This is a genomic window from Rathayibacter sp. AY1A3, from assembly GCF_002930975.1.
In the GTDB taxonomy this organism is placed as follows: domain Bacteria; phylum Actinomycetota; class Actinomycetes; order Actinomycetales; family Microbacteriaceae; genus Rathayibacter.
Map to the genome: position 1 here is coordinate 1 of NZ_PSTO01000025.1, position 50,100 is coordinate 50,100.

Genomic DNA, 50,100 nt, shown 5'->3' on the forward strand with positions numbered 1-50,100 from the left:
GCGGAGTGGACGGCTTCCGGATGGACGTGATCAACCTCGTCTCGAAGGACGTCGGAGCCGTCGACGGCGAGCAGGGCGGCGCGGGCATCGTCGGAGGGGGTCGGGGCGGCGGAGTCCATGGTCGCGAATCTAGCCCGGACGGCCGACACGGAGGGGCCCGCCGCACCGCTCGCCGGCGCGAGTCGACCCTGCCGGCGGCGCCCGTGTAACGATCTGGTGAACCGTGCGCGACCCGGCGGAGTGGCGGCTCCGGCGCTCGGATACTCTCTCCCCTGGCGGGACCCGAGCCGCCGCAGGGAGAGTGGTGGCGTGCCCAGGGACAGGACCGGCGCCGTCGTGCGGGCTCCCCGTCACAGTGCCGTCCCGCTTTCGCCCGCGGCCTCCCGCGCAGCGTCCTCGAGCGGCGTCCTCGCCGAGACCGGCCCCGTCGAGCCGACCGCCGTCGCACCCTCGCACCGCCGGCCGATGGGCGACTCCGGCCACGACCTCTTCCCCTTCGTGCTCGACGCGGCGGCCCTCGGCCGCGACGACGGTGCCGGGCTGCTCGAGCGCTACGCGGCGTGGGGCGGCAACGGCGTCGTCGTCACCGACTCGAGCCTCGCGGAGGGCGTCGGCGGCTGGCCCGCCGGACACCGCGACCGGGACCGCTTCCTCCTGATCGGCCGCTTCGCCGCTCCGGTCGGCGCCCCCGCGACGCCACGTGCGCTGGTGGACCGTGTCGAGGGGGCGCTGCGCCGCCTCCGCACCGATCGCCTCGATGTGCTGGCGGTCCGCCCCGACGGGGCCGGACGCCTCGACGAGCTCCTCAGCGCTGTCGACGTGCTGCTGGCGCGCGGGCTGGTGCGGTCGGTGGTCGCCTCCGGATTCTCTCCGGAGGAGCTGTTCGAGGCGCGCGTCCTGGCCGCCCACGGGCTGCCCCGCCTCGCCGGCGCGGAGGTCCGCTGGAACCTGCTCGAGCGGCCCGGCTCGGAGGGCGACCTCGGCCTCGTCGCCGCAGGCCAGGGACTCGCCCTGCTCGCGACCGTCCCCCTCGCCCACGGGTTCCTCCGCGGCGCCGAGCGCACCCGCCGCGAGCTCGGCCGCCTGCCCGACGGGGCACTCGCCGCCGCCCACCTCGGGCGCCGCGGACGCCGGGTCCTCGCCGTCCTCGACGCGATCGGCGCCGAGCTCTCGGCCGTTCCCGCCGCCGTCGCCCTGGCCTGGCTGCTCGGCCGGCCGCGCCTGACCGCCGCGACGGTCGCCCCGCGCTCGCCCGCCGACGTGGACGCGCTGGTGCGCGCGGTCTCGCTCGAGCTCGACCCCGGACACCTGGCCGCGCTGGAGCGCGCGCGCCGCTGACCGCGCCCGTCCGCGACGCCCCAGGCACCTCTCCCGCCACGGCGCGACAGCCCGGCTCGGGCCGCCGTCGCGGTGGCCTAGGGTGGGCACGATGAACCACGGAGTCGCACTGCCCCTCGACCAGCCGGAGACGTCAGTCCGGGCCGCAGGCGGATCCACGGTCCGCCGCTCCGTCCTCCCGAGCGGTGTCCGCATCCTCAGCGAATCGGTGCCCGGCGCCCGCAGCGCCACGATCGGCTTCTGGGTCGCCGCGGGTTCTCGCGACGAGCGGCCCGGCCGCCCCGCGACCGCGGGCGAGCCCGCCGTGCCCTCCAACGTCGGCTCGACGCACTTCCTCGAGCACCTGCTGTTCAAGGGCACGCAGAAGCGGTCCGCCCTCGACATCGCCGTGTCCTTCGACTCCGTGGGCGGGGAGCACAACGCTCTCACCGCCAAGGAGTACACCTGCTACTACGCCAAGATCCAGGACCGCGACCTCCCGATGGCGGTCGAGGTGATCGCCGACATGGTGACCTCGAGCCTGATCGATCCGGACGAGTTCGAGACCGAGCGCGGGGTCATCCTCGAGGAGCTGGCGATGGCGGACGACGATCCGGCCGACGTGGCGGGCGAGAAGCTGTTCGAGGCCGTGTTCGGCGACCACCCGCTGGGCCGCCCGATCGGGGGCACCGCCGCGACCATCGGCGAGGCCACCCGGGACGCGGTCTGGGCGCACTACCGCGCCGCCTACCGCCCGCGAGACGTGGTGATCACCGTCGCCGGCGCCGTCGACCACGAGGCGCTCGTCGCGCTGCTCCAGCGGGTCCTCGTCGCCGACGGCTGGGACCTCGGCACGGCGGCCCCGCCCGTCGAGCGGCGCGTCGGCGGCCGTGCGTCCTACACCCGCGGCAGCGCCCTGTCGGTGGTGCACCGCCCCACCGAGCAGGCGAACCTGCTGGTCGGCTTCCCCGGTCTCGCCGCGGGCGACGAGCGGCGGATGACGATGGGCGTCCTCAACTCGATCCTCGGCGGCGGCATGTCCTCGCGGCTGTTCCAGGAGGTGCGCGAGAAGCGCGGCCTCGCCTACTCCGTCTACTCCTTCGCCCCGTCCTACTCGGACGCGGGCCTCTTCGGGCTCTACGCCGCGTGCACCCCGGCGAAGGCGGGGACGGTCGCCGAGCTCCTGCTCACCGAGTTCCACCGCCTCGCCGAGGACGGCGTCACCGACGACGAGCTCGCCCGCGCCCGCGGCCAGCTCTCGGGAGCGGCGGCGCTCGCGCTGGAGGACTCCGACACCCGGATGTCGCGCCTCGGACGCGCCGAGCTGACCTTCGGCGAGTTCGTCGACCTCGACGAGAGCCTGCGCCGACTCGCCCTCGTCGGCGCGGAGGACGTCCAGGCACTCGCGGCAGACTTGGCCCGGGGGCCGTCGTCGATCTCGGCCGTCGGCGCGGTCGACGAGTCGGCCTTCGCCGGGATCGCCGGGATCGAGAGCGCCTCCGCGATCTGATCCGATCGTCGAACGCCCGCTGACCGCGCACCGCCGCGCCGCACCAGGGAGGACCCCGTGTCCCACTACATCTACCTCGTCCGCCACGGCGAGCAGCAGGACGCCGAGCACGGCATGCCGGACGGCCCGCTCTCGGCCCGTGGTGAGCGCCAGGCGAGGCTCATCGCCGAGCGGCTCGGCGGAGTCCCCTTCACGGGAGCGTGGCACTCCCCGCTGCGCCGGGCCGAGGAGACGGCCGCACGCTTCCAGACGCTTCTGCCGAGCCTGCCGCTCCAGCCGTCCTCGCTGCTGTTCGACTGCATCCCCTCGGGGCCGACCCCGGACATGCCCAAGGCGTTCGAGCCCTTCTTCGGCAGCGTCACCGCGGCCGAGATCGAGGCGGGGCACGCGCAGATGCAGGACGCGGTGGCCGAGTTCCTGGCGCCGTCGCGCGAGGACCGCCACGACCTCCTCATCACCCACAACTTCGTGATCGGCTGGTTCGTCCGCCACGTGTTCGACGCTCCCGACTGGCGGTGGCTGGGCCTCAACCAGGCCAACTGCGGGCTGACGATCATCCGCGTCCGCTCCCGCAAGCCGCCGGTGCTCGTCGTGCACAACGACCTCTCGCACCTGCCCGTGGAGCTGCGCACCGGCCTGCCCGAGGCCCAGCCGTACTGAGCCGCGGGCTACGCTGAGTCGGTGACTACCTCCGTCGCCGTGGTCGGCGCGTCCGGCCGACTCGGCTCGTTCACCTGCTCGCTCATCGAGGCGTCGAGCGAGTTCTCGCTCGTCGCGCGGCTCGGCTCGCGGAGCGATCCCGCCGAGATGCTCGCGGCCGACGTCGTCGTCGACATGACCGTGCCGGCCGTCAGCCAGCAGATCGTCGACTTCGCCGTGGCCAACGGGAGGAAGGTGCTCGTCGGCACCTCCGGCTGGACCGGCGACCGGATCGCGGCCCTCCGGCGCAGCGTCGCCGAGCAGCCGGAGGCCGGCGTCGTGATCATCCCCAACTTCTCGCTGGGCTCGGTGCTCGCGACCGCGCTGGCCACCGTGGCCGCGCGCTTCTTCGACGCAGCCGAGATCGTCGAGACCCACGGCGCCCGCAAGGTCGACTCGCCCTCCGGGACCGCGGTCCGCACGGCCGAGCTGCTGTTGCGCGCCCGGGCCGAGCTCGGTCCGGTGCAGGCTCCGCACACCGACCAGCGGGCCCGCGGCCAGCAGGTCGCGAGCGTCCCGGTCCACAGCCTCCGCCTGCCCGGAGTGGAGGCGCGCCAGGAGGTCGTCTTCGGCGGCACCGGCGAGACGGTCACCATCCGGCACGACACCACCTCGCAGGCCTCCTACGAGCAGGGCGTCCTGCGCGCTCTCGACGCGGTCCGGACGACCACGGGCGTGGTGGTGGGCCTCGACGCGCTGATCGACCTGCGCGCCGCCTTCGACGCCGCGCCTCTCGCCGAGCGGCCGGTCGACGAGCAGCCCGTCATCGACCGGGCTCCGTCCGGCCAGGCCGCCGCAGCGACGAGCACCCCGTGAGGACCCGCATCGGCGTCGTCCTGATGGCGGTCCTGCTCGCCCTCTACCTGTTCGTCTGCCTGCAGTACTCCGTCGTCGCCTTCGCCGCGGCGACGGTGCCCGGCATCGTGATGGGCGTCGGCCTGCTGATCCTCGGCGCCGTCGGCGTCTGGGGGCTCGTGCGCGAGCTGCTGTTCGGGCTCCGCGCCGAGAAGCTGGCCCGTCGGCTGGAGGGCGAGAACGCGCTGCCGCAGGAGGTCCTCGACTCGCGGGCCAGCGGGCGTCCGCTCCGGGAGGAGGCGGACGCGCTGTTCCCGCAGTACGCGGAGGAGGTCGACGCGCAGCCCGGGAGCTGGCGCGCCTGGTACCGCCTCGGCCTCGCCTACGACGCCAGCGGCGACCGCAAGCGCGCCCGAGGCGCCATCCGCCGGGCCATCGCGCTGGAGCACGAGGCTCCGGCCTGACCGCTCGGCCGCGACTCGAGCGCGGCTCTCCGGGCGAGGACCGCTCGGGCGGCCGGGATCAGGCGAGCACCCACTCCAGCGCCGCGCCGACCGTGCGGTGGCGGAACTCGAAGCCGTCGTCGAGCAGCCGCTGGGGGACCAGGCGCTGGCTCGAGAGCAGGAGCTCGTGCCCGGCGTCGCGCAGCGCGAGCTCGATGATCTTCTCGGGGACGGCCAGCTTGAACGGGCGGTGCAGCTGCTCGGCGAGGGTGCGCATCACGTCGTTCGCGGTCGCCGGCACCGGTCCGGCGAGGTTCACCGGGCCCGAGAGCGAGGACGTGAGCAGGTGGCGGATCGCCGCGGCCTCGTCGTAGAGGCTGATCCAGGGCCAGGCCTGGTTGCCGCTGCCGAGGGGTCCGCTGAGACCGAGCTTCGTCAGGGGCAGGAGCGGCTTGAGCGCGCCGCCGTCGCCGAGGACGAGCCCGGTGCGAGCGGTGACCACCCGCGTGGCCTCGGGCGCGAGGTGGGCGGCCTTCTCCCAGCGGTCGACGACATCGGCGAGGAATCCGTCGCCACGCGAGGACTGCTCGGTGAGCTCCTCGCCCGGCCGGTCTCCGTAGTAGCCGACCGCGGAGGCGTTGATCAGCGTCGTCGGCGGGGTCGAGGACATCCGCATCGCGTCGGTGAGGGTCTGCGTGGACTGGATCCGCGAGTCGAGGATCTCCCGCTTGTAGGACGCGGTCCACGGCAGGCGGCTGATCGAGGCGCCGGAGAGGTTGATCACGGCGTCGACGCGGTCGAGCACGCTGAAGTCGAGCATGTGCGAGGTGGGCGCCCAGTGGAACTCGTCCGGGCTCGACGGCGCGTGGCGCACCAGGCGCAGGATCTCGTGCCCCTCGGCGCGCAGCTGGCGGGTCAGCTCGGAGCCGATCATCCCGCTGGCGCCCGAGATCAGGACGCGGAGCCGGGGAGCGGACGCGTCCGGCCGGGCCGAGGGCAGCTCGGACGGCGTCGACACCTGCTCGCCCGGCGTGCGCGCGGCGCGCCGCGGCGAGCCGGAGTCCGTGGTCCCGTCGTGGTCGGAGTGCCGTGCGGATGAGTCGCTCATGGTGCCTCCCGGAGCCGGTCGCGGGCCGCCCGCGAAGCGGACCCAGCCTAGAGCCTCACGCCCGGGAGCCGGCCGAGCGCGTCGCGGGAGCAGCGCTCGCCCGGAGGAGGCGGGAACCGGGGGAGAGGCTGCCGAGAGGAAGAGGGGACGAGGCCGGTGGTCTAGGCTTCGATGCCGTGACCGAGCAGACGAGCCCACGCCCCGAGCCGACGAGCAGCGGATCCGACGAGAACGCGCCCGTCTTCCGCAGCGATGTCGTCGTCGAGCTGGTCCGCGCGAGCGCCCACGACTCCGACGTGCTGTTCGCGGCCCGCGTCTCGACCCAGGGCGAGAAGACGCTCGCCGAGGCGCTCGACGGCGAGGAGTCCGACGCCGAGCTGCAGCGCAAGCGCGACCGCGGCCTGATCAACTACCTCATGCGCGACCGCCACGGCTCGCCGTTCGAGCACAACTCGATGACCTTCTACGTGCAGGCGCCGATCTTCGTCTTCCGCGAGTTCATGCGGCACCGCATCGCCTCCTACAACGAGGAGTCGGGCCGCTACCGCGAGCTCCGCCCGGTCTTCTACGTGCCCGGCCCCCGCCGCAACCTCGTGCAGGTCGGCAAGCCCGGCGCCTACTCCTTCGAGCCCGGCACCGCGGAGCAGGCCGAGCTCGTCGCCGAGGAGACGCGCCGCGTCAGCACGCAGGCCTACGAGTCGTACCGGCGGATGCTCGGCGAGGGCGTCGCCCGCGAGGTCGCCCGGATCGTCCTCCCCCTGAACATCTACTCGTCGATGTACGTCACGCTCAACGCCCGCTCGCTGATGAACTTCCTCTCCCTGCGCACCAAGCGCGAGGACTCGACGTTCCCCTCCTTCCCGCAGCGCGAGATCGAGATGGCGGCCGAGCAGATGGAGACGCACTTCCAGGAGCTGATGCCCCTCACGGCCGCCGCCTTCACAGCGAACGGCCGCGTCGCCCCGTAGCCCGCCGCCCGGCGAGGACGAGCGGGCCGTCCCGCCCGATCCGCCTGCTGCCGTCCGCGCGGGCGGCTCCGGAAAGCTCCTCCCGGCGGCGCGGCGGCGACCCGCTACCCTGGCAGCGTGTCAACTCCGGAGAATCCCTTCGGCCAGGTCCTGGTCGCCCTGGTCACCCCGTTCACCGCCGACGGCGAGGTCGACTGGCCCGGTGTCGAGAAGCACATCGACGACTGCATCGCAGCGGGCGCGGACGGCATCGTGGTCACCGGGACCACGGGCGAGACCAGCACCCTGACCGACCCGGAGAAGATCCGCCTCGTCGAGGTCGGCCGCTCGGTCGCCGGGGGCCGCGCGAAGATCATCACGGGAGGCGGCTCGAACGAGACCGCCCACGCCATGCAGCTCGCCCGTCAGAGCGAGAAGGCCGGCGCCGACGGCAACATGATCGTCACCCCGTACTACAACAAGCCCACGCAGGCGGGCGTGCTCACCCACTTCCGGATGATCGCGGATGCGACGGACCTGCCGGTGATCCTCTACGACATCCCCGGCCGCACCGGCGTGCCGATCCGCTACGAGACGATCCTGCGGGCGGCCAAGCATCCGAACATCCTGGCCGTGAAGGACGCGAAGGGCGATCTCTCCGAGGTCAGCCGCGTGCTCAACCAGACCGACCTGATGTACTTCTGCGGCGACGACGCGAACGTGCTCCCCGAGCTCGCCATCGGCGCCACGGGGCTCATCGGCGTCACCGCGAACATCGCCGCCGCGCCGTACCGCACGATCGTCGACGCCGTGAACGCGGGCGACCTCCACGCGGCCACCCGCGCGCACCAGCAGCTCGAGCCGCTCGTGCGCGCCGTGATGACGCACGTCCCCGGGACCGTCGCCGCGAAGTACATCCTGCACGGCCTCGGCCGCATCTCCTCGCCGCGCGTGCGGCTGCCCCTGGTCGGCCCGGAGGAGTCGGAGGCGGCGCTCATCGAGGACGAGCTCGGCCTGGTCCGCGACATCCCGGGCGTCGACTTCCGCAACTTCCGGCCCGACCGCAACGCCGCGGCCGGCGGCGCCCTCCCGAAGGTCGCCGGCACCACCCGCTGAGCCCGAGCGGCACGTCCCGAGAAAGCACCGCTGGAGAAGGAGGGCGCATGCCCGGTCCCGTGATCATCCCCGCCCCGCTCGCTCCGGGAACGCTCCGGATCATCCCCCTCGGCGGCCTCGGCGAGATCGGCCGCAACATGACCGTCTTCGAGATCGACGGCAGGCTCCTGGTCGTCGACTGCGGCGTGCTCTTCCCGGAGGAGGACCAGCCGGGCGTCGACCTGATCCTCCCGGACTTCACGCCCATCCGGGACCGGCTCGACGACATCGTCGGAGTGGTCCTCACCCACGGCCACGAGGACCACATCGGCGCCGTCCCCTACCTGCTCCGCCTGAAGCGCGACATCCCGCTGATCGGCTCCACCCTCACGCTCGCCCTCGTCGAGGCGAAGCTCAAGGAGCACCGGATCACGCCGTACACGCTCACGGTGAAGGAGGGCGACGTCGAGAACCTCGGGCCCTTCGAGCTCGAGTTTGTCGCCGTGAACCACTCGATCCCGGACGCGCTGGCAGTGTCGATCGTCACCGACGCGGGCTCGGTGCTGCACACCGGCGACTTCAAGATGGACCAGCTGCCGCTCGACGGCCGGATCACCGACCTGCGCGCCTTCGCCCGCCTCGGCGAGGAGGGTGTCGACCTGTTCATGGTCGACTCCACCAACGCCGACGTCCCCGGCTTCACGCCGAGCGAGCGCGACATCGGCCCGGTCATCGAGAGCGTCATGGCCAGGGCGACCCGCCGCGTCATCGTCGCGAGCTTCTCCAGCCACGTGCACCGGGTGCAGCAGGTGCTCGACGCGGCTCACGCCACGGGCCGCCGCGTGGCGCTGCTCGGCCGCTCCATGGTCCGCAACATGCGCATCGCCGCGGATCTCGGCTACCTGCACGTCCCTCCGGGAGTCCTGGTCGACATGAAGAAGTCGGGCGACGTCCCCGAGGACAGGATCGTCTACATGTCCACCGGGTCGCAGGGCGAGCCGATGGCCGTCCTCAGCCGGATGGCCAACCTCGATCACCAGATCGAGCCGGGGGAGGGTGACACCGTGATCCTCGCCTCCAGCCTCATCCCCGGCAACGAGAACGCGGTGTACCGGGTCATCAACGGGCTCACCCGGCTCGGAGCGACCGTCGTGCACAAGGGCAACGCGAAGGTGCACGTGTCCGGGCACGCCGCGGCCGGCGAGCTCCTCTACTGCTACAACATCCTCAAGCCGTTGAATGTGATGCCGGTGCACGGCGAGTACCGGCACCTGGTCGCGAACGCGCAGCTCGCGCGCGAGACCGGGATCGCGGAGGAGAACACGATCATCGCCGAGGACGGCACCGTGATCGACCTGCTCGACGGCAGGGCGACCGTCGTCGGACGGCTCGACCTGGGGTTCGTCTACGTCGACGGATCGTCGGTGGGCGAGATCACCGACGCCGACCTCAAGGACCGGCGGATCCTCGGCGAGGAGGGCTTCATCTCGATCATCGTGGTGGTCGAGGCGGGCACGGGGCGGATCGTCGTCGGCCCCGAGATCCACGCGAAGGGCTTCGCGGAGGACGACAGCGTCTTCGACGAGGTCAAGCCGCGGATCGCGGCCGCGCTCGAGGAGGCGGTGCGGAACGGGGCGAGCGACCAGCACGCGCTGTCGCAGGCCGTCCGTCGCGTCGTCGGCCGCTGGGTCAACACCTCCTACCGCCGCCGGCCCATGATCGTGCCGCTCGTCATCGAGGCCTGAGCCTCCCGGCCGGCGGCGGGTCAGCGCCGGCCGTCGCGGCGCGGGTCACCGGCCCTGACGGGGGCGGCGGGTACGGTGGCCTCATGGCGACCAGTACCAAGACGACCTCGCGCGGGCGCGGCAGCGCGACTCCGCGCTCCGGCGCGCCGCGATCCGGCCGGGGCTCGGGCAAGGCGGCCGCCGAGACGAAGACGGTGGCCTTCGAGTCCGCCCCGCGCACCAACCCCGCCGTGCGGCTCTGGATGGCGCTGGCCCACCTCGCGGGCGGCGCCGCGCGCGCCCTCGGTCCCGAGCGGCTGGCGAAGGAGGAGCGCCGCGACGGCGTCCCCTTCCTGCTGCTGCTGCTGGCCGTCGCGGGCGCGGTCGTCGAGTGGTTCCTCGCGACCGACCCGGTCGCCCTGGTGCTCGACGCGTGGAGCTTCGGCGGCTTCTTCGGCCGTGTCGCCTACGTGCTGCCGGTCGTCCTGCTCCTCTTCTCCCTCTGGCTCTTCCGGCACCCCCGGTCCGTCGACGACAACGGACGGATCGGCGTGGGCGTCATCACGCTGCTCGTCGCCTCCGCCGGCATCTGCCACGCGCACCTCGGCCTGCCGCAGCCCGGCCAGGGCATCGAGACCATGGCGGCAGCGGGAGGCGTCCTCGGCTGGCTGGTAGGCGCTCCGCTCGCGGCGATCGCCACCGTCCCCGGCGCGACCGTGCTGCTGTCGCTCGTGATCCTGCTGTCGCTGTTCATCATCACCAAGACCCCGCCGAACCGCATCGGCGCGCGCTCGCGGGAGCTCTACGGCTACCTCTTCGGCGCCCCCGTGCTCGACGACGAGGAGCGCGCCCGCCTCAAGGCCGAGCGGGCCGCCGCCAAGGCCGCGGCGAAGGCGGAGGCCGAGCAGGAGGAGGACGCGCAGCAGGACGGCGGAGAGCTGCCCTGGTGGCGGCGCACCGAGTCCGGGCGCGAGGACGAGCCGACCGTGCAGACCGAGCTCCCGATCGACTCCTTCACCGAGGTGCTCGAGGGCACCGCGCCCGCCCGCGGCCGCGCGAAGGGCTTCGACACCGCGCTCGAGGAGCGCGACGACGAGGCCCACCCGCCGACCCGCTCCTACGCCACCGAGGTGCTGGCCGAGGCCGAGACCGCCGAGGCCGCGCTCGCCCGCTTCGAGCAGACGGGCGCTCCCCGCGGCGCGACCGGTGTGGTCGACGACGACGCGACCGAGGTCATCCGGCTCGACCGCCTCGACGTGGCGCCCGCCGTCCCGATCCCGCCCGTCATCGAGACCGGCCCGATCGCGCCCCTCGCCGAGGAGGACCCGACCGCCGGCTTCGACTCCTCGTTCGAGGACGACGCGCCGTACCGCCTCCCCTCGGCGGCCGCCCTCTCGACGGGTACGCCCTCCAAGGCGCGCTCGGCGGCCAACGACGAGATGGTCCGCGCCATCACCGAGGTGCTGCAGCAGTTCAACGTGGATGCGACGGTCACCGGCTTCTCCCGCGGCCCGACCGTCACCCGCTACGAGATCGAACTCGGCCCCGGCGTCAAGGTCGAGCGCGTCACCGCGCTCAGCAAGAACCTCTCCTACGCCGTCGCCAGCAACGAGGTCCGGATCCTCTCCCCGATCCCGGGCAAGAGCGCGATCGGCGTCGAGATCCCCAACACGGACCGCGAGATCGTCTCGCTGGGCGACGTCCTCCGCTCGCCGGCCTCGACGACGTCCACGCACCCGATGACCATCGGCGTCGGCAAGGACGTCGAGGGCGGCTACGTCGTGGCGAACCTCGCCAAGATGCCGCACCTCCTGGTCGCCGGCTCCACCGGCTCCGGCAAGTCCAGCTTCGTCAACTCGATGATCACGAGCCTGCTGATGCGCGCGCGCCCGCAGGACGTGCGCATGGTCCTGATCGACCCCAAGCGCGTGGAGCTCACCATCTACGGCGGAGTGCCGCACCTGATCACTCCGATCATCACGAACCCCAAGAAGGCCGCCGAGGCGCTGCAGTGGGTCGTGAAGGAGATGGACATGCGCTACGACGACCTGGCGTCGTTCGGGTTCCGCCACATCGACGACTTCAACGCGGCCGTCCGCGCCGACGAGATCAAGCTCCCCGCGGGCAGCAGCCGCGTCCTCAAGCCGTACCCGTACCTCCTCGTGGTGGTCGACGAGCTCGCCGACCTGATGATGGTCGCCCCGCGCGACGTCGAGGACTCGATCGTGCGCATCACCCAGCTCGCGCGCGCCTCGGGCATCCACCTCGTGCTGGCCACGCAGCGGCCGAGCGTCGACGTGGTGACCGGCCTCATCAAGGCGAACGTGCCCAGCCGCCTCGCCTTCGCGGTGACCAGCGTGACCGACTCGCGGGTCATCCTCGACCAGCCGGGAGCCGACAAGCTCATCGGGCAGGGCGACGGCCTCTTCCTCCCCATGGGCACCAACAAGCCGATGCGCGTCCAGGGCGCCTGGGTCCGCGAGGACGAGATCGCGAAGGTCGTCGAGCACGTCACCCGTCAGGCGCAGCCCGAGTACCGCCAGGACATCACCGTGCAGGCGCAGCGCAAGGAGATCGACTCCGACATCGGGGACGACCTCGAGCTGCTGGTCGCGGCGGCCGAGCTCGTCGTCAGCACGCAGTTCGGCTCGACCTCGATGCTGCAGCGCAAGCTCCGCGTCGGCTTCGCCAAGGCCGGCCGACTGATGGACCTGCTCGAGTCGCGCGAGGTCGTCGGCCCCTCCGAGGGGTCGAAGGCCCGCGACGTGCTGGTCACCGCCGAGCAGCTGCCGGGCGTCCTCGCGCGGATGCGCGGCGAGGACCCGGGCGAGGGGCCGGCCGCGACGTCCTCGGTCGCCCCGGACCCGTATGCGGATCCGCTGGCCGAGCCGACGGGGCCCGCCGCCACCGACTACCACGACGACGACGAGGGGTCCGGCGAGGACGCCTGGACGCTGACGGGACGCGAGTGACCGTCCCGGTCGCCCGCACTGCGAGGAACGGCGGAGCACGATGACCCACCCCACCGCACCGGCTCCGGCCGCGTCGGGCAACTGGAACCTGCCGAACGCGATCACGGTCGTCCGGATCCTGCTGGCGCCCGTCTTCTTCTGGCTCCTGCTGGCCGACGGGGGGCAGGACGGCGGGATCCGGATCGCCGCGGCGCTCCTCTTCATCGTCGCTATCGCCACGGACGGCATCGACGGGCACATCGCCCGGAGCCGGGGCCTCGTGACCGATCTCGGCAAGCTCCTGGATCCGATCGCCGACAAGGTGCTCACCGGCGCGGCGCTCGTCGGGCTCTCGATCCTCGCGGAGCTGCCGTGGTGGGTGACGATCGTCATCCTCGTGCGCGAGATCGGCATCACCGTGTTCCGGATGGCCGTGCTCTCGGACCGGGTGATCCCGGCGTCGCGGGGCGGCAAGCTCAAGACGATCGTGCAGTCGATCGCGATCTCCCTTGCTCTGCTGCCGCTCTGGGCCGTCCTCGGCGAGTGGGTCCACTGGCTGAACGGCATCACGATGACGGCCGCGGTGGTGCTCACGGTCGCCACCGGGATCGACTACCTCGCCGACGCCGCCCGCCAGAGCCGGGCCGCCCGGTCGACGCGGTGACGGCCGCGCAGCTGATCGCCGAGCTCCGGCGGCGGGGTGTCGACCTCGCCGTCGCGGAGTCGCTCACCGGCGGCGCGCTCAGCTCCGCCCTCGTGGAGGTGCCCGGCGCCTCCGCCGTGTACCGCGGGGGAGTGGTGAGCTATGCCACCGACCTCAAGGACCGGCTCCTCGGGGTCGACGCGCGCGTTCTCGGCGAGCGGGGTCCCGTCGATCCCGGAGTCGCCGTGCAGATGGCGCGCGGAGCGTCCTCGCGGCTCGCAGCCGACGGGCGTCCGACGCTCGGCCTGGCGACGACGGGGGTCGCCGGTCCGGATCCGCAGGGGGATGCGGCCGTCGGCACCGTCTTCGTGGCGGCCGTCCTCGGCGAGGACGAGCTCGTCCGTGAGCACCGGTTCGACGGAGACCGCGCCGCGATCCGCGCCGCCTCGGTCGACGCGGCTCTTGCCCTCGGCGCGGAGCTGATCTCCCGCGGCCCATGAGGCGGATACCCAGCCGGGGCCCTTCGGGAATCGGAATGCGCCGCATTGCGGCCCGGTTACAACTGGTGTCGCTCACACGCAAAGTCCAGTCATCCGGTATTAGAGTCGACACCATACGAACCGGGTAGTGAACAGCTATCCGGTTCTCTCGTCCCAGCCCCCCGATCACCCGCTCCGGAATCTCCGGCGCTCGTGCTCGCGGTGCAGGTGCACGACATGCGGTTGACGTGGAGAAGGAGGGTCCAGTGGTTCTAGTTCGTCAGGAGATCGGCGATGTCCTCAGGGACTTTCGCCTGCAGAAAGGTCGTACGCTCCGTCAGGTGGCGAGCAAGGCGAGCGTTGCGCTCGGCTACCTGAGCGAGGTCGAACGCGGTCAGAAGGAGGCCTCCTCGGAGATCCTCGCCTCTGTCGCCGACGCCCTCGACACCCCCATCTCGGTGATCATGCGCGAGGTCGGCGATCGTCTCGCCGTCATCGAGGGCATCGACACCATCCCCGACACCATCCCGGCCGACATGGTCGCCGGCTTCGACGCGGACCTCGTCACGCAGTAGTCGGATTCCGTCCCCTCCACTCACCGCACCCGTTCCACGCGAAGGGCGCCCAGGCTCCGGCCGGGCGCCCTTCGGCGTTCCCGGGGGAGTGCGGCTTCCGGGCAGCGGCTACCGTGGACGCATGCGCTTGAGCGAGTTCCGGCAGCTGGTGGACGACGAGTTCGGCGGCGCCTACGCCCGTGTCCTGGTCTCGGACCTCGTGCTGACCGAGCTCGGGGGCCGCACCGCCGAGCGCGCCCTCGCGGACGGATCGGAGCCGCGCGAGGTCTGGCTCGCCCTCTGCCGCGCCAACGACGTCCCGGAGGCCCGGTGGCACGGCGTGGATCCGCGGAAGCGCCACCGCTGACGCTCCCGTCGCCGAAGCCGTGTTCGACACGCCGACGGCTGGTGCTCGAATCCGTGTTCGAACGGGTCTAGGCTCCTCCACAGAAGCAGGATCGGCTCCGTCTCCACGGAGTCGCTCTCGCTCGGCCCCGATGTCGGTGGTCGGGCGTACCGTCGGAGACACCTGAACGGACCTGCTTCACCGCCTTGTCGCAGCCGGCCGGCACTGTCACTCCGACAGCCACCGGCATGTCGCGACAGCCTGTAGGCGACACCACCACGAACACGAGAGCGAGACGGCCATGCCCAGTTCCTCCGACCGCGAGAAGTCCCTCGAGACCGCACTCGCCCAGATCGACCGCCAGTTCGGCAAGGGCGCCGTCATGCGCCTCGGCAGCGACGACCGCGCTCCCGTCGAGGTGATCCAGACCGGTTCGATCGCGCTCGACGTCGCGCTCGGGATCGGCGGGCTCCCGCGCGGCCGCATCGTCGAGATCTACGGCCCCGAGTCCTCCGGAAAGACCACCCTCACCCTGCACGCGATCGCGAACGCGCAGCGCAACGGCGGCATCGCCGCCTTCATCGACGCGGAGCACGCGCTCGACCCCGAGTACGCCAAGAAGCTCGGCGTCGACATCGACTCCCTCCTCGTGTCGCAGCCCGACACCGGAGAGCAGGCGCTCGAGATCGCCGACATGCTCGTGCGCTCGGGCTCGATCGACCTCATCGTGATCGACTCCGTCGCGGCCCTCGTGCCGCGTGCCGAGATCGAGGGCGAGATGGGCGACTCCCACGTCGGCCTGCAGGCGCGCCTCATGTCCCAGGCGCTGCGCAAGCTGACCGGCGGACTGAACACCACGAACACCACGATGATCTTCATCAACCAGCTGCGCGAGAAGATCGGCGTCTTCTTCGGAAGCCCCGAGACCACGGCGGGCGGCAAGGCGCTCAAGTTCTACGCGTCGGTCCGCCTCGACATCCGCCGCATCGAGACGCTGAAGGACGGCACCGACGCGGTCGGCAACCGCACGCGCGTCAAGGTCGTGAAGAACAAGATGGCCCCGCCCTTCAAGCAGGCCGAGTTCGACATCCTCTACGGCGTCGGCATCTCCCGCGAGGGCAGCCTGATCGACTTCGGCGTCGAGCACGAGATCGTCCGCAAGTCGGGCGCCTGGTACACCTACGACGGCGACCAGCTCGGTCAGGGCAAGGAGAAGGCGCGCCAGTTCCTCATCGACAACCCCGATGTGGCCGCCGAGATCGAGAAGCGCATCCTGGTCAAGCTCGGCGTGATCGTCGACCCGAACGCGGCCGTCGAGGCCGCGCCGGTCGCGATCGAGACCAAGCAGCCCGTGCGCAAGGGCGCCTAGCCCGTGGCGGAGAAGGCCGCGGAGGGGGCGAAGGGCCGCCCCGTGGCCTTCCTGCCCTGGGTCGACCGGGGTGCGGCGGGCGACGACGGCTGGGCTCCGGCGGCGCCGGACGCCGACGGGGCCGGGTCGCTTCCGGATCCGTCCGGAGCCGGAACGCCGCGTACCAGTGCTCCCGGGGCGGCCGCAGGCGGGTCGGAAGGCTCCGCCGTCGGGGGCGCCGCGTCTCCGGCCTCCGAGCGGATCGCCGAGCTCTCGGCTCATGTCGCCCGGCGCGCGCCGGCGTTCGTCGAGAACGCGGACGACGAGGACGACGACGACGCGATCGAGATCCCGGAGGAGATCGATCCCGAGCAGGTCGCGGATCGGATCGTACGGGGGCTCTCCCGCAAGAGCCTCTCGGTCGCCGAGGTCGAGGCGCGCCTCTACACGGAGGGCGTCGCCGAGAAGGACGCCCTCGAGATCCTCGAGCGCTTCACGCGCTTCGGCTACCTCGACGACCTCCGCATGGCGGAGCAGCTGGTCGTCTCGCTCCGTGACCGCAAGAAGCTCGGCCGCTCCTCCATCCAGCAGGAGCTGCGCGCGCGGAAGATCGACCCCGAGGCGATCGCGTCAGCGCTCGACGAGCTGGACGGCGACGACGAGTACCGCACGGCGCTCGAGCTCGCGCGCAAGCGCCTGCCGAGCCTGCGCTCTCTCTCCGACGAGGTCGCCGAGCGCCGGCTCACGGGATTCCTCGCGCGCCGCGGCTACGCCGGCGGACTCGTGCAGCGCGTCGTCCGCGAGACGATCCGCAAGCCGGGGTCGAGCGTCCGCTTCCGCTGACACGGCGGGCCGGGAGCGGTCCGACCGGAGCGTAGAATCCCACACCATGAGCACGCTCGGTACCGCCCCGTCGCCCGTCGCCGAGACCCGGCCGAGGACCTACGAGGTCCGTACGTTCGGGTGCCAGATGAACGTGCACGACTCCGAGCGGCTGAGCGGTTCGCTCGAGGCGGCGGGCTACGTGTCCGCCGATGGAGCCGAGGCCGACGTCGTCGTGATCAACACCTGCGCGGTGCGCGAGAACGCCGACAACAAGCTCTACGGCAACCTCGGCCACCTCGCGTCGGTGAAGCGCCGACACGAGGGGATGCAGATCGCGGTCGGCGGCTGTCTCGCGCAGAAGGACAAGAACGTCATCCTCGACCGCGCCCCGTGGGTCGACGTGGTCTTCGGCACGCACAACATGGGCGCCCTACCTAGCCTGCTCGAGCGCGCCCGCCACAACGACGAGGCGCAGCTCGAGATCCTCGAATCGCTCGATGTCTTCCCCTCCACGCTCCCCACGAAGCGCGACTCGACCTACAGCGGCTGGGTCTCGATCTCGGTCGGCTGCAACAACACCTGCACCTTCTGCATCGTCCCCTCGCTCCGCGGCAAGGAGAAGGACCGGCGTCCCGGCGACGTGCTCGCCGAGATCCAGGCGCTCGTGGACGACGGCGCGATCGAGGTCACCCTTCTCGGCCAGAACGTGAACTCCTACGGCGTCGAGTTCGGCGATCGCCAGGCGTTCTCGAAGCTGCTCCGCGCGGCGGGCACCATCGACGGGCTCGAGCGGATCCGCTTCACGAGCCCCCATCCCGCGGCCTTCACCGACGACGTGATCGACGCCATGGCCGAGACGCCGGCGGTGATGCCGCAGCTGCACATGCCGCTCCAGTCCGGCTCCGACCGCATCCTCAAGGCGATGCGCCGCTCCTATCGCTCCGAGAAGTTCCTCGGGATCCTCGACCGGGTCCGCGATCGCATCCCGCACGCGGCGATCAGCACCGACATCATCGTGGGCTTCCCCGGCGAGACGGAGGCCGACTTCCAGGAGACCCTGCGGGTGGTCGAGACGGCCCGCTTCGCCTCCGCCTTCACCTTCCAGTACTCCATCCGGCCCGGCACCCCGGCCGCGACGCTGCCCGACCAGATCCCCAAGGCGGTCGTCCAGGAGCGCTACGAGCGGCTCGTCGCCCTGCAGGACGCGATCAGCGAGCAGGAGAACCGCGCGGTCGTCGGCCGAGAGGTCGAGGTCCTCGTCGCGACCGGCGAGGGCCGCCGCGACACGGAGACGCACCGGCTGAGCGGACGCGCCGAGGACAGCCGTCTGGTGCACTTCGACGTGCCCGAGGGCTCCGAGCAGCCGCGTCCCGGAGACGTGGTCTCCGTCCGGGTCACCCGTGCCGCCCCCTTCTACCTCCTGGCGGATTCGCCCGACGGCGCGCCGCTCCGCATCCGCCGCACCCGCGCGGGCGACGCCTGGGACCGGGCGCAGACCGAGTCCTGCGGAGTTCCGGCCGCCCCGGGCGCGAGCGGGGCGCCCCGGGTCTCGCTGGGCCTGCCGTCGCTGCGCGTGCGCGACGCCGGCACGCTGACGACGCCGATCTACGACGCCCTCGATGGCGAGCGCTGAGACCGGAGCCCCCGATACCGCGCCGGAGCTCATCGCGGTCGTCGGCGCGACCGGCACGGGCAAGTCCGACCTCTCGCTCGAGCTCGCCGAGGCGATCCGGCAGGACGGCGGCGCCGCTGAGATCGTGAACGCCGACGCGATGCAGCTCTACCGCGGGATGGACATCGGCACCGCGAAGCTGCGCGCCGACGAGCGGCGGGGCGTCCCGCACCATCTGCTCGACGTCCTCGGCGTGACGGAGGAGGCGTCTGTCGCCCGCTACCAGAGCGAGGCGCGGCGCGTGATCGAGAGCGTGCTGGCGCGCGAGGCGACGCCGATCCTGGTCGGGGGCTCCGGCCTGTACGTCTCCAGCGTCGTCTTCGAGTTCTCGTTCGCGGGCACCGACCCGGCCGTCCGGCGCCGGCTCGAGGAGACCGCCGAGCGGGAGGGCCTGGGCGCCCTCGTCGAGCGGCTGCGCCGGATCGACGCCGGAGTGGCCGAGCGGATCGGTCCGCACAACGCCCGGCGCATCGTCCGCGCGCTCGAGATCGCGGAGCTGAACGGCGGGAGCACGCACAGCGCGCTGATGTCCGACGAGCCGGTTCGGTGGCGCCCCGCCTCGATCCTGTCCCTCGAGGCTCCGCGGGAGGAGCTGGTGCAGCGCCTCGACCGGCGGGTGGAGCGGATGTGGGCGGCCGGGATGCTCGACGAGGTCGAGCGGCTCGTCCCCCTCGGCCTGGAGCGCGGCGTCACAGCCGGGCGGGCCATCGGGTACGCCCAGGCGCTCGCCCAGCGTGCCGGCGTCCTCCGCGAGGAGGAGGCGATCGCGGCGACGCAGGCGCTCACGCGCCGCTACGCACGTCGGCAGAACAGCTGGTTCCGGCGCTACGCCGGCGCCCACCGGCTCCCGTACGACGCGCCGGACCTGGTGTCGCGGGCGCACGCCGCCGCCCAGGCCGCCGCTCCCGCTCCTCGCTAGGCTGTGCGCCATGACGATCGAGCTGCACTTCACCAAGGGCCAGGGCACCGGCAACGACTTCGTGCTCTTCAGCGACCCGGACGGTGAGGTCGACCTCTCGCCCGCGCAGATCGCGATGATCTGCGACCGCCACTTCGGCGTCGGCGCCGACGGCGTCATCCGTGCCGTCCGCTCCCGCGCGATCCCGGAGGGCGCCGCGGCTCTGGCCGAGGAGAGCGAGGCGGAGTGGTTCATGGACTACCGCAACGCCGACGGCTCGATCGCCGAGATGTGCGGCAACGGCATCCGCGTCTACGCCGCGTTCCTGCTCGCGGGCGGCCTCGCGGCGCTCGAGCCCGGCGACACCCTGCCGATCGGCACCCGCGCCGGCGTCCGCGACGTCACCCGCAGCGGTGCCGGGTTCCAGGTCGACCTCGGCCGCTGGGAGCTGGCGGGCGGCGAGCCCCTGGTGCGGGCGAAGGAGCTCAAGGTCGCGCGCCCCGGTCTCGGGATCGACCTCGGCAATCCGCACGTGGTCGTCGCCCTCAGCAACGACGAGGAGCTCGACTCCGCCGACCTCTCCTACATCCCGCAGCTCGACCCGGAGCCCGATGACGGCGCGAACGTCGAGTTCGTGGTTCCCGGCGAGCCCCTGGTCCACGACGGGATCGGGCGGATCCGGATGCGCGTGCACGAGCGCGGCAGCGGCGAGACCCTGAGCTGCGGCACGGGTGCCGCGGCGGCGGCACTGGCGGTGCGCTACTGGGCGGGAGCGCGCGCTCCGCAGGCCTGGCGCGTGGAGGTCCCGGGCGGCACGCTCGGCGTGACGATGTTCGCGTCGGAGGAGGGCGAGCACGTCGGGCTCTCCGGCCCGGCCGACCTCGTTTTCACCGGGACGATCCGGATCGACTGAGGACGCGGTCAGGCCAGGCGGGTCGTCCGGAGCACGCGGAAGCCCTTCGCCGAGGAGACGCGCTCCACGTCGAGCCGCCCGGCGAACGCGGCGCCCAGCCAGGTCTGGAGCGAGTCTGAGCCGAGGTTGCGCTGCACGACGAGCCAGGCGTCCGCGCCCTCCTCGAGCCGCGGCAGCCAGCGCTCGAGCAGGAGGTGCAGCTCCTCCTTGCCGATTCGGATCGGCGGGTTCGACCACACCGTGCGGAAGCGGACCTCGTCGGGAACATCCTCGGGCAGCACGGCGTTGACATTGAGGACGCCGAGTTCCTCGCAGTTGCGACGGACCAGCTCGAGCGCCCGCTGGTTGACGTCGACCGCCCACACCCGGGCGTCGGGGGAGGCAAGGGCGAGCGCGAGGGCGATCGGGCCCCAGCCGCAGCCGAGGTCCAGCAGGTCCCCGTCAGCGGGGGCGTCGGGCACCGCGCCCAGCAGGACGCGCGTGCCGAGATCGACGTGACCGGGGCTGAACACCCCTCCTGCCGTCGTGACCTCGAGGTCGCGACCGGCCAGGCGGGCCTGGATCCTGCGGGGCCGGAGGTCGCCGTCGGGAGTACTCGAGAAGTAGTGCTCGGCGGCCATGAGAAGTGAACCTATCAAGACCTGAGGAGTTAGTGTTATCCGGATGACGGAAGACCTGAACGAGACCGACACGACCGAGGCCGTGGACGTCGTCTCGAGGGTCCTGGCGAACGCGCAGTCGCGTTCGGCGGGGTACTCGCGCTTCGTCGCGGGTGGAGCCCAGGCGCTGCAGAGCGCCGGCCACGAGGGCGAGAACAGCGACGGCGAGCAGTTCGACCGCGATGATCGGCAGGCGCTGCGACGCGTCGCCGGCCTCTCGACCGAGCTCGAGGACGTCACGGAGGTCGAGTACCGCCAGCTGCGCCTGGAGAACGTCGTGCTCATCGGCGTGTACTCGCAGAACTCGCTGGAGGACGCGGAGAACTCGCTGCACGAGCTCGCAGCGCTCGCGGAGACGGCGGGAGCGACGGTCCTCGACGGCCTGCTCCAGCGCCGCCCGCACCCCGATCCGAGCACCTACCTCGGCAAGGGCAAGGCTCAGGAGCTCGCGGGGCTCGTCGCGGCCCTCGGCGCGGACACGGTCGTCGCCGACACCGAGCTCGCACCGAGCCAGCGCCGCGCGCTGGAGGACGTGGTGAAGGTCAAGGTGATCGACCGCACCGCGGTGATCCTCGACATCTTCAGCCAGCACGCGAAGAGCCGCGAGGGCAAGGCGCAGGTCGAGCTCGCGCAGCTCGAGTACCTGCTCCCGCGACTGCGCGGCTGGGGCGAGTCGATGTCCCGCCAGGCCGGCGGCCAGGTGGGCGCGGGAGCCGGAATGGGCTCGCGCGGTCCGGGTGAGACGAAGATCGAGCTCGATCGTCGCCGCATCCACACCCGCATGGCGCGCCTGCGCAAGCAGATCACGGCGATGAAGCCCGCCCGCGAGGCCAAGCGCGCGAACCGCAAGCGCAACGCCGTCCCCTCGGTGGCGATCGCGGGGTACACGAACGCCGGCAAGTCGAGCCTGCTGAACCGGATGACGCACGCGGGCGTCCTCGTCGAGAACTCGCTCTTCGCGACCCTCGACGCCACCGTCCGCAAGGCCCAGACGAAGGACGGGCGCCTCTACACGCTCGCCGACACGGTCGGCTTCGTGCGAGCGCTTCCGCACCAGCTCGTCGAGGCCTTCCGGTCGACGCTCGAGGAGGTCGCGGACTCCGATGTGATCGTCCACGTCGTGGACGCCTCCCACCCCGATCCGGCCGGGCAGATCGCCACCGTGCGCGACGTGATCGGCGAGGTGGGCGCCCGCAGCATCCCCGAGATCATCGCCTTCAACAAGGCCGATCTGGTGGACGAGGGCACGCGGCTGGTGCTGCGCGGTCTCGCTCCCGACGCGGTCTTCGTGTCGGCGCGCAGCGGCGAGGGCATCGACGAGCTGGAGGCGCGGATCGCCGAGATCCTGCCCGAGCCGGACGTCGAGATCGACCTGCTCGTGCCGTACGACCGGGGCGACGTGATCTCGCATCTGCACCGCAGCGGCCGGATCCTGTCGACGCAGTACGTCGAGGGCGGCACCCACGTGGTCGCCCTCGTGCACGCCGATCTGGCGGGCTCGCTCACCGAGTTCGCGGTTCCGCGCGCGGCCGTCCAGGCCTGATCGCCACCACCCGAGCGCCCGTCTCCCCGTCCGGGAGGCGGGCGCTCGGCGCATCCGGGAGGGGGTGCGGCGTCCCGCATCATCGACCCGCTCCGGCGGTCGGAGGGTTCGGCGATCTCGTGTCGGCAGCCCTCCTCCGCCTTCCCGTGACCGCGACGGAGGGGCGCGCGCCCCGATCGCCCGTGCCCGTCGAATGCAGGAGGGGCCCGACCGGCTGCACGCCGGTCGGGCCCCTCCTGCACGCCCGGTGTCAGACCGAGCGGAGGACCGCCACGATCTTCCCGAGCACCTCTGCCTCGTCGCCGAGGATCGGCTCGAAGTTGGAGTTGCGGGGCAGCAGCCAGGTGTGGCCGTCGCGCTGGCGCAGCACCTTGACGGTGGCCTCGCCGTCGAGCATGGCCGCCACGATCTCGCCGTTCTCGGCGGTGCGCTGCGAGCGGACCACGACCCAGTCGCCGTCGCAGATCGCGGCGTCGATCATCGACTCGCCGACGACCTTGAGCATGAAGAGCTCGCCCTTGCCGACGAGCTGCCGGGGAAGCGGGAACACCTCGTCGATCTGCTGGTCGGCCATGATCGGCACGCCCGCCGCGATCCGGCCGACGAGAGGGACCATCGCCGCGTCGCCGACCGTCGCGGTCGACTCGAACGACCCGTCGTCCTCCGTCGAGCTGGGGACGTCGATGAGGATCTCGAGGGCGCGGGGCCGGTTCGGGTCGCGGCGCAGGTAGCCGCTGAGCTCGAGCTGGTTGAGCTGGTGGGTGACGCTCGACAGCGAGGCGAGGCCGACCGCGTCGCCGATCTCGCGCATGCTCGGCGGGTAGCCGCGGCTCGACACCGAGCGCTGGATCGCGTCGAGGATCGCGAGCTGCTTGGCGCTCAGGCTCTTCCGGCGCCGGCCTGCGGCCGCCTTCGTCTTGGCGGCCGGGGTCCCGGCCCTCTGCGCGTCGCTCACGATGCTCCCTCTTCCCGGTGCGCACGCCGCGTGCGCGCCCGCCCGGTCGCGACCCGACAAGGAATGTCGGTGGTCGCTGCTCTACTACGACCAGGCTCTCGAAACTGTATCCGCCGGAACTCACGACTCGGAACATTCGTTCGAGTGTGTCGCGCGCGAGTCCGCCCGCGGATCAGCCGGAACGGTCCCTTGACCGCTCCGTCGTTCGAAGATACGTTCGGTACAGGCGTTCGGGGCGGCCCTCCCGGCCGAGGGCCTCCCCGAATCCCTGTTGAAAGGAGCGATCCCATGACCGCACAGCTCACCTCCCGCCCGCTCCAGCGCTCGTCCGCGGCTCGGCCCGTCGAGGTACTGCCGTCCGCTCCCGAGCCGATGAGCGCGTTCGGCGAAGCGCGGATCGTTCGCACCCGTCTGCGCCTCACGCGCCGCGGCCGCGCCGTGGTGGCCGCTCTGGGGGCCCTGCCGATCGTGGCGGGCGCCTTCGCCTTCGGGCTCAACGGCGGTGGAGCGGTCGCGTCGAGCGACGCCGCTGCGGTCGAGTTCCAGTACGTCACCGTTCACGCGGGCGAGTCGCTCTGGTCGCTCGCCGAGGAGCTCGCCCCGCAGGCGGACCCGCGCGACGTGGTCGACGACATCCTCTCCCTCAACCAGCTCTCGAGCGCGGGCGTCGAGCCCGGGCAGCGCCTCGCGGTCCCGGCCGAGTACGACACCGCTCGCTGAGCCGGGCTGCCCGGACGTCCGCGCCGGGTGCTTCGCTACCATTCCCTGGTGACGACTCTCGATGACCTGCCCCTCCGCGACGACCTCCGAGGCAGGCACCCGTACGGTGCACCCCAGGCGGTCGTGCCCGTCGCCCTCAACGTCAACGAGAACACCCACCCGGTCCCGGACGACGTGATCGCCGACATCGTCGGGCGGGTCACGGAGGCGCTGCGCACCGTCAACCGGTATCCCGACCGCGAGTTCCGAGAGCTGCGCGACTCCCTCGCCGGCTACCTCGGTCACGGGCTCACCGCGGACGGCGTGTGGGCTGCGAACGGATCGAACGAGGTGCTCCAGCACGTCCTTCAGGCGTTCGGCGGTCCCGGGCGCTCGCTGCTGGGGTTCGCGCCCACCTATTCGATGTACTCGATCCTCGCGTCGGGGAGCGGAACGGAGTGGATCCCCGCTCCTCGCGAGGCGGAGTTCGAGATCGGAGCCGAGTACGCCGCGGAGCAGGTGCGCCGGGCCCGGCCCGACATCGTCTTCCTCTGCGCTCCGAACAACCCGACCGGGACGCCGCTCGACCTCGCCGTGATCGAGGCGGTCTACGACGCGACCGACGGCATCGTCGTCGTCGACGAGGCGTACGCCGAGTTCGCGGGCAGGGGCGCGCCCACCGCGCTGAGCCTCCTCCCCGGGCGACCGCGCCTGCTCGTGTCCCGCACCATGAGCAAGGCCTTCGCCTTCGCCGGCGTCCGCCTGGGCTACCTCGCCGCCGACCCCGCGGTGATCGACGCGCTCCGCCTCGTCCGCCTCCCGTACCACCTGTCGGCCCTCACCCAGGCCGCCGCGACCGCCGCCCTCGCTCACGCCGACGAGATGCTCGCCATGGTCGGCGAGATCATCGTGCAGCGCGACCGGATGATCGACGGCCTGCGCGCCCTCGGCTACCGCCCGTACGCGACGGGCAGCAACTTCGTCCTCTTCGGCGGTGTCGCGGATCCGGCCGCCGTGTTCGAGGGCCTGCTCGCCCGCGGCGTCCTCATCCGCGACGTCGGCATCCCGAACCACCTCCGTGTCAGCGCCGGCACCGAGGAGGAGACGACCGCGTTCCTCGAGGCGCTCGCCTCCCTCCCCGCACCGTCGGCCGACGCCACGGTGGCGCTCTCGCGTGAGTGAGCTCCGCCCGGGGGCGGCGACGCGGCGCGAATAGACTGGGAGGCATGACCTCCCCGAGCGCCGCACCCGGGCGCACCGCCTCCCTCAGCCGTGCCACCAGCGAGTCGAGCATCGAGCTCTCCCTCGACCTCGACGGCACGGGCGTCGCCGATCTCGAGACCGGCGTGCCCTTCTTCGACCACCTGCTGACGGCGTTCGCGAAGCACTCGCTCACGGACCTGCACGTCCGGGCCCGCGGCGACATCGAGATCGACATCCACCACACCGCGGAGGACATCGGCATCGTGCTCGGCACGGCCATCCGTCAGGCGCTCGGCGACAAGGCCGGGATCTCCCGCTTCGGCGACGCGCTCGTCCCCCTCGACGAGGCGCTCGTGCAGGCCGTCGTCGACATCTCGGGGCGCCCCTACCTCGTGCACACCGGCGAGCCGGAGGGCTTCGCGCTGCACCTGATCGGCGGCCACTTCACCGGGTCGATGGTGCGCCACGTCTTCGAGGCGATCGCGTTCAACGCCGGCCTCACCGTGCACGTCACGGTGCTCGGCGGCAGGGACCCGCACCACATCGCCGAAGCGGAGTTCAAGGCGTTCGCCCGCGCCTTCCGTCAGGCCAAGGCCCTCGACCCGCTCGTCTCCGGCGTGCCGTCGACGAAGGGCGCGCTGTGAGCTCGGCCCGCCCCTCCGTCGTGGTCTACGACTACGGCTCGGGGAACGTGCACTCCGCCGTCAAGGCGCTCGAGCTCGCCGGGGCCGACGTCGAGCTGACGGGGGACCGGCAGCGGGCGCTGGAGGCGGACGGCCTCCTCGTGCCCGGCGTCGGCGCCTTCGATGCCGTGATGTCGGCGCTGACCCGCGCCCGCGGCGGCGAGATCATCGAGAAGCGCCTCGCCGGCGGGCGCCCCGTCCTGGGCATCTGCGTCGGGATGCAGGTGCTCTTCGAGCGCGGCGTCGAGCGCGGGGTCGAGAGCGAGGGCCTGGGCGAGTGGCCGGGGACGGTCGACCTACTCCCGGCCGAGGTCGTCCCGCACATGGGTTGGAACACAGTCTCCGCTCCCGAGGGATCGGTGCTCTTCGACGGCATCGCCGAGGAGCGCTTCTACTTCGTGCACTCCTACGGCGCCCGCGAGTGGTCGCTCGACGTGATGCCCCCGTTCCCGCGTCCCGCGGTCACCTGGGCCGATCACGGAGGCCCCTTCATCGCCGCGGTCGAGAACGGGCCGCTCTCGGCCACGCAGTTCCACCCCGAGAAGTCGGGGGCCGCCGGGCTCCGGCTGCTGGCCAATTGGCTGGGCACCCTCCGCACGAACTAGGATCGGCCGGTGGTCGGCGCCTCCAGGGGCCGGCACCGGCTCCGAGACTGAGGATGACGATGAGCGAGTTCACCAAGGCCCCGGGCCTGGTCCTCCTGCCCGCGATCGACGTGGCGGGCGGCAGGGCCGTGCGGCTCACGCAGGGCGAGGCCGGGACCGAGACCAACTACGGCGACCCGATCGACGCCGCGGGCGACTGGGCCGACCAGGGCGCGGAGTGGATCCACCTCGTCGACCTCGACGCCGCCTTCGGCCGCGGCGACAACCACGGCATCATGAAGAAGGTCATCCGGCAGGTGAAGGGCGTCAACGTCGAGCTCTCCGGCGGGATCCGCGACGACCGCAGCCTCGAGTCCGCGCTGAGCGCCGGCGCGAAGCGCATCAACCTCGGCACCGCGGCGCTCGAGAACCCCGAGTGGGCCGCGAGCGTCATCGCGCAGTACGGCGACCAGATCGCCGTCGGTCTCGACGTCCGGGGCACCACGCTCGCCGCGCGCGGCTGGACCAAGGAGGGCGGCGACCTCTGGCAGGTCCTCGACCGCCTGGAGGAGGCCGGCTGCACCCGCTACGTCGTCACCGACGTCACGAAGGACGGCACGCTCAAGGGCCCGAACCTCGAGCTCCTCGAGCAGGTCATGGCCCGCACCCACCGCCCCGTGATCGCCTCGGGCGGCATCTCGAACCTCGACGACATCGCCGCTCTGCGCGACCTCGTGCCCCAGGGGCTCGAGGGCGCGATCGTCGGCAAGGCGCTGTACGCGGGCGCGTTCACGCTCGCGGAGGCCCTGGATGTCGCATCCGAGTGAGCCCCGCCCGCTCCCGGCGCATCTGACCGACTCGGCCGGCACCCCCTGGGCGGGCCGGCACTTCGAGCCGAGCGCAGCACCGGAGGACGACGGAAGCGCCCCGGAGGCGCTGGTCGCAGCGCTCGAGTCCTTCACCCGCGGCACTCGCGGCCCGGAGGCCGTGGTCGACGCGATACGCACGTCCCGCCTGCTCATCCCGCTGGTCGCCCGCCTCGGCGAGGAGGCCGAGGGGGTCGGGGGACTCCGGGCGGACAAGACGCAGGAGCTCGCGATCGTCACGGTCGCCGGACCCGACGGACGCACGGTGCTCCCCGTCTTCAGCGGCGTCGAGAGCATGCGCCGGTGGGACCCGGCCGCCCGTCCCGTCCCTGTCGACGGGCGCCGCGCGGCCCTGGCGGCCGTCGCGGAGGGCACCGAGGTGATGGTCCTCGATCCCGCGTCCGAGCGGGAGTTCGCGGTCCGGCGCCCGGCCCTCTGGGCGATCGCGGAGGGCGGCGACTGGCGGCCGGCCCCTGCCGATGCGGAGGTGCTCCTGGCTCTGCGCGCGGCTGCGGAGGGGGAGCGGGCGGTCGCCTCGCTCGAGGTGCGCGCGGGAGACCCGGAGCAGCGCCTCGCGGGCCCCGAGCTCGTGGTGGTCCTGAGCCTGCGCCCGGGGCTCGATCAGGACGCGCTCGGCGCCCTCGTCGCGCGCCTGGGGGAGCGGTGGGCGGCCGACGAGACCGTCGCGCAGCGCGTCGACTCGATGACGCTGCAGCTCGCCGCCGCCCGCTGACTCCCGATCAGGTGACCGGGCCGGTCCACTTCTCGCCCGGGCCCTTGCCGATCGGGTCGGCGATCGGGGACGCCTCACGGAACGCGAGCTGGAGGGTGCGGAGGCCGTCGCGCAGGCTCCGGGCGTGCATGTCGCTGATGTCGGGCGCCCCGGCCGTGACCAGGCCCGCGAGCGCGTTGATGAGCTTGCGCGCCTCGTCGAGGTCGACCTGCGCTCCGGGCTCGTCGGCGAGCCCGCACTTGACGGCGGCCGCGCTCATCAGGTGCACGGCGGCGGTGGTGATGATCTCCACCGCCGGGACCTCCGCGATGTCGCGCGCGGCCTCCACGTCGGAGGCTCCGCCGTCCTCGCCGAATCGTCGCGTGTAGTCGTCGTCGTACTGGGCCATGGGTCCTTCGTTCGTCGTCCGTGGTGGAGGGGCGCGGCCGCCGGAGCAGAGGATCGAGGGGCGGCCGGATCCGGTCTGTCGGGCGGGCCGCCGGTCTGCTATGGTTGTCCGGGCTCCGAGGCATGTCCTCGGTTCGAAAGTGGAGATTCTCCCACCCGCGCTTGACCGCTTGACAAGGTTACCGGGTCAGAAGCACTCCGCCCCCGAGGGTCGTCAGACCACCGGAGGCAGGGCTGCGGCTCTCGAGGTCCGCCTCGGGAACCGCGTCACAGGGTGCGAGCGCCGTGCTGCAGGCACGACGTGGACGGGACGATCACCTCTCTCGGGTGCGCTGGAGAAGACTCCGGCAGCGCAGCTGCACTCACCGAGATCAGAGGAGAAACGCAATCAGCGATCCCCGTACCAACGACCGTATCCGCGTCCCCGAGGTCCGCCTCGTGGGTCCCGCAGGAGAACAGGTCGGCGTCGTCAAGATCGAGGTCGCCCTGCGACTCGCGCAGGACGCAGACCTGGACCTGGTCGAGGTCGCCCCCAACTCCAAGCCGCCCGTGGCCAAGATCATGGACTACGGGAAGTTCAAGTACGAGCAGGCTCAGAAGCTCAAGGAAGCCCGTCGCAACCAGGCGAACACGATCCTCAAGGAGGTCCGTTTCCGCCTGAAGATCGACAAGCACGACTACGAGACCAAGCGCAAGCGCGCCGAGGGCTTCCTCAAGGCCGGCGACAAGGTCAAGGCGATGATCCTCTTCCGCGGTCGCGAGCAGTCGCGCCCCGAGATGGGCGTCCGCCTGCTCCAGCGCTTCGCGGAGGACGTCGCCGAGTTCGGCCAGGTCGAGTCCACCCCGACCATCGACGGTCGCAACATGGTGATGGTCATCGGCCCGCTGAAGAACAAGTCCGAGGCGAAGGCCGAGGCCAATGCGGTCCGCGCCGCTCGTCGCGAGGCCAACACCCCCGAGGACACGGCCGAGGCCGAGTCCGTCTAGTACTTCGCCGCCCCGGCCTCGGGGCCGGTGGACGCCCCGCTCGCGGGGCACCGGTTTCGCCCCGCCGAGCGCGGAGTGACGTTCACAAGGAGAGAACATGCCCAAGATGAAGACCCACTCGGGTGCCAAGAAGCGCTTCAAGGTGACCGGCTCCGGCAAGGTCATGAAGCAGCAGGCCGGCATGCGTCACAACCTGGAGTCCAAGTCCAGCGTTCGCACGCGCCGCCTCAACCAGGACCAGGTCCTCGCCCCGCAGGACGCCAAGGTCGCCAAGAAGCTTCTCGGTCTGTAGCCCACCGCCGGCGCAGCCCGCTGCGCCGCGTGGTCGCTACTCAGCCGACACGGATCGATAGGAAGAAACAGCAATGGCAAGAGTGAAGAGGGCCGTCAACGCCCACAAGAAGCGTCGCGTCATCCTCGAGCGCGCCTCGGGCTACCGCGGCCAGCGGTCGCGCCTCTACCGCAAGGCGAAGGAGCAGGTCACCCACTCCCTCGTCTACTCGTACCGCGACCGCCGCGCCAAGAAGGGCGAGTTCCGTCGTCTCTGGATCCAGCGCATCAACGCCGCGTCCCGCGCGAACGGCCTGACCTACAATCGCTTCATCCAGGGCCTCGCCCTGGCCGGCGTCCAGGTCGACCGCCGCATCCTCGCGGACCTCGCGATCACCGAGCCGGCCACGTTCGCCTCGCTCGTCGCGACCGCGAAGAGCGCGCTGCCCGCCGACACCTCGGCGCCCAAGGCCGCAGCGTAGTCAGCAGGGCTTCCCGGAGGGGGTCGCGACCGAGAGGTCGCGGCCCCCTCCGTCGTCCGCAGGCCCTTCCGCGCCGTGTCTGCGGGGGCGGCGATCACCGCGCCGATAGGCTCGCCGCATGCTCGACAACCCCCGCTCTCCCCGTGTCCGCTCCGTGGCGAAGCTCACCCGCCGCCCGGCCCGGCTCGAGACGGGGCTCTTCCTCCTCGAGGGCCCGCAGGCACTCTCCGAGGCGCTGCAGTACCGCCCGGAGCTGATCGTCGAGTCGTTCGCGACTCCGACCGCTCTGGAGCGCCACCCCGAGATCGTCGCCGCCGCCGCCGAGGCGGAGGTGGAGATCGAGTACGTGACCGAGGACGTCCTCGACGCGATGGCCGACACCGTCACTCCGCAGGGCTTCGTCGCGGTCTGCCGTCAGTTCCCCACGTCGCTCAAGGACGTCGTCGCCTCCGAGCCGCGTCTCGTGGCGGTGCTCGAGGAGGTCCGCGATCCGGGCAACCTCGGCACGATCATCCGGGCCGCCGACGCCGCCGGCGCCGACGCGGTCGTGCTGTCCGGCCGCTCGGTCGACCTCTACAACCCCAAGGTCGTGCGCTCCACGACGGGTTCGCTCTTCCACCTCCCGGTCGCGGTCGGCGCCGACCTCGCCGACGTGCTGGGCCGGCTCCGCGGCGTGGGCCTCCGCTCCGTCGCGGCCGACGTGAAGGGGGAGGACATGCTCGACGTCCGCGCCCGCGGGGACCTCGCCCAGCCGACCGTCTGGGTCTTCGGCAACGAGGCGCGCGGCCTCGAGGACGAGTCGCTCGCCCTCGTCGACGGCGTGGTCGCGGTGCCCATCTACGGGGCGGCGGAGTCGCTCAACCTCGCGACCGCGGCCTCCGTCTGCCTGTACGAGAGCGCCTTCGCGCTGCGTTCCTGAGAGGAACCGGGCCGAGGGTGCCGCGAACCTGGAGAACAGGGTGCGTTGTTACCCTTCGGTTAAGAATTCCCTCATGATTTGACCGGCCCATCCCCGTGTGCTTCTCTGACGGCATGGTCACAGCCCCGCAAGACGAGCGCGCCGCCGCTCCCGCCGGTGAACCCCTCGTCGTCCTCTCCGGGGTGCAGAAGCACTACGGCGACTTCCAGGCTCTGAAGGACATCGATCTGACGGTGCACCGGGGCGAGGTCGTCGTGGTCCTCGGCCCCTCCGGATCCGGCAAGTCGACGCTCTGCCGCACGGTCAACCGGCTCGAGACGATCTCGGGCGGCACCATCACCATCGACGGGCAGAAGCTCCCGGAGGAGGGCAAGGGCCTCGCCGCGCTCCGCGCCGACGTCGGGATGGTCTTCCAGTCGTTCAACCTCTTCGCGCACAAGACGATCCTCGAGAACGTCACCCTCGGCCCGATCAAGGTCCGCGGGCTCTCCCGCAAGGACGCGGAGGCCCAGGCCACGGCGCTGCTCGACCGGGTCGGCGTCGGCCACCAGGCCGCCAAGACCCCGGCCCAGCTCTCCGGCGGGCAGCAGCAGCGCGTCGCGATCGCGCGGGCGCTGGCGATGAAGCCCAAGGTGATGCTCTTCGACGAGCCGACCTCGGCGCTCGATCCCGAGATGATCAACGAGGTCCTGGACGTGATGGTCGGGCTCGCCAAGGACGGGATGACGATGATCGTCGTCACCCACGAGATGGGATTCGCCCGGAAGGCCGCCGACCGCGTCGTGTTCATGGCCGACGGCGAGATCCTCGAGGACACCGACCCGGAGTCGTTCTTCACCGCGCCCCGCACCGACCGGGCCAAGGACTTCCTCTCCAAGCTCATCACGCACTAGAAGCGCGATCAGCAGCCACCAGGCAGGTCGGACCCGTGACCCGGGAGCCGACCCGACATCGCCCGCTCCGGCGGGCCGAACCCCAGGAAGGACGATCATGCGCACCAGGCTCATGTTCATGACCGCGGGACTCGCAGCAGCGACCCTCGCCCTCGCCGGCTGCTCCGGCGACTCCGGAACCGCCGGCGGCGGCGCCGGTGGAGGCTCCGAGGGAGGGACCTCCGCGTACGAGGTCGCCTCCGACGTCACTCTCGAGGGCAGCCCGACCTTCGACGCGATGACCGCGGACGGCAAGGTCGTCATCGGCGTCAAGGAGGACCAGCCCGGGCTGGGCTACCTCGACGCGGCGACCGGCGAGCGCTCCGGCTTCGACATCGAGATCGCCAAGTGGACCGCCGCCTCGCTCGGCTTCGCGGCCGACGCCATCGAGTTCAAGGCGATCCCGTCGGCCAACCGCGAGGCGTCGATCGTGAACGGCGACATCGACTACTACGTCGGCACCTACTCGATCACCGACAAGCGCAAGGAGCAGGTCGGCTTCGCCGGACCCTACTTCGAGACCGGCCAGCAGCTGCTCGTCGCGGCCGACAACGACACGATCACCGGACCGGACGACCTCACCGCCGACACCACCGTGTGCTCGGCCACCGGCTCCACCCCGATCCAGAACATCCGCACCAACTACCCCGAGGTGAAGACCGAGGAGTTCGACACGTACTCGCAGTGCGTGGACGCGCTCGCCGACGGCACCGTCGACGCCGTCACCACCGACGGCGCGATCCTGATCGGCTACGCCGCTCAGCGGCCCGACGAGCTCAAGGTCGTCGGAGAGCCCTTCAGCACCGAGCTGTACGGCATCGGCCTGCCCAAGGACGACGACGCCCTGCGCCACTTCGTCAACGGCATGCTGACCGACGGCGGCGAGACCTGGAGCGCGATCTACGACGAGACGCTCGGCCAGTCCGGCACGACCGTCACCCAGCCGGCGGTGAACGACTACTAGGAGGCGCCCCGGGCGGCCCGACCGCCGCCCGGGGGTCCCCCCTCCTCGACCACCACCACCGCTCCGACAGAAGGGCCAGCCGCATGGATGTCCTGTTGAACAACCTCGACGTCTACGTCCCGGCCTTCGGCAACACCCTGATCCTCTTCAGCGTCTCGCTCGTGTTCGCCCTGCTGATCGGCACGGTGGTCGGCGCGATGCGCGTCTCGCCCGTCCCGATCGCCCGCGCGGTCGGCACGGTGTACGTGAACACCATCCGGAACACCCCGCTCACGCTGGTGATGTTCTTCTTCGCCTTCGGCTACCCCAAGCTCGACCTGCCGCAGGTGGACTACACGAACCTGGCGATCTGCGCCCTCAGCCTCTACACCGCGACCTACGTCGCGGAGGTGCTGCGCTCGGGCATCAACACCGTGCCGATCGGCCAGGCCGAGGCCGCCCGCGCGATCGGCCTCGACTTCGGCCTCACGATGACGCAGGTCGTCCTGCCCCAGGCCTTCCGCTCCGTGATCCCGCCGCTCATGAGCGTCCTGATCGCGCTGCTGAAGAACACCACCGTCGCCGCCGGCTTCTCGGTCGCGGAGGCGGGCACCATCGTCCGCGTCCTCAACGAGCGCGGCGAGAACAGCCTGATCGTCGTCCTCTGGGTGGCCCTGGTCTTCGTGGTCCTGGTCACCCTGCTCTCGCTCGTCCAACGTCAGCTCGAGAAGAAGTGGAGGGTCGCCCGATGAGCTCCGTCCTCTTCGACAACCCCGGCCCCCGGGCCGTCGTGCGCAACCGCGTCATCGGCGTCGTCGTCGTCCTGCTGATCGCGGCGTTCCTCGGCTTCGTGGTCTGGCGCTTCGCGGAGTCCGGCCAGTTCGACGCCTCCAAGTGGCGCGCGTTCGGCTACCCGCTGGTCTGGCAGAGCATCGGCGGCGCCCTCGGCCGCACGCTCGCGGCCTTCGCCACGGCGGGCGTCGCCAGCCTCGTCCTCGGCCTCCTCCTGGCGATCGGCCGGCTCTCGGACCGGCGCTGGATCAACGTCCCCGTCACGCTCTTCATCGAGCTGTTCCGGGCGATCCCCGTCCTGATCCTGATGATGCTGATGTACTACGGCCTGCCGTTCGCTGGCCTCAAGCTCAGCCCCTACCTCGCCGTCGTCATCGCCCTGACCCTCTACAACGGCTCCGTCTTCTCCGAGATCTTCCGCGCCGGCATCGAAGCCCTCCCGCGAGGACAGAAGGAGGCGGGCTACGCGATCGGCCTGCGCAAGTCCGGCGTGATGCGGCTCATCCTGTTCCCCCAGGCGATCCGCTCGATGCTGCCCGTGATCATCGCCCAGCTCGTCGTCGCCCTCAAGGACACGGCGCTCGGCTCGATCATCACCTACAACGAGCTGCTGTACTACGCGCGCTACCTGGGCAACCAGTCGAGCCTCGACAGCCCGATCATCCCGGCGGCGATCGTCATCGGAGCGATCTACATCGGCATCTGCCTCCTCCTCTCGGGGCTGGCGAAGTGGATCGAGATCCGCACGAAGAGCGGCGGACGCGGCGGCCGCACCATCGGCGGCCACCCCGCAGCCCGCGCGCAGACGGACACGCAGCTGATCGCTGTGCAGGACTGAACTGTGAGGATCGCCCGAGGGCGATCCTCACCGCGGTCGGCTTCCTGACGGGGTCGGGTTCCGCAGAGCGTCGTGCGTCCGGCTAGGAGGAATCGCTCGCACGCGATTCCTCCGTTCGCCTCGAGGGTCCGGCGATCGCTCAGCGCATCGAGCGGTGGTGCTCCGCTCCGGCGTCGTCGACGCGGAGGCGGTGGTGATCGGGAGTCGCGATCGGTCCGGGCGTCTTCCCGTCCGGCGGTGCCCCGCCTCCTGCCGGTGGAGCAGCCTCCGACCCCGGCGTAGCGAGAACCCCGCCCCTGCTGGTCGAGCGGCGCCGGTGGCGGGGCTTCGAGAGCCGTCGGCGCAGACGGGGGCCGGCCGCGGGCGAGCGCGACGAGCACCGCGCGCGGGCGGCGGGAGAGGGCGGAGGCCCTCGCCTACACTGGGGGATCGTGTCAGACAGCAACCCGATCACCGACGAGGCCGTCTCCGCGGCGGTCGCCGACGCCCTCGCCGCCATCGGCGCGGCGGGCGACTCCGCCGCTCTGAAGTCCGCCCGAGCCGCCCACCTCGGCGAGGGGTCCGCCCTCGCCCGCCTCAACGCGCAGATGCGCTCCGTCCCGCCCGAGCACAAGGCGGCATCCGGCAAGCTCGTCGGCGGTGCCCGCAAGCAGGTGGGCGACGCCTACGCCGCCCGCGAGGCCGAGCTCGTCGAGGCCGAGGACGCGGCCGCGCTCGAGGCCGAGCGCGTGGACGTCACCGCCGGTGCCAGCTTCGTGCGCCGCGGCGCCCGCCACCCCCTCTCTCTGCTCCAGGAGTCGATCGCCGACGTGTTCGTCGGGATGGGCTGGGAGATCGCGGAGGGGCCGGAGCTCGAGAACGAGTGGTTCAACTTCGACGCCCTGAACTTCGACGAGGACCACCCGGCCCGCGCCATGCAGGACACCTTCTTCGTCGACCCCGTCGACTCGCACCTGGTGCTGCGCACGCACACCTCGCCGGTGCAGATCCGCTCGATGCTCGAGCGCCCGCTGCCGCTGTACGTGATCGCTCCGGGCCGGGTGTACCGCACCGACGAGCTCGACGCGACGCACACGCCCGTGTTCACGCAGTTCGAGGGCCTCGCCGTCGACCGCGGCCTGACCATGGCGCACCTGCGCGGCACCCTCGAGCACGTCGCGCGGATCCTCTTCGGCGACGACGCGCGCATCCGCCTGCGGCCGAACTACTTCCCCTTCACCGAGCCCAGCGCCGAGCTGGACGTCTGGCACCCGACCTTCGTCGGCGGTGCCCGCTGGATCGAGTGGGGCGGCTGCGGCATGGTCAATCCGAACGTGCTGCGCGCGGCCGGGATCGACCCGGAGGAGTACTCCGGGTTCGCCTTCGGCATGGGGATCGAGCGGACCCTGATGTTCCGCAACGACGTGAAGGACATGCGCGACATGGTCGAGGGCGACGTCCGCTTCAGCGAGCAGTACGGGATGGTGATCTGATGCGCATCCCGCTGAGCTGGCTGGGGGAGTACGTCGACCTCGAGCAGGACGTCACGACGGAGTCCGTGCACGCGGCCCTGGTGTCGGTCGGCCTGGAGGAGGAGGACGTCCACCGGTTCGAGGTGACCGGGCCCGTCGTCGTCGGCGAGGTGCTCGACCTCGCTCCGGAGCCGCAGAAGAACGGCAAGACCATCAACTGGTGCCACGTCCGCGTGGCCCCGGAGGGCGGGCGGGCCGCCGACGGCGGAGAGGACGTCCGCGGCATCGTCTGCGGAGCCCACAACTTCGCGGCCGGCGACAAGGTCGTCGTGTCCCTGCCGGGCGCGGTCCTGCCCGGGCCGTTCCCGATCTCCGCGCGGAAGACCTACGGGCACGTGTCCGACGGGATGATCGCCTCGAGCCGCGAGCTCGGCCTCGGGGACGACCACGAGGGCATCCTCCGCCTCGCCTCGCTCGGGCTCGACCCGGAGCCGGGCACGGACGCCGTCGCGCTCCTCGGTCTCGACGACGCCGCGGTCGAGGTCAACGTGACGCCCGACCGCGGCTACGCCTTCTCGATCCGCGGCATCGCCCGCGAGTACGCCCACGCCACCGGAGCCGCCTTCCGCGACCCCGCTCGGGCGCTCCCTCCGCACGAGCGCACGGAGACGGCGCCCGTCTTCCCCGTGTCCGTGGCCGACGAGGCGCCGATCCGCGGCCGTGTCGGCGCCTCCGTGTTCGTCACGCGCGTCGTCCGGGGCGTCGACGTCTCGCGACCGACGCCGCCGTGGATGCTCGCGCGACTGCGCCTGGCCGGCGTCCGCTCGATCTCGCTCGTCGTGGACATCACCAACTACGTGATGTTCGAGCTGGGCCAGCCGCTGCACGGCTACGACCTGGCGACCCTGCAGGGCGGCATCGTGGTGCGCCGCGCCGCACCGGGGGAGACCCTCGAGACGCTCGACGGCCAGACCCGGCGCCTGCACGCGGAGGACCTCGTCATCGCCGACGACGGCGGGGCGATCGGCCTCGCCGGAGTGATGGGGGGCGCGCGCACCGAGATCTCGGACGCCACGTCCGACGTCCTGCTCGAGGCGGCGAACTTCGACCCGGTCTCGATCGCCCGGACGGCTCGCCGGCACAAGCTGCCGAGCGAGGCGTCGCGGCGCTTCGAGCGCGGCGTCGACCCCGAGGTGGCCTCGGTCGCCGCGGCCCGCGCGGTGCAGCTGCTGGTGGAGCTCGCCGGCGGCACGGCGGACGAGCTCGGCTCGGTCCTGGCCGACCCGCGCTCGGCGGAGCCGGTCGAGCTGCCGGACGGCTACGTCGCAGGCCTCATCGGGGTGGAGTACACCCCGGAGGAGATCCGCGGCGCGCTCGTCGAGATCGGCGCTTCCGTCGAGGCCGGCGGAGCGGGCCTGCTGGTGACTCCGCCGAGCTGGCGCCCGGACCTCGTCGACCGCGCCTCGCTCGCGGAGGAGGTCGCCCGCATCACCGGGTACGACCGCATCCCGGCGATCCTGCCCGTCGCGCCTCCCGGCCGCGGTCTGACCCCGGGCCAGAGGCTGCGCCGCACCCTCGCCCAGGCGCTCGCCGCCGCGGGTCTGACCGAGGTGCTCTCGTACCCGTTCCTCTCGCGCTCGATCAACGACCGGCTCGGCTCGGTCGACGGGGAGCCGCAGGAGCAGATCACGCTCGCGAACCCGCTCGACGCGACCGCGGGCCAGCTGCGGATCTCGCTGCTGCCGGGTCTCGTGCAGGTCGCGGCCCGCAACCGCTCGCGCGGCCTGACGGATCTCGCGGTCTACGAGCTCGGCTCCGTCTTCCTCCCGGCCGCCGGCGGCCCGTTCGGCTCCGGGGCGCTCCCTGCGGGCGGGGCGCGTCCGTCCGCGGAGGTCGAGGCCGAGCTGAACGCGGGCATCCCACCGCAGCCTCGGCACCTCGCGGCGCTGCTCACGGGTGCCGCCGTCGTGCGCCAGCCCGGTGTCGCCGGCCGTGACGTCGACTGGCGCGACGCCCTCGACGTGGTCCGCGAGGTCTCCGCGGCGAGCGGCACCGAGCTGGTGCTGCGCCAGGGGGCACATGCAGCGCTGCACCCGGGCCGCACCGCCGAGGTCGTTCTCGACGGCGCGGTCATCGGGCACGCGGGGGAGCTGCTCCCGGCGCTCGCCGAGGAGCTCGACCTCCCGCGCCGCGTCGCCGTGGTCGAGCTCGACCTGGAGCCGCTGATCGCGCGGGCCGGGAGGGTCGTCGTGGCCCGTCCGGTGGGCGCGCTGCCCGCCGCGACCCAGGACCTCTCGCTCGTCGTGCCGGTCGGCATCGCGGCAGCCGACGTGCGCGCCGCCGTCGCCGAGGGGGCGGGCGAGCTGCTCGAGGCGATCCGCCTGGTCGACGACTACCGCGGCACCGGGCTCGCCGAGGGGACGAAGTCGCTGACGTTCGCGCTGCGCTTCCGCGCGCCGGACCGCACGCTCACCGCCGCTGAGGCGACGGCGGCGAAGGAGAACGGCGTGGCCGTGGCGGCGGAGCGCTTCGGCGCCCGACTCCGCGAGTGAGGCCGGGGGTCCCGTCCGGCTCGGCCGGGCGGGGCCCCGCACCCGCACCGGCTAGGCTCTCGGGCATGACTTTCTCCGTGGCGGTGGCCGGTGCGAGCGGCTACGCGGGCGGCGAGCTGCTGCGACTGCTCGCCGACCACCCCGAGTTCGAGGTGCGCACGGTGACGGCGCACGCCAACGCGGGTCAGCCCCTCATCGCCGTGCACCCGCACCTCCGCTCGCTCCGCGACCTCGTCCTCGTCGACACGACGTCCGGGAACCTCGCCGGGCACGACGTCGTCTTCCTCGCCCTCCCGCACGGGAAGTCGGGCGAGATCACCGCGACCCTCCCCGAGGACGTCCTCGTCGTCGACTGCGGCGCCGACCACCGCTTGACCGACCCGCAGGACTGGGCCGACTTCTACGGGGGCGACTTTGCCGGGTCCTGGCCCTACGGGCTCCCGGAGCTGCTGATCGGCGGCGGCGGACGCAAGCAGCGCGAGGCGCTCGCCGGAGTGCGGCGCATCGCCGTCCCCGGCTGCAACGTCACGGCGATCACGCTCGGCCTGGCCCCCGGCCTGCACGCCGGAGTGATCGAGTCGTCGGACCTCGTCGCGGTCCTCGCCGTCGGCCCCTCGGGTGCGGGCAAGAGCCTGCGGACCGACCTCCTCGCCAGCGAGCTCCTCGGCTCCGCGCACGCCTACGGCCTCGGCGGAGCGCACCGCCACAATCCCGAGATCCGGCAGAACCTCCTGCTCGCCGGAGCCGGACCCGTCTCGATCTCGTTCACCCCGGTCCTCGTGCCGATGTCCCGGGGCATCCTGGCGACCTCGACCGCGCGCCTCGCCCCTGGCGTCTCCGCACAGGACGTGCGCGCCGCGTGGGAGACCGCCTACGGCGACGAGACCTTCGTCCAGCTGCTCCCGGAGGGCTCCTTCCCCCGAACGGCCGACGTGGTAGGGGCGAACACCGCTCTGATCGGACTCGCCGTGGACGAGCGGGCCCGCCGCGTCGTGGTCGTCTCGGCCATCGACAACCTCGTCAAGGGCACCGCGGGCGCAGCCGTCCAGTCCACCAACATCGCCCTGGGACTCCCGGAGTCCCTCGGCCTGAGCGTGAACGGAGTCGCGCCGTGAGCGTCACCGCAGCAGCAGGGTTCCGGGCGGCGGGAGTCGTCGCCGGGCTGAAGTCGACCGGAGCGCGCGACGTCGCGCTCGTGCAGAACCTCGGCCCGCTGCAGAGCGCCGCCGCGGTCTTCACGAGCAACCGCTGCAAGGCGAACCCCGTCCTTTGGAGCGAGCAGGTGATGCGCGACGGCGTGGTCTCGGCGATCGTCCTCAACTCCGGCGGCGCCAACTGCTACACGGGTGCTCAGGGCTTCCAGGTCACCCACCGCACCGCGGAGCTCGTGGGCGAGAGCCTCGAGGTGTCGGCCGGCGACGTGCTGGTGTGCTCCACCGGGCTGATCGGCGACCAGCTCGACCTCGCGAAGCTCGCCACCGGCGTGACCGGCGCCTCCGCCGAGCTCGCCGGGGGACCCGTGGCGGGCGAGGCGGCCGCCCGCGCGATCATGACCACCGACACGGTCCCGAAGCAGGCGGTGGTCCGTTCCGAGCAGGGCTGGAGCATCGGCGGCATGGCCAAGGGCGCCGGGATGCTCGCGCCGGGTCTGGCGACGATGCTGGTCGTGATCACGACCGACGCGGCCCTCGAGTCCGCCGCTCTCGACATCGCCCTGCGCGCCGCGACCCGCGTCACCTTCGACCGCCTCGACTCGGACGGCTGCATGTCGACGAACGACACCGTCGCACTGCTCGCGAGCGGCGCCAGCGGCGTGGAGGCCGACGCCGACGAGTTCACCGCGGCCCTGACCGCGGTCTGCCGCGACCTCACCCTGCAGCTGCAGGCCGACGCGGAGGGCGCCGACCACGACGTCGCGATCCGCGTGCTGAACGCCGCGACCGAGGACGAGGCCGTGGTCGTCGCCCGCGCCGTCTCCCGCAGCAACCTGTTCAAGGCCGCGATCTTCGGCAAGGATCCCAACTGGGGCCGCGTCCTCGCCGCCGTGGGCACGACCGATGCGCAGTTCGACCCGTACGGCATCGACGTGGCGATGAACGGGGTGCAGGTCTGCCTCGCGGGCGAGCCGCACGAGAGCCGCGACCTCGTCGACCTCGCCCCTCGGCAGGTCACCGTCGACATCGACCTGCACGCCGGCGACGCGACGGCCACGATCTGGACCAACGACCTCACGCACGACTACGTGCACGAGAACTCCGCGTACTCGAGCTGAGGCGGCCATGAGCGACGACACCACCCTCTCGGCCGAGAGCCGCGCCGAGCGCGACGCCGCGCCCGGGAAGGCCGCGACGCTCATCGAGTCGCTGCCCTGGCTGCAGAGCTTCCACGGGCGCACGATGGTGATCAAGTTCGGCGGCAACGCGATGGTGTCGGAGGAGCTGCAGCGCTCCTTCGCCCAGGACATGGTCTACCTGCGCTACGCCGGGATCCGCCCCGTGGTCGTCCACGGCGGCGGGCCCCAGATCTCGCGGATGCTCGACCGGCTCGGGATCGAGAGCGAGTTCCGGGGCGGCTACCGGGTCACGAGCCCCGAGGCGATGGAGGTGGTGCGGATGGTGCTCACCGGCAGCATCAGCCGCGACATCGTCCGCCGGATCAACGAGCACGGCCCCCTCGCCGCCGGCATCTCCGGTGAGGACGCGGGCCTCTTCGTCGGCCGCCGCCGCGGTGTCGTGATCGACGGCGAGGAGCACGACCTCGGACTCGTCGGAGACGTGATCGCCGTGGACCCCGCCGCCGTCCTCGCTCAGCTCGAGGCCGGCCGGATCCCGGTCGTGTCCTCGATCGCCCCCGACTCGGACGACCCCACGCAATCGCTGAACGTCAACGCCGACGCCGCCGCCGCCGCGCTGGCCGTCGCGCTCGGCGCCGAGAAGCTCGTCGTCCTCACCGACGTGGCCGGCCTCTACTCCGACTGGCCCGACCGCGAGTCGCTCGTCTCGCACATCCGCTCGGACGACCTCGCGGCTCTGCTGCCCTCGCTCGAATCGGGCATGATCCCCAAGATGACCGCCTGCCTCGACGCCGTGCGCGGGGGAGTGCCCAAGGCCGCCATCATCGACGGCCGTATCCCACACTCGATCCTGCTCGAGGTGTTCACCTCGGAGGGCATCGGCACCGAGGTCGTCGCCTCGCTCGACCCCCGCGACCGGGAGCGAATGTCGGGCCGCTGATCCTCAGCGGCCCCGGCTCCGAGCGCCCGTCCCGTCCGGGACGCGCGCACCGTCGGCCCTCGCGGCCGGACCGCTCCGATCGAAAGGCCACCATGTCCATCCCCACGACCGCGTCCCGCACCGGCTCGGCGCGCGACCGCTACTCCGCCGCGATGATGCAGACCTTCGCGCCGCCGCTCGCCGTGCTCGAGCGCGGCGAGGGCTGCCGGGTCTGGGACGTCGACGGGCGGGAGTACCTCGACTTCCTCGGCGGCATCGCCGTCAACTCGCTCGGCCATGCGCATCCCGTGTTCGTCGAGGCCGTGACGCGCCAGGCCGGTGCGCTCGCCCACGTCTCCAACTACTTCGCGACCGCCCCGCAGATCGAGCTCGCCGAGACCCTGCGCCGCCTCACCGGGGCCGGGGAGACGGGCCGCGTCTACTTCGCCAACTCGGGCACCGAGGCCAACGAGGCGGCCTTCAAGCTGGCGCGGCTGAACGCGGCCGGCGGCCGGCACCGCGTCCTGGCGCTGCAGAACGCGTTCCACGGGCGGACGATGGGCGCGCTCGCGCTGACCGGCAAGGCGGCCATGCGGGCGCCGTTCGAGCCGATGCCGGGAGGGGTCGAGCACCTCGAGGCGAGCATCGAGGCCCTCGAGGCGGCTCTCGACGAGTCCGTCGCCGCGCTGATCGTCGAGCCCATCCAGGGGGAGGCGGGCGTCATCCCCCTGCCGGGCGGCTACCTCGAGCGCGCGCGTGAACTCACCCGCGAGCACGGCGCGCTGCTCATCGTCGACGAGATCCAGACCGGGGTCGGGCGGACCGGACGCTGGTTCGCCTACCAGGAGGCGGGGATCCTGCCCGACGCCGTCACTCTGGCCAAGGGGCTCGGCGGAGGCTTCCCCGTCGGAGCGCTGGTGACCTTCGGCGAGGCGTCCGACCTCCTGCAGAAGGGCCACCACGGCAGCACCTTCGGCGGCAATCCGCTCGCGACCGCCGTGGCCGGAGCCGTGCTCGCCGAGATCGAGCGCGCCGACCTTCTCGGAAACGCGCGGGAGCGCGGGGCGCAGATCGTCGATGCGCTGACCGCTCTCGACTCGCCCCTGATCGGAGGGGTCCGCGGCGCGGGCCTCCTCCTGGGCATCGCCCTGACCCGGCCGGTCGCCGCCGAGCTCGCCGCCGCCTGCCTCGACGCCGGCCTGATCGTGAACGCGGCGAACGACTCGAGCATCCGGCTCGCGCCTCCGCTCGTGGTGACCGCCGCCGACGTCGCCGAGTTCGCCGAGCGCTTCGGCCGCGCACTGCAGACCCTCTGACCCCGTACCTCCACCGAAAGCGACCAGCACCGTGACCCGCCACTTCCTCCGCGACGACGACATCACTCCCGCCGAGCAGGCCGAGATCCTCGACCTCGCCCTCGAGCTCAAGCGCGACCGCTTCTCCCGGAAGCCCCTCGCCGGGCCGCAGACCGTCGCCGTGATCTTCGACAAGTCCTCCACGCGCACCCGCGTCTCCTTCGCGGTCGGCATCGCCGATCTCGGCGGCAGCCCCCTGATCATCTCGACCGCGAGCAGCCAGCTCGGCGGCAAGGAGACCGCCTCCGACACGGCGCGGGTCCTGGAGCGCCAGGTCGCCGCGATCGTGTGGCGCACCTACGCGCAGTCGGGCCTGGAGGAGATGGCGCGCAGCACGCGCGTGCCGGTCGTCAACGCGCTCTCGGACGAGTTCCACCCGTGCCAGCTCCTCGCCGACCTGCTGACCATCCGCGAGCACCGCGGTCACCTCGCCGGCCTCACGCTCACGTTCTTCGGCGACGGAGCGAGCAACATGGCGCACTCGTACCTCCTGGCGGGGGCCACGGCCGGCATGCACGTCCGCATCGTCTCCCCGGAGTCGTACTCGCCGGACGCGGCGGTCCTGGCCGATGCGCAGCGCATCGCCGCGACCACCGGCGGATCGGCGATCACCACGACCGACCCCGACGAGGGCGCGGCCGGCTCCGACATCGTGATCACGGACACGTGGGTGTCGATGGGCAAGGAGGACGAGAAGGCGGCGCGCGTCGCGACCTTCGGCGCCTACCGGGTCGACGCCGCCACGATGGCCGCTGCCGCTCCCGACGCGCTGTTCCTGCACTGCCTGCCCGCGGACCGCGGCTACGAGGTGACCGCCGACGTGATCGACGGCCCGCAGAGCGTGATCTGGGACGAGGCGGAGAACCGCCTGCACGCGCAGAAGGCCCTGCTCGTGTGGCTCCTGGAGCGCGCCGGCACCGCCGACGCCGCTCAGTAGACTCGACAGCCGAACCCGAGGAGAACCATGACGGAACGACCCTCCGCCCGCGCGGGCGAGGCCGGAGCCCTGTGGGGCGGCCGCTTCGCCGGCGGCCCCTCGCCCGAGCTCGCCGCGCTCTCGAGGTCGACCCACTTCGACTGGCAGCTCGCCCCCTACGACCTCGCCGGCTCCCGCGCCCACGCCCGGGCGCTCGCCGGAGCGGGCTACCTCGACGACGCCGAGCTCACCGCGATGCTCGCGGCGCTCGACCGGCTCGAGGCTGCCGTCACCGACGGGAGCTTCGCCGCCGACGAGTCGGACGAGGACGTGCACGGCGCCCTCGAGCGCGGCCTGATGCTCGAAGCCGGTCCCGAGCTCGGCGGCAAGCTCCGCGCGGGGCGCTCGCGCAACGACCAGATCGCCACCTTCGTCCGGATGTACCTCCGCGACCACGCGGCGCTCGTCTCGGAGCTGGTGGTGCAGCTCATCGACGCCCTCGCCGCGCAGGCGTCGGCGCACCCGACGGCGATCATGCCCGGGCGCACCCACCTCCAGCACGCTCAGCCCGTGCTCCTCGCGCACCATCTGCTCGCCCACGGCTGGGCGCTGCTGCGCGATCTGGAGCGCCTGCGGGACTGGGCCGTCCGGGCGGACGTCTCGCCCTACGGCTCGGGCGCCCTCGCCGGCTCGACCCTCGGCCTGGACGCCGAGGCGGTCGCCCGCGATCTCGGCTTCGCGTCGAGCGTGCCGAACTCGATCGACGGGACGGCCAGCCGCGACCTCGTCGCCGAGTTCGCCTTCGTCACCGCCATGATCGGGATCGACGTCTCGCGCATCGCGGAGGAGGTCATCCTCTGGAACACGCGGGAGTTCGCCTTCGTCACGCTCGACGACGGCTACTCGACCGGGTCCTCGATCATGCCGCAGAAGAAGAACCCCGACATCGCCGAGCTCGCCCGGGGGAAGTCCGGCCGCTTGATCGGCAACCTCACCGGGCTGCTCGCGACCCTCAAGGCGCTGCCGCTCGCCTACAACCGCGACCTGCAGGAGGACAAGGAGCCGGTCTTCGACTCGGTGACGACCCTCGAGGTCCTGCTGCCCGCGTTCAGCGGCATGATCGCGACCCTCACCTTCCACACCGACCGGATGGCGGAGCTCGCGCCCCAGGGCTTCTCCCTCGCGACCGACGTGGCCGAGTGGCTCGTGAAGAAGCACGTGCCCTTCCGGGACGCCCACGAGATCACCGGCGAGCTGGTCAAGCTGGCGGAGTCGCAGGGGAGGGGGCTCGAGGATCTCGACGACGCCGCGCTCGCCTCGGTGTCGCCGCTGCTCACGCCCGACGTGCGCTCCGTCCTCAGCATCGAGGGATCGGTGGCGAGCCGGGACGGTGTCGGCGGCACGGCTCCCGACCGCGTCGCGGAGCAGCTCGCCCGGCTGACCGAGCGCGTCCGGGTCGTGCGCGGATCCCTCCGGGGGGAACGCCCGTGACTCTTCGGGGAGCGCCGGGCGACGACGGCCGTCCGCCGCTGCGCCCCTGGCAGCAGCGGACTCTGGTGCTCGTCGCCGCAGTCGTCATCGTCGCGGTGATCGTGATCACCCTCGTGTCGGGCCAGAGCTTCTTCTGAGCGCCGACCTCCCCGACCTCGCGCGCTCGGCCCTCGAGGTGGCACCGGAGCTGCTCGGCCGCGTCCTCCTGCACCGCATGCCGGAGGGCGTGGTCGGCGTCCGGCTGACCGAGGTCGAGGCGTACCTCGGAACCGGTGAGGATCCGGGCTCGCATGCGCACCGCGGACCGACACCCCGGACGGCTCCCATGTTCGGTCCGCCCGGGTCCGTGTACGCGTACTTCACCTACGGGATGCACACCTGCGTGAACATCGTCTGCTCCCCGGCGGGCACGGCGTCGGCGGTGCTGCTGCGCGCCGGCGAGGTCGTATCGGGGGAGGATCTCGCGATGATCCGGCGCGGACCCGTTCGCAGCCGGGATCTGGCCCGCGGACCCGCACGGCTGGCGAAGGCCCTCGGAGTCCGTCTCACCGAGTCGGGCGACCCGCTCGAGGCGGCGTTCGAGCTGCTGCCGGGGGAGAGGCCGTCCTCCGTGGCGGCGGGCCCGCGCACCGGAGTCTCGGGCCCGGGCGGCGGGGACGACTTCCCGTGGCGCTTCAGCATCCCGGGCGACCCCACCGTCTCGCCCTACCGGAGAGCAGTGCCCCGGCGGCGGCCCGGAGCTCAGCCCGCGAGGTAGAGCCGGGCGAGAACGCCGAGAGCCGCCGCCCAGGCGAGGCTCGCCAGCGTGCCGATGATGAACCGCTCGCGCGCTTCCGGGGAGGCGAGCTCGCTGAAGCGGCCGACGCCCTTGATCGCCACCACGACCGCGATCCCCTCGGGGAGACCGCTCATCAGTGCGCCGGCCGTCGCGATCCGCTCGAGGACCCCGATCGTCGTCCCCCCGCGCAGCACCTCGATCGGCTGGCCGATCGCCGAGGGCGCGCTCCCGGCGGCGGGGCGGGAGGTTCCGGCGACCATGATGCCGCCGTGGCTGCCGCTGCGGGAGTCGGCCGTCGCGAGCCGGAGGGTGAGCAGCACCACCGGCCCGCCGCCCGCGATCGCCAGCGCGAAGGCCAGCACCGCCACCAGGACGGAGTGGATCGGGGGCGCGGACGGTCCGGCGACCGCCGTGAGCAGGAAGGCGGCGGCCGCCGCCACGAGGGGGATCCAGGCGAGCTGCGGACGGCGAAGGCGCACGGCGAGCACCGCACCGGCGAGTCCGGCGAGCAGCACGAGCACCACGCCCGTCCACGAGGCGGACTGCAGCGCGGAGGCGAGGAGCAGGGCGGGGGATCCGGGGGGTGCCGTCATCGGGGTGTCCTCTCGTCGGTGGGGTCGAGCGTACGGTCGACCACTGTCAGCAGGCGCGCGAGCGCGTCACGGGCGGGAGCGTCGACTCGAGCACTCGCCGCGCGGACCCGGAGGCTGACCGCCTGCGGGCTGACGGCGAGGCGCTCGGCCGCATCCTTCTGGGAGAGGCCGCTCTCGAGCAGGTCGACGATCTGCCAGCCGGCCTCGGAGCGCGCGTCGCGCAGCAGGAGGAGCGGATCGATCAGCGCCTGGACGTCCGCCGGTGCCGGCGCCGCCGTTCCCGGTGCGTCCGGATCGAGGGAGAAGCGCGTCGGCCGGCCCTTCGCCGCCTCGACCGCCCGGCGCGCCGCGAAGTACGCCTCCCCGGTCGCCGCTCTCGTGGTCGCGGGGAGTGGCCGGTCGACGGGGCCGATCCCGAGGCCGATGCTCCAGTGGCCGGTCCGGTGCAGCTCGAGCACGAGCGCGACGACGGCATCGGCCCGGTCGAGCACGCACTGGAACTCGTCGCCCGCCGTCCGCTCCGCGGGCAGGACGAACGTCGCCCGACCGTCGTCGATCAGGCTCGCGATCGCCTGGTCCACGCGGTCGTGGTCGTGCCTGCTGTCGCGCTGATCCGCGGTGATGACGAACATCGGACCTCCTCGATCAAGTATCGGCACTTGATCGCCCGGGATCAAGCCTGTGCGCTTGACTCCCGGAGACCGGCTCCTTCCCGCCGCGGTAGCCTGGTCGGGTGATCGACCAGCACCTCCCCGGGTCCGCGACGAGCCCGCGGCTCGACCCCGCCTTCGACTCCGTGTGGGACGAGCTGGTCTGGCGAGGCTCGGTGCACGTGTCGACCGATGCGGGAGCGTTGCGCGAGCTGCTGTCGGGGGAGCCGATCACCTACTACTGCGGGTTCGACCCGACCGCGCCCAGCCTCCACCTCGGGAACCTGGTGCAGCTGATCGTCATGCGCCGGCTCCAGCTGGCCGGGCATCGGCCGCTCGGGCTCGTCGGCGGCTCGACCGGGCTGATCGGGGATCCGCGTCCGACGGCCGAGCGGACGCTGAACTCGCGCGAGACGGTGAGGGCGTGGGTCGAGCGCCTCCAGGCGCAGGTGTCCCGGTTCGTTCCCGCGGGCGGCGACAACGGGCTGCGCCTGGTCAACAACCTCGACTGGACCGCTCCGCTGTCGGCGATCGACTTCCTGCGGGAGATCGGGAAGCACTTCCGCGTGGGGACGATGCTCAAGAAGGACGCGGTCAGCGCCCGCCTCAACTCCGACGCGGGGATCAGCTACACCGAGTTCAGCTACCAGATCCTGCAGGGTCTCGACTACCTGGAGCTCTACCGGCAGTACGGGTGCGTCCTGCAGACCGGCGGCAGCGACCAGTGGGGCAACCTGACGAGCGGGACCGACCTGATCCACCGCACGGAGGGCGTGTCGGTCCACGCGATCGGCACACCGCTGGTGATGAACTCCGACGGCACCAAGTTCGGCAAGAGCGAGGGCAACGCCGTCTGGCTCGACTCCGAGCTCACCAGCCCGTACGCGTTCTACCAGTTCTGGGTCAACACGGACGACCGCGACGTCGCCGACCGCCTGCGGATCTTCACCTTCCTGCCGCGCACGGAGATCGAGCGCCTGGAGAAGGCCGCCGCCGACGAGCCGTTCCGCCGGGAGGCGCAGCGCGCGCTCGCCTGGGAGGTCACGTCGCTGGTGCACGGAGCGGAGGCGACGCGCTCGGTGATCGACGCCTCGGCCGCGCTCTTCGGCAAGGGCTCGCTCGAGGGGATCGACCCGGTCATCCTCCGTGGCGCGCTCGAGGCGGTGCCCTCGATGGAGGCGACACCGGAGACGCCGGCGCTGCAGGCGTTCGTCGAGACCGGACTCGTCGCCAGCACGGGGGAGGCGCGACGGGCACTCGCTCAGGGAGGGCTCTCGGTGAACAACACCGCCCTCCCGTCCGAGACCGTCACGCTCGGCGAGCTCCCGTTGATCGATGGGATCGCCGTCCTCCGTCGCGGCAAGAAGAGCTTCGCCGGGGCCTTCGTCCGCTGACCGCGTGCCCGCTCTCCTCGAGCGGACGCGAACGATGACGGCGTCGGCGGTCTCATCAACACGGTGTCCCGTGTCCGGTGTCCGGTGTCCGGTGTCCGGTGTCCGGTGTCCGGTGTCCGGTGTCCGGTGTCCGGTGTCCGGTGTCCGGTGTCCGGTAGCCGGTAGCCGGTAGCCGGTAGCCGGTAGCCGGTAGCCGGTAGCCGGTAGCCGGTAGCCGGTAGCCGGTAGCCGGTAGCCGGTAGCCGGTAGCCGGTGTCCGGTGTCCGGTGTCCGGTGTCCGGTAGCCGGTGTCCGGTGTCCGGTAGCCGGTAGCCGGTAGCCGGTAGCCGGTAGCCGGTAGCCGGTAGCCGGTAGCCGGTAGCCGGTGTCGGGTACCGAGTCGGACACTCAGCGACGCACGGCCCCTGAATTGCGACACGCCCGGGACGCAGGCGATTTGCCGCTCGGCCGAGGCCCGACGTAATGTAACTCCTCGTCACCCCAAAGGAGCGGCAAGCGGGAGTCAGGCGCAGAGCGTCGAGACCAGCTGGCCCACCTCAAGCGGGGACCATCCCCTCGCTCCCAGGCCTGTTAGAGATTCGTCTCTTGAAGACTGCGGGATCGCGAGCGTAAGATGCAAAGCCTCCACGGGACACGGTCCCGGCTTCGTTGCAAGGCCTCGCGGCCGAGCCCGGTGCAGCGGTGCGATCCTCGATCGTGCAGCGAACACCACGAAGAAGCCGGACTTGACACGGCCTGCGGATGTGCTAAGTTAGTCGAGTTGCCACGGAGGCGATCGGGACTTCGGTTCTGACAAGCCTAACCGGTCTCGGCAAGCAAGACAAATCGAGTGGCTCACGCCCTCGCACAGCAAACTTCGATCACTTTCGTTGTGAAGCACCGTTCTGGTGTGGAGGCGGGATGTGTCCGATTCTTGAGAACTCAACAGCGTGCACTATGTTCAATGCCAATTTTATACCCCGGCCT

At 72.2% G+C, this 50,100-nt stretch carries 51 protein-coding genes; 45 read left to right on the forward strand and 6 right to left on the reverse strand.

Going from position 1 to position 50,100, the window contains the following annotated elements; genetic code table 11:
• The 6 genes from C5C10_RS18080 to C5C10_RS12010 all read left to right on the forward strand — a co-directional run.
• A partial coding sequence (locus C5C10_RS18080; protein ID WP_219813260.1) for a hypothetical protein occupies positions 1 to 209 on the forward strand: 209 nt, incomplete at its 5' end.
• 100 nt (positions 210 to 309) lie between these two features.
• The gene (locus tag C5C10_RS11990; protein ID WP_146082161.1) at positions 310 to 1,338 is read left to right on the forward strand and encodes an aldo/keto reductase; all 1,029 of its coding nucleotides are present in this window, start codon (positions 310 to 312) and stop codon (positions 1,336 to 1,338) included.
• Positions 1,339 to 1,429: 91 nt separating this feature from the next.
• Positions 1,430 to 2,827 (forward strand): pitrilysin family protein, encoded by a 1,398-nt coding sequence (locus C5C10_RS11995; protein WP_104224504.1) that lies wholly within the window; start codon positions 1,430 to 1,432, stop codon positions 2,825 to 2,827.
• 57 nt (positions 2,828 to 2,884) lie between these two features.
• Complete coding sequence (locus C5C10_RS12000) at positions 2,885 to 3,487, forward strand: histidine phosphatase family protein (protein WP_104224462.1); 603 nt, start codon at positions 2,885 to 2,887, stop codon at positions 3,485 to 3,487.
• A gap of 21 nt (positions 3,488 to 3,508) precedes the next feature.
• Positions 3,509 to 4,342, forward strand: coding sequence for a 4-hydroxy-tetrahydrodipicolinate reductase (gene dapB, locus C5C10_RS12005; protein WP_104233262.1), 834 nt, complete (start codon positions 3,509 to 3,511; stop codon positions 4,340 to 4,342).
• Positions 4,339 to 4,785: a hypothetical protein gene (locus C5C10_RS12010; protein WP_104250175.1), complete on the forward strand. Its 447-nt coding sequence runs from the start codon at positions 4,339 to 4,341 to the stop codon at positions 4,783 to 4,785. Before dapB ends, C5C10_RS12010 begins: the two co-directional genes overlap by 4 nt.
• Before the next feature lie 58 nt (positions 4,786 to 4,843).
• Here the strand turns inward: C5C10_RS12010 and C5C10_RS12015 are convergent, their stop codons facing one another.
• Entirely contained in the window at positions 4,844 to 5,872 is a 1,029-nt protein-coding gene (locus tag C5C10_RS12015) for a TIGR01777 family oxidoreductase (RefSeq protein WP_104329329.1), read from the reverse strand.
• A gap of 266 nt (positions 5,873 to 6,138) precedes the next feature.
• Between C5C10_RS12015 and thyX the strand changes: the two genes are divergently transcribed.
• The 13 genes from thyX to dapF all read left to right on the forward strand — a co-directional run bounded on the left by thyX (position 6,139) and on the right by dapF (position 20,267).
• Positions 6,139 to 6,840, forward strand: coding sequence for an FAD-dependent thymidylate synthase (gene thyX, locus C5C10_RS12020; protein WP_258060561.1), 702 nt, complete (start codon positions 6,139 to 6,141; stop codon positions 6,838 to 6,840).
• A 117-nt stretch (positions 6,841 to 6,957) separates the two neighbouring features.
• On the forward strand, positions 6,958 to 7,935 hold the full coding sequence (dapA, locus tag C5C10_RS12025; RefSeq protein WP_104224469.1) for a 4-hydroxy-tetrahydrodipicolinate synthase: 978 nt from the start codon (positions 6,958 to 6,960) through the stop codon (positions 7,933 to 7,935).
• Between the two features lie 47 nt (positions 7,936 to 7,982).
• Complete coding sequence (locus C5C10_RS12030; protein ID WP_104224470.1) at positions 7,983 to 9,659, forward strand: ribonuclease J; 1,677 nt, start codon at positions 7,983 to 7,985, stop codon at positions 9,657 to 9,659.
• Between the two features lie 83 nt (positions 9,660 to 9,742).
• On the forward strand, positions 9,743 to 12,610 hold the full coding sequence (locus C5C10_RS12035) for a DNA translocase FtsK (RefSeq protein WP_104329330.1): 2,868 nt from the start codon (positions 9,743 to 9,745) through the stop codon (positions 12,608 to 12,610).
• 40 nt (positions 12,611 to 12,650) lie between these two features.
• Complete coding sequence (pgsA, locus tag C5C10_RS12040) at positions 12,651 to 13,253, forward strand: CDP-diacylglycerol--glycerol-3-phosphate 3-phosphatidyltransferase (RefSeq protein ID WP_104226303.1); 603 nt, start codon at positions 12,651 to 12,653, stop codon at positions 13,251 to 13,253.
• Entirely contained in the window at positions 13,250 to 13,732 is a 483-nt protein-coding gene (locus C5C10_RS12045; protein WP_104313488.1) for a CinA family protein, read from the forward strand. Before pgsA ends, C5C10_RS12045 begins: the two co-directional genes overlap by 4 nt.
• A 245-nt stretch (positions 13,733 to 13,977) precedes the next feature.
• Positions 13,978 to 14,286 (forward strand): helix-turn-helix domain-containing protein, encoded by a 309-nt coding sequence (locus tag C5C10_RS12050; protein ID WP_068207524.1) that lies wholly within the window; start codon positions 13,978 to 13,980, stop codon positions 14,284 to 14,286.
• Between the two features lie 121 nt (positions 14,287 to 14,407).
• On the forward strand, positions 14,408 to 14,632 hold the full coding sequence (locus tag C5C10_RS12055) for a DUF3046 domain-containing protein (protein WP_104329331.1): 225 nt from the start codon (positions 14,408 to 14,410) through the stop codon (positions 14,630 to 14,632).
• 280 nt (positions 14,633 to 14,912) lie between these two features.
• A complete protein-coding gene (gene recA, locus C5C10_RS12060) occupies positions 14,913 to 15,980 on the forward strand; it encodes a recombinase RecA (RefSeq protein WP_104224475.1) in 1,068 nt (355 codons plus the stop codon).
• A gap of 42 nt (positions 15,981 to 16,022) precedes the next feature.
• Positions 16,023 to 16,802: a regulatory protein RecX gene (locus C5C10_RS12065; RefSeq protein ID WP_181073453.1), complete on the forward strand. Its 780-nt coding sequence runs from the start codon at positions 16,023 to 16,025 to the stop codon at positions 16,800 to 16,802.
• Between the two features lie 46 nt (positions 16,803 to 16,848).
• On the forward strand, positions 16,849 to 18,417 hold the full coding sequence (gene miaB / locus C5C10_RS12070) for a tRNA (N6-isopentenyl adenosine(37)-C2)-methylthiotransferase MiaB (RefSeq protein WP_104329333.1): 1,569 nt from the start codon (positions 16,849 to 16,851) through the stop codon (positions 18,415 to 18,417).
• On the forward strand, positions 18,404 to 19,375 hold the full coding sequence (gene miaA, locus C5C10_RS12075) for a tRNA (adenosine(37)-N6)-dimethylallyltransferase MiaA (protein ID WP_104329334.1): 972 nt from the start codon (positions 18,404 to 18,406) through the stop codon (positions 19,373 to 19,375). Before miaB ends, miaA begins: the two co-directional genes overlap by 14 nt.
• Positions 19,376 to 19,385: 10 nt before the next feature.
• A complete protein-coding gene (gene dapF / locus C5C10_RS12080) occupies positions 19,386 to 20,267 on the forward strand; it encodes a diaminopimelate epimerase (RefSeq protein WP_104329335.1) in 882 nt (293 codons plus the stop codon).
• A gap of 8 nt (positions 20,268 to 20,275) precedes the next feature.
• Here dapF and C5C10_RS12085 read toward each other — a convergent pair whose 3' ends face one another.
• Positions 20,276 to 20,887, reverse strand: a complete 612-nt coding sequence (locus C5C10_RS12085) for a class I SAM-dependent methyltransferase (protein WP_104329336.1) — start codon at positions 20,885 to 20,887, stop codon at positions 20,276 to 20,278.
• A gap of 43 nt (positions 20,888 to 20,930) precedes the next feature.
• Between C5C10_RS12085 and hflX the strand changes: the two genes are divergently transcribed.
• The gene (gene hflX, locus C5C10_RS12090) at positions 20,931 to 22,469 is read left to right on the forward strand and encodes a GTPase HflX (protein WP_104224481.1); all 1,539 of its coding nucleotides are present in this window, start codon (positions 20,931 to 20,933) and stop codon (positions 22,467 to 22,469) included.
• A gap of 250 nt (positions 22,470 to 22,719) precedes the next feature.
• On the opposite strand, the gene lexA is transcribed toward hflX, so the two are convergent.
• Complete coding sequence (gene lexA, locus C5C10_RS12095) at positions 22,720 to 23,424, reverse strand: transcriptional repressor LexA (RefSeq protein WP_104224482.1); 705 nt, start codon at positions 23,422 to 23,424, stop codon at positions 22,720 to 22,722.
• Positions 23,425 to 23,712: 288 nt separating this feature from the next.
• On the opposite strand from lexA, the gene C5C10_RS12100 reads away from it, so the two are divergent.
• Genes C5C10_RS12100 through C5C10_RS12125 form a run of 6 tightly spaced genes read left to right on the forward strand, consistent with a single transcriptional unit; the run spans position 23,713 to position 28,192 of the window.
• A complete protein-coding gene (locus tag C5C10_RS12100) occupies positions 23,713 to 24,144 on the forward strand; it encodes a LysM peptidoglycan-binding domain-containing protein (protein WP_308470716.1) in 432 nt (143 codons plus the stop codon).
• A gap of 48 nt (positions 24,145 to 24,192) precedes the next feature.
• The gene (locus C5C10_RS12105) at positions 24,193 to 25,305 is read left to right on the forward strand and encodes a histidinol-phosphate transaminase (protein ID WP_181073454.1); all 1,113 of its coding nucleotides are present in this window, start codon (positions 24,193 to 24,195) and stop codon (positions 25,303 to 25,305) included.
• Positions 25,306 to 25,349: 44 nt separating this feature from the next.
• Positions 25,350 to 25,970: an imidazoleglycerol-phosphate dehydratase HisB gene (gene hisB, locus C5C10_RS12110; RefSeq protein WP_104233277.1), complete on the forward strand. Its 621-nt coding sequence runs from the start codon at positions 25,350 to 25,352 to the stop codon at positions 25,968 to 25,970.
• Entirely contained in the window at positions 25,967 to 26,614 is a 648-nt protein-coding gene (hisH, locus tag C5C10_RS12115; RefSeq protein ID WP_104224485.1) for an imidazole glycerol phosphate synthase subunit HisH, read from the forward strand. The genes hisB and hisH overlap by 4 nt, the downstream gene beginning before the upstream one ends.
• A gap of 59 nt (positions 26,615 to 26,673) precedes the next feature.
• The gene (priA, locus tag C5C10_RS12120) at positions 26,674 to 27,420 is read left to right on the forward strand and encodes a bifunctional 1-(5-phosphoribosyl)-5-((5-phosphoribosylamino)methylideneamino)imidazole-4-carboxamide isomerase/phosphoribosylanthranilate isomerase PriA (protein ID WP_104224506.1); all 747 of its coding nucleotides are present in this window, start codon (positions 26,674 to 26,676) and stop codon (positions 27,418 to 27,420) included.
• On the forward strand, positions 27,404 to 28,192 hold the full coding sequence (locus C5C10_RS12125; RefSeq protein WP_104267098.1) for an SseB family protein: 789 nt from the start codon (positions 27,404 to 27,406) through the stop codon (positions 28,190 to 28,192). The genes priA and C5C10_RS12125 overlap by 17 nt, the downstream gene beginning before the upstream one ends.
• A gap of 7 nt (positions 28,193 to 28,199) precedes the next feature.
• Here the strand turns inward: C5C10_RS12125 and C5C10_RS12130 are convergent, their stop codons facing one another.
• Positions 28,200 to 28,580, reverse strand: coding sequence for a DUF1844 domain-containing protein (locus tag C5C10_RS12130; protein ID WP_104313470.1), 381 nt, complete (start codon positions 28,578 to 28,580; stop codon positions 28,200 to 28,202).
• 437 nt (positions 28,581 to 29,017) lie between these two features.
• On the opposite strand from C5C10_RS12130, the gene infC reads away from it, so the two are divergent.
• From infC to C5C10_RS12215, 18 genes are all read left to right on the forward strand, one after another.
• Positions 29,018 to 29,566 carry a translation initiation factor IF-3 gene (gene infC, locus C5C10_RS12135; protein ID WP_374952931.1) on the forward strand — a complete coding sequence of 183 codons (549 nt, stop codon included), beginning with the start codon at positions 29,018 to 29,020 and terminating at the stop codon, positions 29,564 to 29,566.
• Between the two features lie 97 nt (positions 29,567 to 29,663).
• Complete coding sequence (gene rpmI / locus C5C10_RS12140; protein ID WP_055793295.1) at positions 29,664 to 29,858, forward strand: 50S ribosomal protein L35; 195 nt, start codon at positions 29,664 to 29,666, stop codon at positions 29,856 to 29,858.
• A gap of 73 nt (positions 29,859 to 29,931) precedes the next feature.
• Positions 29,932 to 30,318 carry a 50S ribosomal protein L20 gene (gene rplT, locus C5C10_RS12145; RefSeq protein WP_104224487.1) on the forward strand — a complete coding sequence of 129 codons (387 nt, stop codon included), beginning with the start codon at positions 29,932 to 29,934 and terminating at the stop codon, positions 30,316 to 30,318.
• A gap of 118 nt (positions 30,319 to 30,436) precedes the next feature.
• Positions 30,437 to 31,237: an RNA methyltransferase gene (locus C5C10_RS12150; RefSeq protein ID WP_104329337.1), complete on the forward strand. Its 801-nt coding sequence runs from the start codon at positions 30,437 to 30,439 to the stop codon at positions 31,235 to 31,237.
• A gap of 113 nt (positions 31,238 to 31,350) precedes the next feature.
• Positions 31,351 to 32,130, forward strand: a complete 780-nt coding sequence (locus tag C5C10_RS12155) for an amino acid ABC transporter ATP-binding protein (RefSeq protein ID WP_104224489.1) — start codon at positions 31,351 to 31,353, stop codon at positions 32,128 to 32,130.
• 97 nt (positions 32,131 to 32,227) lie between these two features.
• Positions 32,228 to 33,133 carry a glutamate ABC transporter substrate-binding protein gene (locus C5C10_RS12160; RefSeq protein ID WP_181073455.1) on the forward strand — a complete coding sequence of 302 codons (906 nt, stop codon included), beginning with the start codon at positions 32,228 to 32,230 and terminating at the stop codon, positions 33,131 to 33,133.
• An 83-nt stretch (positions 33,134 to 33,216) separates the two neighbouring features.
• A complete protein-coding gene (locus C5C10_RS12165) occupies positions 33,217 to 33,864 on the forward strand; it encodes an amino acid ABC transporter permease (RefSeq protein ID WP_104224491.1) in 648 nt (215 codons plus the stop codon).
• On the forward strand, positions 33,861 to 34,742 hold the full coding sequence (locus tag C5C10_RS12170) for an amino acid ABC transporter permease (RefSeq protein ID WP_104224492.1): 882 nt from the start codon (positions 33,861 to 33,863) through the stop codon (positions 34,740 to 34,742). The genes C5C10_RS12165 and C5C10_RS12170 overlap by 4 nt, the downstream gene beginning before the upstream one ends.
• Positions 34,743 to 35,173: 431 nt before the next feature.
• Positions 35,174 to 36,214 carry a phenylalanine--tRNA ligase subunit alpha gene (gene pheS, locus C5C10_RS12175; protein WP_104226313.1) on the forward strand — a complete coding sequence of 347 codons (1,041 nt, stop codon included), beginning with the start codon at positions 35,174 to 35,176 and terminating at the stop codon, positions 36,212 to 36,214.
• The gene (gene pheT / locus C5C10_RS12180; protein ID WP_104329338.1) at positions 36,214 to 38,745 is read left to right on the forward strand and encodes a phenylalanine--tRNA ligase subunit beta; all 2,532 of its coding nucleotides are present in this window, start codon (positions 36,214 to 36,216) and stop codon (positions 38,743 to 38,745) included. Before pheS ends, pheT begins: the two co-directional genes overlap by 1 nt.
• A gap of 65 nt (positions 38,746 to 38,810) precedes the next feature.
• Complete coding sequence (gene argC / locus C5C10_RS12185; protein WP_104329339.1) at positions 38,811 to 39,860, forward strand: N-acetyl-gamma-glutamyl-phosphate reductase; 1,050 nt, start codon at positions 38,811 to 38,813, stop codon at positions 39,858 to 39,860.
• Positions 39,857 to 41,017, forward strand: a complete 1,161-nt coding sequence (gene argJ / locus C5C10_RS12190; RefSeq protein ID WP_104329340.1) for a bifunctional glutamate N-acetyltransferase/amino-acid acetyltransferase ArgJ — start codon at positions 39,857 to 39,859, stop codon at positions 41,015 to 41,017. Before argC ends, argJ begins: the two co-directional genes overlap by 4 nt.
• 7 nt (positions 41,018 to 41,024) lie before the next feature.
• Positions 41,025 to 41,978, forward strand: a complete 954-nt coding sequence (gene argB / locus C5C10_RS12195) for an acetylglutamate kinase (protein ID WP_104224497.1) — start codon at positions 41,025 to 41,027, stop codon at positions 41,976 to 41,978.
• 92 nt (positions 41,979 to 42,070) lie between these two features.
• A complete protein-coding gene (locus C5C10_RS12200; RefSeq protein ID WP_104238644.1) occupies positions 42,071 to 43,273 on the forward strand; it encodes an acetylornithine transaminase in 1,203 nt (400 codons plus the stop codon).
• A gap of 31 nt (positions 43,274 to 43,304) precedes the next feature.
• A complete protein-coding gene (gene argF / locus C5C10_RS12205; protein WP_104238645.1) occupies positions 43,305 to 44,249 on the forward strand; it encodes an ornithine carbamoyltransferase in 945 nt (314 codons plus the stop codon).
• Between the two features lie 27 nt (positions 44,250 to 44,276).
• On the forward strand, positions 44,277 to 45,719 hold the full coding sequence (gene argH / locus C5C10_RS12210) for an argininosuccinate lyase (protein WP_104329341.1): 1,443 nt from the start codon (positions 44,277 to 44,279) through the stop codon (positions 45,717 to 45,719).
• Positions 45,716 to 45,856, forward strand: coding sequence for a hypothetical protein (locus C5C10_RS17895; RefSeq protein WP_160034127.1), 141 nt, complete (start codon positions 45,716 to 45,718; stop codon positions 45,854 to 45,856). Before argH ends, C5C10_RS17895 begins: the two co-directional genes overlap by 4 nt.
• Positions 45,853 to 46,476, forward strand: a complete 624-nt coding sequence (locus C5C10_RS12215; protein ID WP_104329342.1) for a DNA-3-methyladenine glycosylase — start codon at positions 45,853 to 45,855, stop codon at positions 46,474 to 46,476. Before C5C10_RS17895 ends, C5C10_RS12215 begins: the two co-directional genes overlap by 4 nt.
• On the opposite strand, the gene C5C10_RS12220 is transcribed toward C5C10_RS12215, so the two are convergent.
• Entirely contained in the window at positions 46,461 to 47,090 is a 630-nt protein-coding gene (locus C5C10_RS12220; protein WP_258059401.1) for a hypothetical protein, read from the reverse strand. The genes C5C10_RS12215 and C5C10_RS12220 overlap by 16 nt on opposite strands.
• Positions 47,087 to 47,722 (reverse strand): DNA-binding protein, encoded by a 636-nt coding sequence (locus tag C5C10_RS12225; protein ID WP_104329343.1) that lies wholly within the window; start codon positions 47,720 to 47,722, stop codon positions 47,087 to 47,089. Before C5C10_RS12225 ends, C5C10_RS12220 begins: the two co-directional genes overlap by 4 nt.
• A 101-nt stretch (positions 47,723 to 47,823) precedes the next feature.
• Here C5C10_RS12225 and tyrS point away from each other — a divergent pair, with 101 nt between their 5' ends.
• Positions 47,824 to 49,134: a tyrosine--tRNA ligase gene (gene tyrS, locus C5C10_RS12230; RefSeq protein WP_104329344.1), complete on the forward strand. Its 1,311-nt coding sequence runs from the start codon at positions 47,824 to 47,826 to the stop codon at positions 49,132 to 49,134.
• Positions 49,135 to 50,100 lie beyond the last annotated feature (966 nt).

What these genes read in the sequence shown, in the direction of transcription:
- C5C10_RS11995 (WP_104224504.1), top strand. Translation starts at nt 1,430, where the DNA reads ATGAACCACGGAGTCGCACTGCCCCTCGACCAGCCGGAGACGTCAGTC.
- C5C10_RS12055 (WP_104329331.1), top strand. Translation starts at nt 14,408, where the DNA reads ATGCGCTTGAGCGAGTTCCGGCAGCTGGTGGACGACGAGTTCGGCGGC.
- rpmI (WP_055793295.1), top strand. Translation starts at nt 29,664, where the DNA reads ATGCCCAAGATGAAGACCCACTCGGGTGCCAAGAAGCGCTTCAAGGTG.
- hisB (WP_104233277.1), top strand. Translation starts at nt 25,350, where the DNA reads ATGACCTCCCCGAGCGCCGCACCCGGGCGCACCGCCTCCCTCAGCCGT.
- miaA (WP_104329334.1), top strand. Translation starts at nt 18,404, where the DNA reads ATGGCGAGCGCTGAGACCGGAGCCCCCGATACCGCGCCGGAGCTCATC.
- C5C10_RS12030 (WP_104224470.1), top strand. Translation starts at nt 7,983, where the DNA reads ATGCCCGGTCCCGTGATCATCCCCGCCCCGCTCGCTCCGGGAACGCTC.
- dapF (WP_104329335.1), top strand. Translation starts at nt 19,386, where the DNA reads ATGACGATCGAGCTGCACTTCACCAAGGGCCAGGGCACCGGCAACGAC.
- pgsA (WP_104226303.1), top strand. Translation starts at nt 12,651, where the DNA reads ATGACCCACCCCACCGCACCGGCTCCGGCCGCGTCGGGCAACTGGAAC.
- miaB (WP_104329333.1), top strand. Translation starts at nt 16,849, where the DNA reads ATGAGCACGCTCGGTACCGCCCCGTCGCCCGTCGCCGAGACCCGGCCG.
- priA (WP_104224506.1), top strand. Translation starts at nt 26,674, where the DNA reads ATGAGCGAGTTCACCAAGGCCCCGGGCCTGGTCCTCCTGCCCGCGATC.
- hflX (WP_104224481.1), top strand. Translation starts at nt 20,931, where the DNA reads ATGACGGAAGACCTGAACGAGACCGACACGACCGAGGCCGTGGACGTC.
- C5C10_RS12220 (WP_258059401.1), bottom strand. Translation starts at nt 47,090, where the DNA reads ATGACGGCACCCCCCGGATCCCCCGCCCTGCTCCTCGCCTCCGCGCTG.
- recA (WP_104224475.1), top strand. Translation starts at nt 14,913, where the DNA reads ATGCCCAGTTCCTCCGACCGCGAGAAGTCCCTCGAGACCGCACTCGCC.
- rplT (WP_104224487.1), top strand. Translation starts at nt 29,932, where the DNA reads ATGGCAAGAGTGAAGAGGGCCGTCAACGCCCACAAGAAGCGTCGCGTC.
- C5C10_RS12035 (WP_104329330.1), top strand. Translation starts at nt 9,743, where the DNA reads ATGGCGACCAGTACCAAGACGACCTCGCGCGGGCGCGGCAGCGCGACT.
- argC (WP_104329339.1), top strand. Translation starts at nt 38,811, where the DNA reads ATGACTTTCTCCGTGGCGGTGGCCGGTGCGAGCGGCTACGCGGGCGGC.
- C5C10_RS12200 (WP_104238644.1), top strand. Translation starts at nt 42,071, where the DNA reads ATGTCCATCCCCACGACCGCGTCCCGCACCGGCTCGGCGCGCGACCGC.
- C5C10_RS12130 (WP_104313470.1), bottom strand. Translation starts at nt 28,580, where the DNA reads ATGGCCCAGTACGACGACGACTACACGCGACGATTCGGCGAGGACGGC.
- argH (WP_104329341.1), top strand. Translation starts at nt 44,277, where the DNA reads ATGACGGAACGACCCTCCGCCCGCGCGGGCGAGGCCGGAGCCCTGTGG.
- C5C10_RS12160 (WP_181073455.1), top strand. Translation starts at nt 32,228, where the DNA reads ATGCGCACCAGGCTCATGTTCATGACCGCGGGACTCGCAGCAGCGACC.
- C5C10_RS12155 (WP_104224489.1), top strand. Translation starts at nt 31,351, where the DNA reads ATGGTCACAGCCCCGCAAGACGAGCGCGCCGCCGCTCCCGCCGGTGAA.
- argB (WP_104224497.1), top strand. Translation starts at nt 41,025, where the DNA reads ATGAGCGACGACACCACCCTCTCGGCCGAGAGCCGCGCCGAGCGCGAC.
- C5C10_RS12015 (WP_104329329.1), bottom strand. Translation starts at nt 5,872, where the DNA reads ATGAGCGACTCATCCGCACGGCACTCCGACCACGACGGGACCACGGAC.
- C5C10_RS12125 (WP_104267098.1), top strand. Translation starts at nt 27,404, where the DNA reads ATGTCGCATCCGAGTGAGCCCCGCCCGCTCCCGGCGCATCTGACCGAC.
- C5C10_RS12170 (WP_104224492.1), top strand. Translation starts at nt 33,861, where the DNA reads ATGAGCTCCGTCCTCTTCGACAACCCCGGCCCCCGGGCCGTCGTGCGC.
- C5C10_RS12225 (WP_104329343.1), bottom strand. Translation starts at nt 47,722, where the DNA reads ATGTTCGTCATCACCGCGGATCAGCGCGACAGCAGGCACGACCACGAC.
- C5C10_RS12150 (WP_104329337.1), top strand. Translation starts at nt 30,437, where the DNA reads ATGCTCGACAACCCCCGCTCTCCCCGTGTCCGCTCCGTGGCGAAGCTC.
- C5C10_RS12100 (WP_308470716.1), top strand. Translation starts at nt 23,713, where the DNA reads ATGACCGCACAGCTCACCTCCCGCCCGCTCCAGCGCTCGTCCGCGGCT.
- C5C10_RS12085 (WP_104329336.1), bottom strand. Translation starts at nt 20,887, where the DNA reads ATGGCCGCCGAGCACTACTTCTCGAGTACTCCCGACGGCGACCTCCGG.
- pheT (WP_104329338.1), top strand. Translation starts at nt 36,214, where the DNA reads ATGCGCATCCCGCTGAGCTGGCTGGGGGAGTACGTCGACCTCGAGCAG.
- C5C10_RS12165 (WP_104224491.1), top strand. Translation starts at nt 33,217, where the DNA reads ATGGATGTCCTGTTGAACAACCTCGACGTCTACGTCCCGGCCTTCGGC.